Source organism: Kitasatospora sp. SC0581, from assembly GCF_048159585.1.
Classification (GTDB): Bacteria; Actinomycetota; Actinomycetes; order Streptomycetales; family Streptomycetaceae; genus Kitasatospora.
On sequence record NZ_JBLRWA010000004.1, the window covers coordinates 168,106 to 223,066 of the forward strand.

54 protein-coding genes (1 of these 54 cut by a window edge) are annotated in these 54,961 nt (G+C 74.1%); 25 read left to right on the forward strand and 29 right to left on the reverse strand.

The annotated features are described in order from the left end of the window. Window positions 1-346: the 5' end (the start) of an NAD-dependent epimerase/dehydratase family protein gene (locus ACLWS4_RS10005; RefSeq protein WP_049658039.1), read on the reverse strand. 599 nt of this gene lie to the left of the window's left edge; only the first 346 of its 945 coding nucleotides appear in the window; it begins with the start codon at window positions 344-346; its stop codon lies off the left edge, out of view. A 22-nt stretch (window positions 347-368) separates the two neighbouring features. After that, on the reverse strand, window positions 369-1,493 hold the full coding sequence (locus ACLWS4_RS10010) for a DegT/DnrJ/EryC1/StrS family aminotransferase (RefSeq protein WP_416873836.1): 1,125 nt from the start codon (window positions 1,491-1,493) through the stop codon (window positions 369-371). 380 nt (window positions 1,494-1,873) lie between these two features. Between ACLWS4_RS10010 and ACLWS4_RS10015 the strand changes: the two genes are divergently transcribed. The 3 genes from ACLWS4_RS10015 (at window position 1,874) to ACLWS4_RS10025 (ending at window position 6,414) form a co-directional block, all read left to right on the forward strand. Next, on the forward strand, window positions 1,874-4,075 hold the full coding sequence (locus ACLWS4_RS10015; RefSeq protein ID WP_416873837.1) for an MMPL family transporter: 2,202 nt from the start codon (window positions 1,874-1,876) through the stop codon (window positions 4,073-4,075). 285 nt (window positions 4,076-4,360) lie between these two features. Continuing rightward, on the forward strand, window positions 4,361-5,740 hold the full coding sequence (locus tag ACLWS4_RS10020) for a sensor histidine kinase (RefSeq protein WP_074004856.1): 1,380 nt from the start codon (window positions 4,361-4,363) through the stop codon (window positions 5,738-5,740). Then, entirely contained in the window at window positions 5,737-6,414 is a 678-nt protein-coding gene (locus tag ACLWS4_RS10025) for a response regulator transcription factor (protein ID WP_049651497.1), read from the forward strand. Before ACLWS4_RS10020 ends, ACLWS4_RS10025 begins: the two co-directional genes overlap by 4 nt. A 39-nt stretch (window positions 6,415-6,453) precedes the next feature. On the opposite strand, the gene ACLWS4_RS10030 is transcribed toward ACLWS4_RS10025, so the two are convergent. Continuing rightward, window positions 6,454-7,269, reverse strand: coding sequence for an SAM-dependent methyltransferase (locus ACLWS4_RS10030; RefSeq protein ID WP_416873962.1), 816 nt, complete (start codon window positions 7,267-7,269; stop codon window positions 6,454-6,456). A 254-nt stretch (window positions 7,270-7,523) separates the two neighbouring features. On the opposite strand from ACLWS4_RS10030, the gene ACLWS4_RS10035 reads away from it, so the two are divergent. The 6 genes from ACLWS4_RS10035 to ACLWS4_RS10060 all read left to right on the forward strand — a co-directional run bounded on the left by ACLWS4_RS10035 (window position 7,524) and on the right by ACLWS4_RS10060 (window position 13,105). Next, complete coding sequence (locus tag ACLWS4_RS10035; RefSeq protein ID WP_049651501.1) at window positions 7,524-7,871, forward strand: PRC-barrel domain-containing protein; 348 nt, start codon at window positions 7,524-7,526, stop codon at window positions 7,869-7,871. A gap of 106 nt (window positions 7,872-7,977) precedes the next feature. Next, window positions 7,978-8,244, forward strand: coding sequence for a metal-sensitive transcriptional regulator (locus ACLWS4_RS10040; RefSeq protein WP_049651499.1), 267 nt, complete (start codon window positions 7,978-7,980; stop codon window positions 8,242-8,244). Window positions 8,245-8,607: 363 nt separating this feature from the next. Further along, entirely contained in the window at window positions 8,608-10,044 is a 1,437-nt protein-coding gene (locus ACLWS4_RS10045; RefSeq protein WP_416873838.1) for an endonuclease/exonuclease/phosphatase family protein, read from the forward strand. A gap of 44 nt (window positions 10,045-10,088) precedes the next feature. After that, a complete protein-coding gene (locus ACLWS4_RS10050) occupies window positions 10,089-12,092 on the forward strand; it encodes a phosphocholine-specific phospholipase C (protein ID WP_416873839.1) in 2,004 nt (667 codons plus the stop codon). An 85-nt stretch (window positions 12,093-12,177) separates the two neighbouring features. Next, the gene (locus ACLWS4_RS10055) at window positions 12,178-12,651 is read left to right on the forward strand and encodes a VOC family protein (RefSeq protein ID WP_380737195.1); all 474 of its coding nucleotides are present in this window, start codon (window positions 12,178-12,180) and stop codon (window positions 12,649-12,651) included. A gap of 4 nt (window positions 12,652-12,655) precedes the next feature. After that, complete coding sequence (locus tag ACLWS4_RS10060; RefSeq protein ID WP_049651504.1) at window positions 12,656-13,105, forward strand: SRPBCC domain-containing protein; 450 nt, start codon at window positions 12,656-12,658, stop codon at window positions 13,103-13,105. A gap of 37 nt (window positions 13,106-13,142) precedes the next feature. Here ACLWS4_RS10060 and ACLWS4_RS10065 read toward each other — a convergent pair whose 3' ends face one another. After that, window positions 13,143-14,396 carry an FUSC family protein gene (locus tag ACLWS4_RS10065; RefSeq protein ID WP_074004852.1) on the reverse strand — a complete coding sequence of 418 codons (1,254 nt, stop codon included), beginning with the start codon at window positions 14,394-14,396 and terminating at the stop codon, window positions 13,143-13,145. Between the two features lie 131 nt (window positions 14,397-14,527). Further along, window positions 14,528-15,262, reverse strand: a complete 735-nt coding sequence (locus ACLWS4_RS10070) for a polyprenol monophosphomannose synthase (protein WP_074004851.1) — start codon at window positions 15,260-15,262, stop codon at window positions 14,528-14,530. A gap of 158 nt (window positions 15,263-15,420) precedes the next feature. Between ACLWS4_RS10070 and ACLWS4_RS10075 the strand changes: the two genes are divergently transcribed. Beyond that, window positions 15,421-16,257 carry a hypothetical protein gene (locus tag ACLWS4_RS10075; protein WP_416873840.1) on the forward strand — a complete coding sequence of 279 codons (837 nt, stop codon included), beginning with the start codon at window positions 15,421-15,423 and terminating at the stop codon, window positions 16,255-16,257. A gap of 10 nt (window positions 16,258-16,267) precedes the next feature. Here the strand turns inward: ACLWS4_RS10075 and ACLWS4_RS10080 are convergent, their stop codons facing one another. Then, on the reverse strand, window positions 16,268-17,863 hold the full coding sequence (locus ACLWS4_RS10080) for a N,N-dimethylformamidase beta subunit family domain-containing protein (protein ID WP_416873841.1): 1,596 nt from the start codon (window positions 17,861-17,863) through the stop codon (window positions 16,268-16,270). Window positions 17,864-18,269: 406 nt separating this feature from the next. On the opposite strand from ACLWS4_RS10080, the gene ACLWS4_RS10085 reads away from it, so the two are divergent. Beyond that, window positions 18,270-20,171, forward strand: coding sequence for an amino acid transporter (locus tag ACLWS4_RS10085; RefSeq protein WP_416873842.1), 1,902 nt, complete (start codon window positions 18,270-18,272; stop codon window positions 20,169-20,171). A 64-nt stretch (window positions 20,172-20,235) separates the two neighbouring features. Here the strand turns inward: ACLWS4_RS10085 and ACLWS4_RS10090 are convergent, their stop codons facing one another. Further along, the gene (locus ACLWS4_RS10090; protein WP_049651509.1) at window positions 20,236-20,505 is read right to left on the reverse strand and encodes a GlsB/YeaQ/YmgE family stress response membrane protein; all 270 of its coding nucleotides are present in this window, start codon (window positions 20,503-20,505) and stop codon (window positions 20,236-20,238) included. Between the two features lie 271 nt (window positions 20,506-20,776). Between ACLWS4_RS10090 and ACLWS4_RS10095 the strand changes: the two genes are divergently transcribed. Next, entirely contained in the window at window positions 20,777-21,142 is a 366-nt protein-coding gene (locus tag ACLWS4_RS10095; RefSeq protein ID WP_049651510.1) for a hypothetical protein, read from the forward strand. Window positions 21,143-21,202: 60 nt separating this feature from the next. Here ACLWS4_RS10095 and ACLWS4_RS10100 read toward each other — a convergent pair whose 3' ends face one another. Both ACLWS4_RS10100 and ACLWS4_RS10105 read right to left on the reverse strand, forming a co-directional pair. Continuing rightward, window positions 21,203-22,003, reverse strand: coding sequence for a HEAT repeat domain-containing protein (locus ACLWS4_RS10100; RefSeq protein ID WP_416873843.1), 801 nt, complete (start codon window positions 22,001-22,003; stop codon window positions 21,203-21,205). 95 nt (window positions 22,004-22,098) lie between these two features. Next, complete coding sequence (locus ACLWS4_RS10105; protein ID WP_416873844.1) at window positions 22,099-22,809, reverse strand: TetR/AcrR family transcriptional regulator; 711 nt, start codon at window positions 22,807-22,809, stop codon at window positions 22,099-22,101. A 141-nt stretch (window positions 22,810-22,950) separates the two neighbouring features. Between ACLWS4_RS10105 and ACLWS4_RS10110 the strand changes: the two genes are divergently transcribed. Next, complete coding sequence (locus ACLWS4_RS10110) at window positions 22,951-24,150, forward strand: FAD-dependent monooxygenase (protein ID WP_416873845.1); 1,200 nt, start codon at window positions 22,951-22,953, stop codon at window positions 24,148-24,150. Window positions 24,151-24,190: 40 nt separating this feature from the next. Here the strand turns inward: ACLWS4_RS10110 and ACLWS4_RS10115 are convergent, their stop codons facing one another. Next, the gene (locus ACLWS4_RS10115) at window positions 24,191-26,194 is read right to left on the reverse strand and encodes a hypothetical protein (RefSeq protein WP_416873846.1); all 2,004 of its coding nucleotides are present in this window, start codon (window positions 26,192-26,194) and stop codon (window positions 24,191-24,193) included. 532 nt (window positions 26,195-26,726) lie between these two features. Between ACLWS4_RS10115 and ACLWS4_RS10120 the strand changes: the two genes are divergently transcribed. The 3 genes from ACLWS4_RS10120 (at window position 26,727) to ACLWS4_RS10130 (ending at window position 29,232) form a co-directional block, all read left to right on the forward strand. Continuing rightward, complete coding sequence (locus ACLWS4_RS10120) at window positions 26,727-27,536, forward strand: substrate-binding domain-containing protein (RefSeq protein ID WP_416873963.1); 810 nt, start codon at window positions 26,727-26,729, stop codon at window positions 27,534-27,536. Window positions 27,537-27,791: 255 nt separating this feature from the next. Beyond that, a complete protein-coding gene (locus ACLWS4_RS10125; protein WP_241853098.1) occupies window positions 27,792-28,418 on the forward strand; it encodes a CBS domain-containing protein in 627 nt (208 codons plus the stop codon). A 163-nt stretch (window positions 28,419-28,581) separates the two neighbouring features. Next, window positions 28,582-29,232 carry a beta-glucanase gene (locus tag ACLWS4_RS10130; RefSeq protein WP_074004845.1) on the forward strand — a complete coding sequence of 217 codons (651 nt, stop codon included), beginning with the start codon at window positions 28,582-28,584 and terminating at the stop codon, window positions 29,230-29,232. Window positions 29,233-29,271: 39 nt separating this feature from the next. Here ACLWS4_RS10130 and ACLWS4_RS10135 read toward each other — a convergent pair whose 3' ends face one another. Continuing rightward, on the reverse strand, window positions 29,272-29,811 hold the full coding sequence (locus tag ACLWS4_RS10135; protein ID WP_416873847.1) for a hypothetical protein: 540 nt from the start codon (window positions 29,809-29,811) through the stop codon (window positions 29,272-29,274). A gap of 152 nt (window positions 29,812-29,963) precedes the next feature. Here ACLWS4_RS10135 and ACLWS4_RS10140 point away from each other — a divergent pair, with 152 nt between their 5' ends. Further along, window positions 29,964-30,326: an SHOCT domain-containing protein gene (locus tag ACLWS4_RS10140; RefSeq protein WP_416873848.1), complete on the forward strand. Its 363-nt coding sequence runs from the start codon at window positions 29,964-29,966 to the stop codon at window positions 30,324-30,326. A gap of 120 nt (window positions 30,327-30,446) precedes the next feature. Here ACLWS4_RS10140 and ACLWS4_RS10145 read toward each other — a convergent pair whose 3' ends face one another. After that, entirely contained in the window at window positions 30,447-30,857 is a 411-nt protein-coding gene (locus tag ACLWS4_RS10145) for an organic hydroperoxide resistance protein (RefSeq protein WP_049658109.1), read from the reverse strand. Window positions 30,858-31,131: 274 nt separating this feature from the next. Between ACLWS4_RS10145 and ACLWS4_RS10150 the strand changes: the two genes are divergently transcribed. From ACLWS4_RS10150 to ACLWS4_RS10160, 3 genes are all read left to right on the forward strand, one after another. After that, window positions 31,132-31,605: a MarR family winged helix-turn-helix transcriptional regulator gene (locus ACLWS4_RS10150; RefSeq protein WP_416873849.1), complete on the forward strand. Its 474-nt coding sequence runs from the start codon at window positions 31,132-31,134 to the stop codon at window positions 31,603-31,605. 325 nt (window positions 31,606-31,930) lie between these two features. After that, window positions 31,931-32,503, forward strand: coding sequence for an RNA polymerase sigma factor (locus ACLWS4_RS10155; RefSeq protein ID WP_049658113.1), 573 nt, complete (start codon window positions 31,931-31,933; stop codon window positions 32,501-32,503). After that, on the forward strand, window positions 32,500-33,339 hold the full coding sequence (locus tag ACLWS4_RS10160) for a hypothetical protein (protein WP_416873850.1): 840 nt from the start codon (window positions 32,500-32,502) through the stop codon (window positions 33,337-33,339). The genes ACLWS4_RS10155 and ACLWS4_RS10160 overlap by 4 nt, the downstream gene beginning before the upstream one ends. 71 nt (window positions 33,340-33,410) lie before the next feature. On the opposite strand, the gene ACLWS4_RS10165 is transcribed toward ACLWS4_RS10160, so the two are convergent. The 3 genes from ACLWS4_RS10165 to ACLWS4_RS10175 form a co-directional block, all read right to left on the reverse strand. Then, window positions 33,411-34,079, reverse strand: a complete 669-nt coding sequence (locus ACLWS4_RS10165) for a GAP family protein (protein WP_416873851.1) — start codon at window positions 34,077-34,079, stop codon at window positions 33,411-33,413. A gap of 227 nt (window positions 34,080-34,306) precedes the next feature. Further along, the gene (gene argG / locus ACLWS4_RS10170) at window positions 34,307-35,719 is read right to left on the reverse strand and encodes an argininosuccinate synthase (protein ID WP_375873803.1); all 1,413 of its coding nucleotides are present in this window, start codon (window positions 35,717-35,719) and stop codon (window positions 34,307-34,309) included. A gap of 212 nt (window positions 35,720-35,931) precedes the next feature. Continuing rightward, window positions 35,932-36,591: a rhomboid-like protein gene (locus tag ACLWS4_RS10175; protein ID WP_416873852.1), complete on the reverse strand. Its 660-nt coding sequence runs from the start codon at window positions 36,589-36,591 to the stop codon at window positions 35,932-35,934. Window positions 36,592-36,839: 248 nt separating this feature from the next. Here ACLWS4_RS10175 and ACLWS4_RS10180 point away from each other — a divergent pair, with 248 nt between their 5' ends. Then, window positions 36,840-37,586 carry a rhomboid-like protein gene (locus ACLWS4_RS10180; RefSeq protein WP_380781097.1) on the forward strand — a complete coding sequence of 249 codons (747 nt, stop codon included), beginning with the start codon at window positions 36,840-36,842 and terminating at the stop codon, window positions 37,584-37,586. A gap of 44 nt (window positions 37,587-37,630) precedes the next feature. Here the strand turns inward: ACLWS4_RS10180 and ACLWS4_RS10185 are convergent, their stop codons facing one another. From ACLWS4_RS10185 to ACLWS4_RS10225, 9 genes are all read right to left on the reverse strand, one after another. Then, a complete protein-coding gene (locus ACLWS4_RS10185) occupies window positions 37,631-38,518 on the reverse strand; it encodes a YhjD/YihY/BrkB family envelope integrity protein (RefSeq protein WP_079272594.1) in 888 nt (295 codons plus the stop codon). A gap of 273 nt (window positions 38,519-38,791) precedes the next feature. Then, entirely contained in the window at window positions 38,792-39,172 is a 381-nt protein-coding gene (locus tag ACLWS4_RS10190) for a VOC family protein (protein WP_049652838.1), read from the reverse strand. Window positions 39,173-39,273: 101 nt separating this feature from the next. After that, on the reverse strand, window positions 39,274-40,431 hold the full coding sequence (locus ACLWS4_RS10195; RefSeq protein WP_416873853.1) for a methyltransferase: 1,158 nt from the start codon (window positions 40,429-40,431) through the stop codon (window positions 39,274-39,276). A gap of 284 nt (window positions 40,432-40,715) precedes the next feature. Further along, complete coding sequence (locus ACLWS4_RS10200) at window positions 40,716-41,618, reverse strand: STM4011 family radical SAM protein (protein ID WP_416873854.1); 903 nt, start codon at window positions 41,616-41,618, stop codon at window positions 40,716-40,718. An 11-nt stretch (window positions 41,619-41,629) separates the two neighbouring features. After that, the gene (locus tag ACLWS4_RS10205) at window positions 41,630-42,964 is read right to left on the reverse strand and encodes an STM4012 family radical SAM protein (RefSeq protein WP_416873855.1); all 1,335 of its coding nucleotides are present in this window, start codon (window positions 42,962-42,964) and stop codon (window positions 41,630-41,632) included. Continuing rightward, window positions 42,961-43,803 carry an STM4013/SEN3800 family hydrolase gene (locus ACLWS4_RS10210; RefSeq protein WP_380737292.1) on the reverse strand — a complete coding sequence of 281 codons (843 nt, stop codon included), beginning with the start codon at window positions 43,801-43,803 and terminating at the stop codon, window positions 42,961-42,963. The genes ACLWS4_RS10205 and ACLWS4_RS10210 overlap by 4 nt, the downstream gene beginning before the upstream one ends. A gap of 29 nt (window positions 43,804-43,832) precedes the next feature. Then, on the reverse strand, window positions 43,833-44,957 hold the full coding sequence (locus tag ACLWS4_RS10215) for an STM4014 family protein (protein ID WP_416873856.1): 1,125 nt from the start codon (window positions 44,955-44,957) through the stop codon (window positions 43,833-43,835). A gap of 16 nt (window positions 44,958-44,973) precedes the next feature. After that, window positions 44,974-45,915 carry an STM4015 family protein gene (locus tag ACLWS4_RS10220; protein ID WP_049652830.1) on the reverse strand — a complete coding sequence of 314 codons (942 nt, stop codon included), beginning with the start codon at window positions 45,913-45,915 and terminating at the stop codon, window positions 44,974-44,976. A gap of 82 nt (window positions 45,916-45,997) precedes the next feature. After that, window positions 45,998-46,975 (reverse strand): STM4015 family protein, encoded by a 978-nt coding sequence (locus ACLWS4_RS10225; protein WP_388046565.1) that lies wholly within the window; start codon window positions 46,973-46,975, stop codon window positions 45,998-46,000. Window positions 46,976-47,176: 201 nt separating this feature from the next. Here ACLWS4_RS10225 and ACLWS4_RS10230 point away from each other — a divergent pair, with 201 nt between their 5' ends. The 4 genes from ACLWS4_RS10230 (at window position 47,177) to ACLWS4_RS10245 (ending at window position 50,877) form a co-directional block, all read left to right on the forward strand. Continuing rightward, entirely contained in the window at window positions 47,177-47,503 is a 327-nt protein-coding gene (locus tag ACLWS4_RS10230) for a hypothetical protein (RefSeq protein ID WP_049652826.1), read from the forward strand. A 128-nt stretch (window positions 47,504-47,631) separates the two neighbouring features. Then, window positions 47,632-48,750 carry a DUF6745 domain-containing protein gene (locus ACLWS4_RS10235; protein ID WP_416873857.1) on the forward strand — a complete coding sequence of 373 codons (1,119 nt, stop codon included), beginning with the start codon at window positions 47,632-47,634 and terminating at the stop codon, window positions 48,748-48,750. Between the two features lie 115 nt (window positions 48,751-48,865). Then, window positions 48,866-49,663 (forward strand): MerR family transcriptional regulator, encoded by a 798-nt coding sequence (locus tag ACLWS4_RS10240; protein ID WP_375873813.1) that lies wholly within the window; start codon window positions 48,866-48,868, stop codon window positions 49,661-49,663. Beyond that, window positions 49,660-50,877 carry a glycosyltransferase gene (locus tag ACLWS4_RS10245; protein WP_416873858.1) on the forward strand — a complete coding sequence of 406 codons (1,218 nt, stop codon included), beginning with the start codon at window positions 49,660-49,662 and terminating at the stop codon, window positions 50,875-50,877. Before ACLWS4_RS10240 ends, ACLWS4_RS10245 begins: the two co-directional genes overlap by 4 nt. Before the next feature lie 39 nt (window positions 50,878-50,916). Here the strand turns inward: ACLWS4_RS10245 and ACLWS4_RS10250 are convergent, their stop codons facing one another. The 5 genes from ACLWS4_RS10250 to ACLWS4_RS10270 form a co-directional block, all read right to left on the reverse strand. Then, complete coding sequence (locus tag ACLWS4_RS10250) at window positions 50,917-51,555, reverse strand: VC0807 family protein (protein ID WP_416873859.1); 639 nt, start codon at window positions 51,553-51,555, stop codon at window positions 50,917-50,919. Beyond that, window positions 51,552-52,214 (reverse strand): TetR/AcrR family transcriptional regulator, encoded by a 663-nt coding sequence (locus ACLWS4_RS10255; RefSeq protein WP_416873860.1) that lies wholly within the window; start codon window positions 52,212-52,214, stop codon window positions 51,552-51,554. Before ACLWS4_RS10255 ends, ACLWS4_RS10250 begins: the two co-directional genes overlap by 4 nt. A 9-nt stretch (window positions 52,215-52,223) precedes the next feature. Further along, window positions 52,224-53,066 carry a class I SAM-dependent methyltransferase gene (locus ACLWS4_RS10260; RefSeq protein WP_416873861.1) on the reverse strand — a complete coding sequence of 281 codons (843 nt, stop codon included), beginning with the start codon at window positions 53,064-53,066 and terminating at the stop codon, window positions 52,224-52,226. 607 nt (window positions 53,067-53,673) lie between these two features. Then, a complete protein-coding gene (locus ACLWS4_RS10265; protein WP_416873862.1) occupies window positions 53,674-54,342 on the reverse strand; it encodes a tetratricopeptide repeat protein in 669 nt (222 codons plus the stop codon). An 81-nt stretch (window positions 54,343-54,423) separates the two neighbouring features. After that, the gene (locus ACLWS4_RS10270; protein ID WP_074004827.1) at window positions 54,424-54,915 is read right to left on the reverse strand and encodes a GNAT family N-acetyltransferase; all 492 of its coding nucleotides are present in this window, start codon (window positions 54,913-54,915) and stop codon (window positions 54,424-54,426) included. Between the last annotated feature and the right edge of the window lie 46 nt (window positions 54,916-54,961).

Here is a 54,961-nt window from a genome sequence, read left to right on the forward strand (position 1 = left end):
CGTAGACCCAGACGGTGCTCGCCAGCACGGTCCGGCTCAGGCCGCTGCGCCGGGCGGCCTCCAGGACGGCCTCGGTGCCGTCGATGTTGGTCCGCACCGCGCGGACGGGGTCGGCGGAGACCTGCTCGACGTCGGCCATGGCGGCCAGGTGGTAGACCACCTCGCTGCCGGCCAGCGCCGCGGTGAGGGCCCCGAGGTCGAGGATGTCGAGCCGCGCGTGCTCGGCGTCCGGGTTGAGGTACTTGTCGGTGGTGTCCACCGCGAGGACGTCGTGGCCGGCCGCGATCAGGTGGTCCACGACGTGTGAACCGATGAACCCGCAGCCTCCGGTGACGGCTATCCGCACGATCCTGCTCCCTTCGCTCCGGCTACCCGGCCAGGCGCCGGTACACCGCGGAGACGGCGTCGACCACCTGCTCCGTCTCGTCCTCGGTCATGTCGGAGTGCACCGGCAGGCAGACCTGCCGGGCGCAGACGTCCTCGGCCACCGGCAGCGGCCCGCGCCGGTAGGGGGCGAGCACCGGCTGGAGGTGCAGCGGCAGGTCGTAGACCTCGCCGGACAGCCGCACCCCGTGCTCCTCGGCCACCGCCCGCTTGAACTCCGCGCGGTCCACCCCGGACGGCAGCAGCGCCAGGTACTTGTAGTAGTTGCCCCGGCAGCCGGGCGGTTCGAGCACCGGGTCGAGGCCGTCCAGCCCGGCCAGCGCCGCGTCGTAGCGGCGGGCGACGGCCCGGCGGGTCTCGATGAACTCCTTCAGCCGGCGCAGGTGCACCGAGCCGATCGCGGCGTGCGGCTCGCTCATCCGCCAGGAGTAGCCGAGCTTCACGTGGTGGTTGGTGGTGAAGGAGCCCTTGCCCTGGTCGCGGTAGATCCGGGCCTCGTCGCGCAGCTCCGGCGACTCGGTGAGGATCATCCCGCCCTCGCCGCTGGTGGTGACCTTGGTCGGGTAGAAGGAGAAGGCCCCGGCCAGGCCGAAGGTCCCGGCGGCGCGCCCGTCGAAGCTGCTGCCGTGGGCGTGCGCGGCGTCCTCGACCAGCGGGATACCGCGCCGGTCGCACAGCGCCCGCACCGCGGTGACCTGCGGGCCGACCAGCCCGCCGATGTGCACCAGGACGACGGCGGCGGTGTCCGGAGTGAGCGCCGCCTCCAGGGTCTCGGGGGAGAGCGCGAGGGTGGCCGGGTCGACGTCGGCGAAGACCGGACGCCCGCCCGCGTGCACCACCGCGCCGGCGGTCGCGTAGAAGGTGACGGCGGGGACGACCACGTCGCGGCCCCGGACGTCGATGCCGCGCAGGATCACCTCCAGCGCCGCCGTGCCGCTGCTCACCGCGACGGCGTGCGAGGCGCCGTGCTCGGTGGCGAAGGCCTGCTCGAAGCGCTCGGTCCACGGACCGAGGGTCAGCGCGCCGGTGGTGAGCATCTCGGTCACCGCTTCGGCGACGGCCGCACGGTCGCTCTCGTCGAACACGATGCGGGCGGCTGGAACGCCCATGGGGCACCTCCGGCGGCGGGCTGCGAAAGCAGCACCAATCGGGTCGGATCCTCCCGAACCGCACGTCAGCGGACGGGTCAGGCACATCACGCTACTTCGCCCACCGGCCCGCGGCCCGCCGCCGCGGACCGCACGGGTGACCGGATCTGCTTCCGCCGCAGGTCCAGGGGCTGCTTCCGGGGTAGGACGCGCGCTCCTCCGTACGGGGGAGGGCACTACTGCGTCCGCAGTACGCAAACGGCCTGCGCAGGGACGACGACGGAGTAGGGGTCGGCGATCAAGGATTGGTCATGCTGCGGCGGACCGCGTCCACCAGGACGTCCGGCCGGCCGCGGCACCTCCCGATCCCGAGAACCGCATCCGAAGGAGTCCGCTCTCCCGTGGCCACGTTCCTCTACCGTCTGGGCCGATGGACCTTCGTCCGGCGCCGGCTGGTGACCTTCCTCTGGGTCGCCGTGCTGGCGGCCGTCGGAGTCCTCGCGGCCAAGGCGCCCGCCGCACCCGACGACGGCTTCGCGATGCCCGGCACGGAGGCGCAGAAGGCCTTCGACCTGATGAACGAGCGCTTCCCCGGCGGCCACGCCGACGGGGCCTCGGCACGCCTGGTGTTCGTCGCCCCCTCCGGCCAGAAGATCACCGCCGCGCCGAACCAGCAGGCCGTCGAGCGCACGGTCGGCGAGCTCGCCGGCTCCGAGCAGGTCACCAGCGCGGTGGACCCGTTCAAGATGAAGGGCGCCGTCTCCGCGGACGGCACCACCGCCTACGCCACGGTGAGCTACTCCGCCAAGGCCGGCGAGGTCTCCAAGACCGCCACCGACACCCTCGAGCAGGCCGCCCAGCACGGGCGGGACGCCGGCCTCAAGGTCGAGATCGGCGGCACCGCGCTGATGGCCAAGCCCGACGCGGGCGGCAGCAGCGAGGCGATCGGCATGGCGCTGTCCGCCGTCGTCCTGGTGATCACCTTCGGCTCGCTGCTCGCGGCCGGCCTGCCGCTGCTCACCGCCGTCATTGGCGTCGGCCTCGGCATGGCGCTGATCACCGCGCTCGGCAGCACGCTCGGGCTCTCCACCACCACCGGCACGCTCGCGATGATGCTCGGCCTCGCGGTCGGCATCGACTACGCGGTGTTCATCGTCTCCCGCTACCGCGCCGAGCTCGCCGAGGGCCGGACGCCCCAGGAGGCGGCGGGCCGGGCGGTCGGCACGGCCGGGTCCGCGGTGGTCTTCGCGGGCCTCACCGTGGTGATCGCGCTCGCCGGCCTCTCCGTGGTCGGCATCCCGATCCTGGCCAAGATGGGCATGGCCGCCGCCGGGACGGTCGTCATAGCCGTGCTGGTCGCGCTCACCCTGGTGCCCGCGCTGCTCGGCTTCCTCGGCCGCAAGGTGCTGCCGCGCAAGGCCCGCAAGGCCCGCGGTGCGGCGGCCCCGGGCGCGAAGGAGAACGGCGGTGCCCGCTGGGCCCGCTTCATCCTGCGCCGCCCGCTCGCGGTGCTGCTCGGCGGCGTGATCGGCCTCGGGGTGCTCGCCGCCCCGGCGCTCGACCTGCGGCTCGGCCTGCCGGGGGACGAGTCCAAGCCCACCTCCACCACCCAGCGCCGCGCGTACGACCTGCTCTCCGAGGGCTTCGGCCCCGGCTTCAACGGCCCGCTGACGGTCATGGTGGACGCCAAGGGCGTCGCCGACCCGAAGGCCGCCGCCGACGAGGTCGCCAAGAAGGTCTCGGGCCTGCCCGGGGTCATCGCGGTGACGCCGCCGATGTTCAACCAGGCGGGCGACACGGCCCTGCTCAACGCCGTCCCGGCGACCGGCCCGAGCGAGGCCGAGACCAAGGACATCGTGCACGCCATCCGCCACGACGCGGCCGGCCTGAAGACGGCCACCGGGGCGACGGTCCTGGTCAGCGGCACCACGGCGATGAACATCGACGTGTCGCAGAAGATGTCCGACGCGCTGGTGCCCTACCTCGCCGTGGTCGTCGGCCTCGCCGTCATCCTGCTGATGATCGTCTTCCGCTCGCTCCTCGTCCCGCTGAAGGCGGCGCTCGGCTTCCTGCTGTCGGTGGTCGCCGCGCTCGGCGCCGTGGTCGCGGTCTTCCAGTGGGGCTGGCTGGCCAACCTGATCGGCGTGGAGCAGACCGGCCCGGTGATGAGCATGATGCCGATCTTCATGATCGGCGTGGTCTTCGGCCTCGCCATGGACTACGAGGTGTTCCTGGTCACCCGCATCCGCGAGGGCTTCGTCCACGGCGAGGAGCCCGGTGAGGCGGTCGTCACCGGATTCCGGCACAACGCCCGGGTGGTCACCGCCGCCGCGTTCATCATGATCGCCGTCTTCGCGGGCTTCATCGGGATGAGCGAGCCGATGATCAAGATGATGGGCCTGGGCCTCGCCGCGGCCGTCGCCTTCGACGCCTTCATCGTCCGGATGACCATCGTCCCGGCCGTCCTCGCCCTGCTCGGCCGCCGCGCCTGGTGGCTGCCGCGCTGGCTCGACCGCCTGATACCGGACGTGGACGTCGAGGGCAGCAAGCTCGTGACCGCCGCCCCGGAGCCGGCCCCGGCCCGGGAGTCCGTCACCGTCTAGGGCGCTGCCGCCCGGCCCGGCCCCGCCACCGCGCGGGCCCGGGCCGGGCACCGTCCCTCGGCCCGACCCCGCGCGGCCCGACCCCGTACGGCCCGACCCCCCTCGGACCGATCCCGTACGGCTCGGACAGCGGTTCGAACCCCAACCGTTACCGTTGCTGTCGGGGACCGCCGTACGTCCGGAGCCCCCGACCCCGCCCGCCGCTCCCACCGGGAGCGGCGCGGCACGAACTGGCGATGCCCGGGCGCGGGCGCGACCAGCGTCCCCCGACCGGAGAGCACGAGCATGAGCGACATCTGGCAGCGCCTACGCCGCGACCATCCCCGGTTGCTCGACGCGGCAGGCGGCGCGGGCGTGATCACGGTCACCGGCCTCGGTGCCACCATCGACCAGAACGGCGGCCACTTCACCCCGTTCGCCGCGCCCACCTTCGCCATCGCGCTGTTCTCCGCCGTCACCGTGCTCGCCCACCGCCGCCACCCGCGCGCGGTGGTCGCCGTCACGCTGCTCTGCACTATGGCGCTCGCCATGGTCAGCCCCCGGCTCACCCCGACCGTGGCCACGCCGCTGCTGCTCGCCCTCTACTTCCTCGCCATCCGCACCGACCGTGCCACCGCGCTGCGCGCCTCGGTCGTCACCGCCGTCCTGCTCACCGGGATCACCCTGCTGCTCGGCCCCGGCGGGCCGATCAGCGAACGGCTCGGCGTGCTCGCCTGGGCCCTGCTGCCCGGCGCCCTCGGCGACTCCATCCGCAACCGCCGCGCCCACCTCGCGGCCATCGAGGAGCGCGCCGAACGCGCCGAGCGCACCCGCGAGGAGGAGGCCCGTCGGCGGGTCGCCGACGAGCGGATCAGGATCGCCCGCGACCTCCACGACGTCGTCGCCCACCACATAGCCCTCGCCAACGCCCAGGCGGCCATCGCCGTCCACCTCATGGACAACCACCCCGTCCAGGCCCGGGAGGTGCTCAGCCACATCACCGACGCCACCGGCTCGGCCCTCCAGGAACTGCGCGCCACCGTCGGCCTGCTGCGCCGCGCCGAGGACCGCGCCCCGCTCGAACCCGCCCCCGGCCTCGACCGGCTGCCCGAACTGATCAACACCTTCGAGCGGGCCGGTCTGCCGATCCGGCTCTCCGTCGAGGGCGAGGCCCGCCCGCTGTCGCCCGGCGTGGACCTCACCGCCTTCCGGATCGTCCAGGAGTCGCTCACCAACGTGGCCAAGCACGCCCACGGCGCCGACGCCGAGATCACCCTCGCCTACAGCGGCAGCCGGGTCGCGGTCAGCGTCGCCAACGGCCGCCCGACCGCGACCGGCCGCCGCCGCGCGGTGCCGCTGCCCCAGCACCCGCCGAGCGAGGGCGGCTTCGGCCTGATCGGCATGCGCGAGCGGGCCGGGGCGGTGGGCGGCCGGCTCAGTGCCGACCGGCGGCCCGACGGGGGCTTCCTGGTCACCGCCGAACTGCCGCTGCGCACCGGCGCCCGCGACGACGGCCCCGAGTCCGTGGGCGCCCTCACCGCCGCCGACGTCGCCCGGGCCGCCAGGGCCGCGCGCGCCGCCCGCACCGATCGCCCGGCACCAGCCGATCGCCCGACACCAGCCGAAGGACAGGACGGCGCCGCCCGAGCGGACGGCGCGGTCCGAGAGGAGAGGGACCACGCATGACCATCCGGGTACTGCTCGCCGACGACCAGGCCCTGCTGCGCGGCGCCTTCCGGCTGCTGATCGACGCGGAGGAGGACATGGAGGTGGTCGGCGAGGCCGCCGACGGCCGGGAGGCCGTCGAACTCGCCCGGGCCACCAGGCCCGACGTCGTACTGATGGACATCCGGATGCCCGGCACCGACGGCCTCGGCGCCACCGCCGAGATCTGCGGTGACGAGGCGCTGTCCGGCACCCGGGTGCTCATCCTCACCACCTTCGAGATCGACGAGTACGTGGCCCAGGCGCTGCGCGCGGGCGCCGGCGGGTTCCTCGGCAAGGGCGCCGACCCGAAGGAGCTGCTCGCCGCCGTCCGCACCGTCGCGGCGGGCGAGGCACTGCTCTCGCCCGCCGCCACCCGGGCCGTGATCGACCAGTTCCTGGCCCAGCCCGAGCCGGCCTCCGCCGCTTCCACGAGCGAGCGGCTGTCCGTCCTCACCGCCCGCGAGCGCGAGGTGATGTCGATGGCCGCCACCGGCCTCACCAACGAGGAGATCGCCGAGCGGATGTTCGTCAGCCCCTTCACCGTCCGTACCCACGTCCACCGGGCGATGTCCAAGCTCGACGCCCGCGACCGCGCCCAGCTCGTGGCCATCGCCTACCAGACCGGCCTGGTCCCGCCCGGCCGCCCGAACTGAGGCCCGCCCGGCCGGCGGTGGCCGGTCCGGCCCCGGGGCTCAGGGCTTGCGGGCCACGGCGCCGTACATGCTGACGCGGTCGGCGCCGGGGGCGGGGGTGGTGTCGGGGCGCCAGAGGGGGACGGTGGTCACGCCGGGGTCGAGGAGGTCGAGGCCGTCGAAGAAGGCCCGGACCTCCTCGCGGGAGCGGCCGACGAGGGGTGCGGTGGCCTTGTCGTAGACACCGGTGACCCGGTCGCGGATCTCGGCCGGGATGAAGTCGGCGGTGCCGTGCGAGAGGACCAGGTGGCTGCCGGAGGGCAGGGCGTCCAGCAGGGCGGCGAGGGCCTGGTGGGGCTGGTCCTCGTCCCGCAGGAAGTGGAGGACGGCGGCGAGGACGAGTCCGACCGGGCGGGAGAAGTCGAGCAGGTCCGCCGCCCGGACGGCGTCCAGCAGCGCGGCGGGCTCGCGCAGGTCGGCCCGGATGACGGTGGTGTGGCCGGGGCCCGAGCCGGCCATCAGGGCGCGGGCGTGGCTGAGCACGATCGGGTCGTTGTCCACGTAGACGGTCCGCGCGCCCGGTCGGGCCGCCTGGGCGATCTCGTGGGTGTTGCCGGCCGTGGGGATGCCGGTGCCGATGTCGAGGAACTGGTCGATGCCGAGTTCGGCGACGCACCGCACCGCGCGGGTGAGGAAGCCGCGGTTGGCGCGGGCGGTGGAGCGGAACTCCGGGTTGGCGGCGAGCGCCTTCTCGGCGGCGGCGCGGTCGGAGGGGAAGTTGTCCTTCCCGCCGAGGTAGTAGTCGTACATCCGGGCCGGGTGCGGCACGTCGGGCCGCAGGTCGGCCGGGATCCCGGCCCCGCCGGACTCCCACATGTTCTCGTATCCCACGGTTGCCGTCTCCTCTGCCCCGGGCGCCACGGACGATCCACTCGCGGCCCTGTTGGCGGACAGCCTAAAGCCCAGGTCACGGCCCGGGTACCGGTTGGTCGGGTCACCCCCGTATGTCCCTTTTCGTCGGGCGGGGAGGGTTCCCGGGCTCGCCGCGCGCCCCTGCCGCTCCCGGCGGAGGATGGAGGTCCGGGCGGGGGAACAGCCGGGGACGGGAGGTCAGGCCCGTGGGCATCGCGATGGCGGACATCCGCGAGTGGCGCGGCCACGCCGTGGTCGACGAGAAGGGCCACCGCATCGGGTCGCTTGAGTCGGTCTACGTCGAGACGGCCAGCGACGAGCCGTTCTTCGGCACGGTCACGGTCGGTTTCGCCGGCCGGCGCCGCCTGGTCTTCGTCCCGCTGGACGGGGCGGTGGCCGGGCCGGACTACCTCCGGGTGGCCTACCCGCGCAACCAGGTCAAGCAGGCCCCGGCGATCGGCACCGACGACGTGCTGCCCGCCGAGGACGAGCCCGCCGTGTTCGCGCACTACGAGTTGCCGTACGCGACCGGCGCGGGCGGAGAGCGCCGCCTGGCCCGCCGCTGAGCCGAGCCGTACCCGGGGCTGCCGGGCACGGCTTTCGCCAGCCGGGAATGAATACCCCGCCGGGTACACTTGTCCATCGACAGTCGATGTGAAAGGCGGCCCCGACATGCAGGTGGACGAGGAGGCGGTCGGCGCGGTCCTGAACCGGCTGCGTCGCGCGCAGGGCCAGTTGGCCGGAGTGATCGCGATGATCGAGGCGGGCCGGGACTGCAAGGACGTGGTGACCCAGCTCGCCGCCGTCTCGCGCGCGCTCGACCGGGCGGGGTTCAAGATCGTCGCGAGCGGCATGCGCCAGTGCATGGCCGCCGCCGACCAGGACGCCGCGCCGATGAGCGAGGCCGAGCTGGAGAAGCTCTTCCTCGCCCTGGCCTGACCGGGCGGCACCCGGTTCGACAGTACGGTCCGACGAGGGCCGCGGCGGATCCTCCCGCCGCGGCCCTCGCGGCATGTCGGCGGAAACACCGGAGGAAGCATCCGCGAACCTGCCCGCCGAAGCACCCGCGACCACACCCGCGCCGCGGGCCGACGGCCCCGCCCAGCGAAGTTCCCGTACCGCCCGACGCTCCGTCATGCGTCGTTCACGCGCCGGTCGCCGGCCTTCGGGTGAATGAGGGCCGCCCGCAGTTGTACAGCCAACTGCGTGCGCTCCCCTCCTCCCAGCCTCCGTGACCAGCCGAACCCGGCCCCGGCGAACCGTCCCCCGGCGGTCCGGCCCCGGGCGGCGGACAGGACAACCGTGGCCGCAGGCAGCGCCCTGACGTTCAGTTCCTCCACCAACCCCACCGAAGGCGACCGGCTCACCTTCCACTGGAGCACCGACGCCCCCGACGCCAAGAACTGGGTCGGCATCTACGACGGCGACCGCCAGCCCGGCAACGGCGGCTCGCTGCTGTGGAAGTACACCGCTGGCACCTCGGGCGACGTCCAGCTCGACACCTCCGCGCTGACCGGCGGCCCGTACACCGCCTACCTGCTCGCCAAGGACGGCTACGGCATCCTGGCCCGCACCGGGCCGTTCACCTTCCACCCCAAGCCCGCCGTCGTCCGCCCGCACGCCGCCGTCGACGCGTTCACCGCCACGCCCGTCGCCCCGGGTGCCGCGGTGACGGTCCGGCTCGGCGGCCTCTGGTCCCGCCCGGCCGGCAACCCGGCCGGATCCGCCACCTACCGCAAGGTGAGCGGCCCGGCCTGGGCCGCGGTCGGCGCCGACGGCACGCTCACCGGCACCGCCCCCGCCACCCCCGGTCGGAACCCCGAGCCGGTGGTCGTCGGCGTCAAGGACAGCGCGGGTGCCACCGACACCGTCACCGTCCTCGTCCCGGTGGCGGACCCGGCCGCCCCGCCGCGCCTCAAGGCCGCCAGCTGGAACCTGCACGACGCGGGCTCGGCCCACACCGACGCACTGGAGAAGCAGCTGCGCGTGGTCCTCGCCCAGGGCCTGGACGTGCTCGCCCTCCAGGAGACCGCGGGCGAGCGGGCCAGGACCCTGGCCGACGCCCTCGGCTGGTACGCCTACCAGAGCCCGGGCAGCGTCGGCATCCTCAGCCGCCACCCGCTCGCCGACGTCACCCCGCCGACCGCCGAACTGCCCGCCGCCGCGGCCACCCTGCGGCTGCCCGGCGGCCGCACCGTCCGGTTCTGGGCCGCCCACCTGGACGAGGCGGGCTACGGCCCGTACGCCGTCCAGGACGGCCGGACCGCCGCCGAGGTGGAGGCCGCCGAGAACGGCTCGCTGCGGCTGAGGCAGGCCAAGGCGCTGGCCGCCGCGGTCCGCGCGGACATCGCCCGGCGCACCCCGGTGGTGCTGGCCGGTGCGCTCTCCTCGCCCTCGCACCGGGACTGGACGGCCGCCACCGCCGCCGCCCACCAGGGGGTCGGCGCGCTCGCCTGGCCGGTCACCGTGGCCCTCCAGGGCGCCGGACTGACCGACACCTTCCGCGAGGAGAACCGCGACCCGGTCAAGGCCCCCGGTGCGACCTGGTCGCCCACCCGCAAGCGGCGCGGCGACCGCCCCGAGCCGCAGGACCGCACCGACTACGTCCAGTACGCGGGCCCGCTGAAGCTGGTCGAGGCGCACACCCTTGCCGTCGGCTGGCCGCAGCCCGAGCCCGGCTCCGCCGCCAACGAGTGGCCCTCCGACACCGCCGCCGCGGTCGCCACCTTCCAGCTCTGAGCTCCCAGGCTCCCCGACTCCCAGCTCCGAGAGGCCAGTTCGTCATGCCCGAGCTCTCCCGCCGCACCTTCGTCGGCGCCACCGCGGCCGCCGGCGCCACCGCCCTGTCCGGCCTGACGGCCACCCAGGCCGCCGCCGCCCCGGCCCCCGCTCCCGCCGCCGGTGCCAAGCCCGGCACCCCGCTGACCGGCACCGTCAAGGACGTCAGGCACGTCGTCGTCCTGATGCAGGAGAACCGTTCCTTCGACCACTACTTCGGCACCCTGGCCGGCGTCCGCGGCTTCGGCGACAAGCAGGCGCTCCAGTTCCCGGACGGCACCGACGTCTTCCGCCAGCCCGACGGCCGGCGCAGCGACGGCGGCGTGATGCTGCCGTACCGGATGGACACCGCCAAGTACAACGCGCAGAACGCCGGCGGCCTGCCGCACGACTGGGCCACCGGCCACCAGGCCATCAACAACGGCGCGATGAACAAGTGGATCGCCGCCAAGGGCGAGCGCACCATGGGCTACTTCACCCGGGACGACATCCCCTACCAGTACGCCCTGGCCGACGCGTTCACCGTCTGCGACGCCTACTTCACCTCGCTGGCCGGCCCGACCGACCCCAACCGCCTCTACCTGTGGACCGGCACGTCCGGCCCCGGCCGCGACGGCACCACCGGCCCGTGGATCGACAACACCCCGGTCACCGACAACCCCGTCGCCGACTGGACCACCTACGCCGAACGCCTGGAGGCGGCCGGCGTCAGCTGGCGCGTCTACCACAACCCCAGCAAGGACGAGCGCACCGGCGACTACGACGACAACGCGCTCTCCTACTTCAAGCAGTTCCACAACTTCCCGCACGACGACCCGCGTTACGTCAACGCGATGACGAAGTTCGACCCCGCCGACTTCGACCGCCACTGCAAGGACGGCACCCTGCCGACCGTCTCCTGGCTGGTCGCGCCGTACCTGTTCTCCGAGCACCCGGAGGCCGGCCCGGCCTACGGCGCGCACTGGGTCGACCAGGCCCTGCGGTCGCTGACGTCCAACCCGGAGGTCTGGCGGCACACCGTCTTCCTGGTGATGTACGACGAGAACGACGGCTACTTCGACCACATGGTCCCGCCCACCCCGGAGCCCGGCACCCCCGAGGAGTTCACCCAGGGACGGGCGATCGGCCTCGGCAACCGGGTGCCGCTCTGGGTCGTGTCGCCCTGGTCGCGCGGCGGCTGGGTCAACTCCCAGGTCTTCGACCACACCTCGGTGCTGCGCTTCATGGAACTGGTCACCGGGGTGGCCGAGCCCAACATCTCGGCCTGGCGCCGGGCCGTCTGCGGCGACCTCACCAGCTGCTTCGACTTCGCCGCCCCCGAGCTCTCGATCCCGGTGCTGCCCGACACCAAGGCCCTGATGGCCAGGGCCGACGCGGGCACCAGGCTGCCCGGCGTCGCGCTGCCGGCGGTCGGCGCCCAGGCGATGCCCGTCCAGGAGCGCGGCGAGCGCCCGCACCGCCCGCTGCCGTACCAGCCGTGGGCGGACGTCGAGGTGGACCGGAAGACCGGCAAGGTCACCTGCACGATGAGCAACGACGGCTCGGTGGCCTTCCCGTACACCGTCTACCCGAACATCCTGCTCCCCTTCGCCGGCACCCCGTACACCGTCGCCCCCGGTGCCACCGCCCGGTACGTCTGGGACGCCGCCACCACCGACGGCCGCTACGACTTCACCGTGCACGGCCCGGACGGCTTCGTCCGGCGCTTCGCCGGCACCGTGGTCCGCGACGGGCAGGACGGCCAGAACGACATCGGCGTGCCGATCGTCACCGTCGACCTGCGCGGCAGCCGCAAGCTCACCCTTCAGCTGGTCAACGACGGGATGACCGACGTGGCCTTCACCGCCGCGCCCAACGACTTCGCGGGCACCGCGCAGACCGTCTGGGTCAAGCCCGGCAAGCAGGCCGACCTGGCCTGGCCGCTGGACGAGCAGGGCCGCTACGACGTCGTGGTGACCGCCCACACCGGTCAGCGCTTCGTCCGGCGCTACGCGGGCTGGGTGCACTGACCCGGCGACGGCCGGGGGCGCCGATCCGGTGACCCCCGGCCGTGGCTCGGCCGCCCCGACGGACCCCGCCGTTACCGTCGGGCGCATGCAGAAAATCACCACCTCCCTCTGGTTCGACGACCAGGCCGAAGAGGCCGCCGCCTTCTACACCACGCTGTTCCCGAACTCCCGGGTCCTCAGGACCACCCGCTACGGCGAGACCGGCCCCGGCCCGGCGGGCTCGGTGATGACCGTCGAGTTCGAGCTCGCCGGCCGCGCGTACGTCGGCCTCAACGGCGGCCCGGCGTTCCACTTCACCGAGGCGATCTCGCTCCAGGTGGCGTGCGACGACCAGCAGGAGGTCGACCGGCTCTGGGCGGAACTCACCGCCGACGGCGGCCAGCCCGGCCCGTGCGGCTGGCTCAAGGACCGCTACGGCCTCTCCTGGCAGATCACCCCCCGGGTGCTGCTCGACCTGGTCGCGGGCGAGGACCGGGCCACGGCGGACCGCGTCTTCGCGGCCATGCTGCGGATGCAGAAGATCGAGATCCAGCCGCTGCTCGACGCGGCGAAGGGGTGAGCCCGTGACCGCCTTCAGCCACCGCGGCATCACCTACCTGCGGGCCACCCCCGAGCGGGTCTGGCACGCGCTCACCAACGCCGACGAGTCCGGCCTCTACTGGGGCCACCGCAACGTCTCCACCTGGCTGCTCGGCGCGCCCTGGGAGCACCAGCGGACCGACGGCTCCGGGACCGCCGACGTCATCGGCACCGTCGAGGCGGTCGACCGCCCGCACCTGTTGGTCACCACCTGGGCCGGGCCGCAGGAGGGGCGCGCCGCCTTCCCCTCCCGGGTCACCTTCGAACTCCAGGGCTGGCACGACCTCACCCGGCTCACCGTCACCCACGTGGACCTCGCCGACGAGGCCGCCCGGGCGGACGCCGAACAGGGCTGGTCGGCGGTGCTCGCCAACCTCAAGACCTACCTGGAGACCGGCCACCCGCTGCCGCAGGAACCCTGGCTGATGCCCTGAGACCCCGGCGCCCGCCAAACCGCCGGGTGTTCCACCGCTACGCCGCCGGGCGGTCCGCCGCAGCGGACGTCCGGCCGCCGCGGGCCCGTTCGCCCCGCAGCAGGCGGCGCAGCCAGGCATAGCGGGAGAACCGCTCCCGGTTCGCCACCGAGGCCCGGTCCAGTTCCTCCATCAGCCGTCGGCCGCGGTGCTCCAGGTCCATCTCGTCCAGGATGCGGTCCACCTCGGCCAGTATCGAACCGTGCAGCTGCCAGGCCTCCGGGTGCTCCTGGACCTTGCGCAGCAGCACCTGGGCGACGTTCTCCCGGCAGGCCCAGGCCGCCGCCAGCTCGGCGGTCAGCCGCTCCTCCGCCTCCTCGGCGCTGCGGCTCACCTGGGTGGTCACCAGCACCGCGTAGCTCACCATCGCGCCGCCGACGTGCGCCAGCAGCTCCTCCAGCCCCGTCGCGACGTCCGGCGGGAAGAGCCGTTCGCCGGGCGCGCGCCGCTTGGCCAGGTCGGTCAGCGAACGGGCCAGCACCCGGATCACGACGACGCAGATCTCCAGGGTGTCCAGCCCGGTGCGCAGCACCAGCCGGGACAGCAGCCCCTCGCTGATCCGCGGGTTGAACCGCAGGCTGTCCTCGGCCTGGCGCAGCGCCGCGTCCACGTCGGCGATCGCCTGGTCCAGCCTGCGGGCCTCGTGCAGCCGCTCGGCGGCCCGGGCCACCGGGGTGGGGCGGCCCAGCTCCTCGGAGATGTCGAGCAGCAACTGGCGGGCCCGCCGGGCCAGGTCCTCGATCGACTCCCCGGCGGTGTCCACCCAGACCGGCGGCGCGAACACCAGGTTGAACAGCAGGCCGACGGCCGCGCCGATGAGGGTCTCCAGCACCCGGTCCCAGGCCTGCGAGGCCAGCTTGGTCACGCCCAGGATCAGCATCGCGCTGATCGCGACCTCCTGGACGAACTCCTCGACCCGGACGAACCGGCCGACGACCAGCGAGGCCAGGATGATCAGCCCGAGGCTCCACCAGGAGAGCCCGACCACCGCGCTGAACCCGATCGCGATCAGCACCCCGACCACCACCGAGTTGACCCGGCGGATGCTGGTCTTGAGCGTCGAGTAGACGGTGACCTGGACGACCAGCAGCGCGGTCAGCGGCGCCGTCAGCGGGGCGGGCTCGCTGCTCAGCCGCGTCGCCACCGCGAAGGCGATGGTGGCCGCGACGGTGGCCCGGACGCTCTGGACCACGAACGGTTCTCGGGCGCCGCGGCGGACCAGGTCCGTGAGTGTCTCCGGGAGAAGGGCCATGTCGCCCTTCTTTCCCCGCGGCGGCCGTTCACACCGCTCCGGCGGCGGTCCGGCACCCGTACGACCGCACTGGGCCGGCGTCCTGCCGTGCCCGGTCCCGTCCGGTTCCGCCCGGTCCCGTCGGTGCCCCGTCAGCCCTCGCGGTTGAAGCGCAGCTTCCAGGGCGCCAGCGCGGACTCGACCTGCACGCCCATGCTCATCTTCGAGGCGCCCTCGATCCGCTCTTCGAAGCGGATCGGCACCTCGCGGATCGTCATGCCCTGCTTGACGACGCGGTAGTTCATCTCGACCTGGAACGAGTAGCCGTTGCTCCGCACCGTCGGCAGGTCGATGGCGCGGAGGGTGTCCGCCCGCCAGGCCTTGAACCCGGCGGTGGCGTCCCTGACCCCGAGGCTGAGGATCGTGTTGACGTAGAAATTCGCCCAGGCCGAGAGCGCCTTGCGGTGCCAGGGCCACTCCTCGGCGGTGGAGCCGCCGGGGACGTAGCGGGAGCCCAGCACCACGGCGGTGTCGTCGCCGAGCAGCAGCTCGACCATCGCGGGTATCGCCGAGGCCGGGTGGGAGAGGTCGGCGTCCATCTGCACCACGACGTCGGCGCCCTCGTCCAGGGCCCTGGCCATGCCGGCCAGGTAGGCGCGGCCGAGGCCGTCCTTCTCGGTGCGGTGCAGCACGCCCACGGTGCCGCCGGAGTCCGCGGCGAGCTTGTCGGCGATCTCGCCGGTGCCGTCGGGGGAGTTGTCGTCGACCACCAGCAGGTGCAGGTCGGGCACCGGGAGCTCCGCGAGCAGGCCCGCGAGGACCGGGAGGTTCTCCCGCTCGTTGTACGTGGGGACGACCACAACGACCTTGGGGGAGGCCTCGACCATGTTCTGTTTCCCTCGTGCCTGCTCCGGATGAGACCGTGCGAGTGTATCGGGCGTTCCGACCGCCTCCTGCCCCGGCCGGAGGTCGGAAGCCCGTTCGATCACGATGCGGTACCGTGACGGGCCGCGAACGCCCGGAACAGTAGCCCCGGAGACCTCCCATGACGATCCGTCGCACCACTGTCCTGCCCACCACCGCCCTCGTCGTCGCGCTGGCCGCGCTCACCGGCTGCGGCTCCGACGGTGCCGCGCCGCCGCCCGCCGCCGGGACGTCCGCGGGCGGTGTGCCCGCCGGCGCCACCACCGGAGCACCACCGGAAGCCACCGGGGCACCGGCGGAGGCCACCGGCGCGCCCGCCGACCCGACCGGGGCCTTCGACCCCGCGGTCGCGGTCGCCCACCGCTCCCGGGAGTCGTACGCGGCGACCTCCGAGATGACCGTCGAGACGGGCGAGGGCGCCGAGAAGGACGTGCTCACCGTCACCGGCCGGGCGAACCACAACACCCCGGCCGAGGGATCCCGCCTGGAGACCAAGATGGTCCGCGGGTCCTCCGTCCTGGCCTGGGAGGAGAAGGTGGTCGTCGACCAGGCCGTCTACCGGCGGGACAAGGAGAACGGCGGGACCGGCTGGACGACGGACCAGAAGCCCCCGGCGAGCGCCGGGACCGGTGCGCAGGACACGGACGGCTACGCCAAGGTCCTGCTGGACGCCGGGCCCGCCGCCCGCAAGGGCATGGAGACCGAGGCGGGCGTGCCGGTGTTCCACCTGGCCGCCCGGCTCTCCCCGGCCGAGCTGCGCCGCGCGGACCCGACGTACGGGGACGGACGGCAGAACCAGGGCACGGACGCGGCCGACGTCCAGCTGTGGATCGACCGGCTCGGCCGGACGGTCCGGGTCGAACACTCGACGGTGGTGGTCGGCCGGCCGGTCGTGACGAGGGAACGCCTCTCGGACTTCGGCCCCGCGGAGACCTTCACCGCGCCGTCCGCGGGCTGAGCCGGGCCGGCTACGCCGTGCCGTAGACGGCGTCGAGGTTGTCCTGGGCCGGGCGGGTCCGGCCGGCCGGGCCGGCGGCGAAGGCGCGCAGGACGTTCTCGGTGACCTGGCGGACCAGGTCCCCGGCGTGCGAGTCGATGCCGTGGTCGGCCCGGCCGCCGCCGGGGCCGCGGGCCTCCAGCGCCTCGACCCAGCGCATCGTCCCGGTGGCGAACACCCCGGCCCCGCTCGGCACGGTGTAGTAGGCGGTGTCGGAGTGGGAGCGCCGGCCGTCGCACACCACGGGGGAGTGGGCGATCACCTCGATCGGGCGCGGGGTGGGGAAGCCGGTGTGCACCCGGTCGTACTCCACCCCGACCAGGTGCGGGAAGGAGGCCCCCGCCGCGACGCCCGTCCCCTCGTACGCCCAGTGCCCGGGCGAGGTGACCACGTACGGGGCGTCCACCGGGTAGCCGTCGTAGATGACGCCGAGCATCGAGCTCTCCGGGTCGGCGCCCGGGCCGGTCCGGAAGTCGGTGGTCGCCGGGGCGCCCGCCTGGTGGCCCGGGTCCTGCGCCCAGGCGTCCTTGTAGCAGACCACCGTGCGGTCCGGCCCGAGGTCGGACGGCTCGAACCGGATCCGGCGGTAGCAGCAGTTGGCGCCCAGGACCGCCAGGTTGGTCCCGGCGTCGCGGGCGGCGACCACGTTGGCCCGCTGCTCGGGCGACCAGTACTCGTCGTGGCCGAGCGACAGGACGGCGCTCGCCCCGGTCAGCAGGCCGGGTTCGCGGGCCACGTCGACGCCGGTGGTGTAGGCGAGCGGCAGGCCGAGCCGTTCGGCGAGGGCGACCAGCGGCGCCTCGTAGACCAGGAACAGTCCGGCGCCGTGGTCGTAGTCGTACGGCCGGTCGAAGACGACCTTCAGCGAGCGGGTGGCCAGGCCGCCGGTCGGGCCGTTGTAGAGGCTGTAGCCGCCCCACTCGTTGTAGGCCTGCCAGGTCGCCGGGGCGCTCATCACCACGGTCCGGCCCGCGGTGCTCGCCGAGCGGACGGTGAGCGGGACGTAGCGCCGCCCGGAGCCGTCCTCGGCGTCCAGGCGCAGCAGATAGGCGCCCTCGGGCCAGCCGGCGGTGTCCACCGTGAGGGTGCGCTGCCAGCCGGTCAGGACGGTGCGGGTCGCCGGGTCCACGTGCGGCGCGGCCTGCTTGCCGCCGGGGACGTGCTCGCGGCGCCAGACCAGCCGGGCGCGGGCGCCGTCGTACCAGCCCATCCGGTAGGCGGAGACGGTGAACGCGGTGGCGGGGGTGGAGACGTGCAGGCCGAAGGGTTCGCCTGGCAGGACGCTGACCCGGTCGGCGAAGCCCTCGATGGCGCCGTCCGGGCCGGGGTCGGTGATCTCCCAGTCGGCGTTGCCGGGGCGGGAGCGCTCGCTCGTCGGGCCGGTGTGGCCGTCGGCGGCCGGGCCGGCGGTGCCGGGTGGCGTGGACGCCGGGGCGGTCGGCGCGCCCGCCGCCCCGGCGGACGGGTGCGCGGCGGGGGCCGCATCCGGGCGACGGGGGCCGCAGGAAGTGACGGCGGCCGCCATCAGGCCCAGGCCCAGGATCCTCCGCCGACTCGGCTCCGCCACCGCTTCCTCCGTTTTTCCTGTCCCTGCCCGGTCCGTGGGCGCGCCGGCCCGGCCGGTGGCGCGCTGTGCGGCGCCGGCCCGGTGCGTCGGTGCGCGCGGACATCCTCGCGTGTTCCGCGAGGTCCGTGCAGCCTGGCACACCGGACCGGGCGCGGCCGCACCCGCGTCGGGACGGCCCGCCACCGGGGAGGGCCGTACGGGCGCACCCGGGCGTGTCGGCCCGCGCGGTTGACCGGCCCCGGCGGGCCGGTCCCCTAGCCTGACCAGGCCCGCCGTCCGGCGGCCACAGGGGGTCCGGAGCCGTACGAGGCCGGCCGAGTCGTGGACAGGGGTGCCCGTGGTGTCGTCGGGGTCGGCCGAAGCAGGGGCGGGGCCGGTCACCCGGCGCGGGCGGTTCCGGGAGTGGATGCTGGAAGGCCTGGCCGACCTGGCCAAACAGCACCCAGGCCCGCACGCCGAGGCGCCGCACGAGAAGGGCCAGCGCTGGTGGCGGGTCATGTGCCTGACCGGCCTGGACTACTTCTCCACGCTCGGCTACCAGCCCGGCATCGCCGCGCTCGCGGCCGGACTGGTCTCGCCGCTGGCGACCATCGTGCTGGTGGTCGTCACCCTGCTCGGCGCGCTGCCCGTCTACCGCAGGGTCGCCCAGGAGAGCCCGCACGGCCAGGGCTCGATCGCGATGCTGGAACGGCTGCTCTCCTTCTGGCAGGGCAAGCTCTTCGTGCTCACCCTGCTGGGCTTCGCGGCCACCGACTTCATGATCACCATCACCCTGTCCGCCGCCGACGCCAGCGCCCACCTGGTGGAGAACCCGCACCTGCACAGCGCCCTGACCGGCAAGCAGGTCATGCTGACCCTGATCATGATCGCGCTGCTCGGTGCCGTCTTCCTCAAGGGCTTCAGCGAGGCGATCGGCCTGGCGGTGGTGCTGGTCGCGGTGTACCTCTCGCTGAACGTCGTGGTGGTCGCCAACGGGCTGTGGCACGTGCTCAAGGCCCCGCACGTGTTCAGCGACTGGACGCACGCGCTGACCGTGGAGCACGGCAACGCGATCGCGATGATCGGCGTCGCGCTGATCGTCTTCCCGAAGCTGGCGCTCGGCCTGTCCGGCTTCGAGACCGGTGTCGCCGTGATGCCGCACATCGAGGGCGACCCGGACGACACCGAGGAGAAGCCCACCGGCCGGATCCGCGGCGCCCGCAAGCTGCTGACCACCGCCGCCGCGATCATGAGCGTGTTCCTGATCGCCACCAGCTTCATCACCACGCTGCTCATCCCGGCCGACCAGTTCAAGGCCGGCGGCCAGGCCAACGGGCGGGCGCTCGCCTACCTCGCCCACGAGTACCTGGGCAGCACCTTCGGCAGCGTCTACGACCTGTCCACGATCGCCATCCTCTGGTTCGCCGGGGCCTCCGCGATGGCCGGGCTGCTCAACCTGATGCCGCGCTACCTGCCCCGCTACGGCATGGCCCCGCACTGGGCCCGCGCGGTGCGGCCGACCGTCATCGTGCTCACCCTGATCGCCTTCCTGGTCACCTGGATCTTCGACGCCAACGTGGACGCCCAGGGTGGCGCCTACGCCACCGGCGTGCTGGTGCTGATCAGCTCCGCCGCCATCGCGGTGACCATCGCCGCCCACAAGGCCGGGCAGAGCCGTTGGCGCACCGGCTTCGCGGTGATCGCGGGGGTGTTCCTCTACACCACGGCGGTGAACATCGCCGAGCGGCCGGACGGGGTCAAGATCGGCGCCTGCTTCATCGCGGGCATCATGCTGCTCTCGTTCCTGTCCCGGCTCAAGCGGGCCTTCGAACTGCGCGTCACCGACGTGGTGCTGGACGACGTCGCGGACCGGTTCGTCCGGGACTACACCCACCGCCCGCTGCGGCTGATCGCCAACGAGCCGAACAGCCGGGACCTCGCCGAGTACCGCGACAAGATCCACCAGATCCGGCGGGACAACGACATCCCGGCCGAGGACGACCTGGTGTTCGTCGAGGTCACCGTGCTCGACCCGTCCGACTTCGAGGCCGTGCTGACGGTCCGCGGCGAGGTGCTGCACGACCGCTACCGGGTGCTGGCGCTGGAGAGCTCCAGCGTGCCCAACGCGCTGGCCGCGCTGCTGCTCGAGGTGCGCGACCTCACCGGGCAGCAGCCGCACATCTACTTCGAGTGGACCGAGGGCAACCCCTTCGCCCAGTTCCTGCGGTTCTTCCTGTTCGGACAGGGCGAGATCGCCCCCGTCACCCGCGAGGTGCTGCGCGAGGCCGAACCGGACCGGTCCCGCCGGCCGGCCGTCCACGTGGGCTGAGCGGGCGGCCCGGCCGACTGGTCGGCCGGCGGGTCGGCCGGTCCGGGTGCCGGGGGTCGGCCGGTCAGCGGTTCTGGTGGGACTTCGTCCACGCGGGCGCGACGAAGGCCACCAGGGCGACGGCGAAGGCCAGTTGCAGGATGTGCCGGATCCAGTCGATGCCCGAGGTGTGGCGGACGCCGATCCAGCCGGAGACGGCGTTGCCGAGCCAGGCCCCGGCCGCGCCGAGCAGCATGGTCAGCCACCAGGGGATCGACTGCGGTCCACGCAGGATCAGTTTGGCGAGCACGCCCAGCACGAAGCCGATGAGCAGAATCCACAGGAGCTGGAACATCGCAGTCCACCTTCCGGGCGCTCCCGGGGCCGACGGCCCGGTGCGCCGAATCGCCGATGACGCGGTTCGTCCCATGATCACCCGGATCCGGCGAACGGGCATGTCGACGGGAGAGTGCGCAGGTCAGCCGCGTGCCGGTGGAGCGCTCCCGGCGGGGAATGGGCGAGAACGCGCCGCAGGTCGGGCCGGAAAGTCGCTGTCCGTCATCGGCTCCGCACGGATAGGAATGGGCGGGACGCGGACGCGCCGCGTCACCGAGAGGAGCCGCCCCGTGATACGCCTTCGTTCCGCCGTCCTGACCCTGGGCTGTACCGCCGCCGCGCTGACCCTGACCATGGGGACGGCCCAGGCCGCGCCCGGTGACACCAGCACCAGCTGCTCCTCCTCGCTGACGCCGGGCGGCTTCGTGGACGTCCAGTGGTGGAACAGCGCGGGCTGCGGCTCCGGTTTCACCCCGAACACCAAGAAGATCATGCAGCTCACCGGCTACCCGGTCGGCACCGTGGTCAACGCCTGCGCCTCCACCTGGCCGCCGGCCGGCTGGACGATCGTCAGCACCTACTACGGCTCCGGCTGCAACTACTCGGCGGTGCCGAGCCTGGAGAAGAACTCCTGGCAGCTCAAGCGCGTCTCCTGACGGCGGCGCACCGGCCGGCGGAGTGCTGCTGCCCGTCCGGGGCGGGCCGCCGGCCGGGGCTCAGCTCTCCCTGACCGCCTCGACGGCCCCGCGGACCAGTGGGTCCGGATCGTCCGCCAGGCCGTCCAGCAGCTCGGCGACGCCCGGGGTCGACCAGCCGCCGACGGCCCAGACCAGGTCCGTCCGCACGCCCGGGTGCGGGTGGTCGGTCAGTCGGGCGAGCAGGTCCACCGGGCCGCGGCGGCGCAGCCCGAACCAGTGCAGGGCGGTGCGCAGTTCGTACGGGTCGCCGGGTTCGCCGGCCGCCGCGATCCGGGCCAGCAGCACCGGGACGGGCGGCGGCGGGCCGTCCAGCGGGTGCGGGTGGCGCTCGCGCAGCCGGCGGCTGCCGTACTCGCCGCGGATACGGCAGCCGAAACAGGTGCAGGGCCGGGTGCCGTGGGCGTCCGGGACGTAACGCCAGCCGGTGGCCTGCGGCACGGCGCGGACCCGGTGCACCTCGCGGGCGCCCACCGCGCGCGGCAGGAAGACCTCCCAGCCGCGCGGGTCGGGCAGGGCGCCGATCCGCCGGACCGCCTCGGCGGCCCGCACCGGCCGCTGGGCGTCCAGGGCGCGGTCGCGGTAGTGCCCGGTCAGGACCTCCTGCCCGTCGTCCAGTCGGAGGTGCACCGCGACCAGTGCGCCCTTGGGGCCGAACCGGGCCAACTCGCGCAGCCACTGGTGGGTCAGCGTGTACGAGGGCAGCACGGGGAAGCAGTACACCCCGCGTGCGCCGCCCTGGCCCCGGCTGTCGGCGCGGATCCCGGCGCGGCGGATCCGCGGCGCGTTCGCCGCGGCGGTCAGGTGCACGAACATCGCCATGGGGCGCGATCCTAGCGAGCGGCCGGGTGCGGGCCGAGCGGTTTTCCCGGGCCTCCGCTTCCTCGCCACCGGGCGATCCGGGGTGCTGCCGCGGGTCAGGCGCCGGTCGTGCGGCGGTCGATCAGGGCGGCCAGCCCGTCCAGGATGCGCTCCAGGCCGAACTCCAGCGCCTGGTCGCGGCCGTCGGGGTCGGCCATGGCGGCGGCGACCGCCGGGAAGCGGTCGGCGTTCTCCTGGACCACGGTGCCGAGGGCGGCGAGGAGTTCGGCCTCGGGGGTGTCGGCGGGGCCGGCGGCGCGGGACTGCGCGGCGATTCCGCGCACGTGCCCGGTGAGCAGGACGGCGGCGTCCATCCGTTCGGGGCCGGTCAGCCCGTGGCCGTCGAGCGCCGCCACCACCCGCTCCAGCCAGGCGAGTTCCCTCGGACCGAGCGCCCGCGCGCCGACGGTGGCGTCCAGCAGCCACGGGTGCCTGGCGAAGGACTCGGCCAAGTGGTGGGCCCAGGCGGTGAGTTGCTCCCGCCAGTCGGCGCCCTCCGGTGCGTCCGGGGGCGCGTCGACGGCCGACTCGACCATCAGGGCGACGAGTTCGGCCTTGCCGGGGACGTAGCGGTAGAGCGACATCTTGGTGAAGTCGAGCAGCCCGGCCACCTTCTGCATGGAGACCGCGCCGAGCCCCTCCGCGTCGGCGACCTCGACCCCGGCCGCGGCGATCCGCTCCAGGCTGAGGGCCGGCTTCGGCCCGCGGGTGGGTTTGGGGGCCGGGCCCCAGAGCAGCCGCACCGTGTCGTTCGCCGCCTCGGCCATCATTCGCTCCCGTTCTGGGGGTTCCGTTCGGGGCTTGCCACCTGGGGGGTTGCCCTTCCCGCTCAACTGTGTCTACCGTACACAGCAACAAACAGTGTCCGCCAGACACAGTTTCACAATCCTCGGACGGAGTGGATTCCCATGAGCACCAAGGTCCTGATCTCGGGCGCGAGCATCGCCGGCCCCGCGCTCGCCCACTGGCTGGGCCGGTACGGCTTCGAGGTGACCGTGGTCGAGCTGGCCCCCGCGCTGCGCGACGGCGGCCAGGACGTCGACTTCCGCGGCCGCACCCACCTGACCGTGCTGGAGCGGATGGGCGTCCTGGAGGAGCTGCGCACGCTCGGCACCGGCGGCAGTCCGATGACCTTCGTCGGCCCCGACGGGCGCCAACTGCTGCAACTGCCCGCCGAGTTCGCCGGCGGCGACCTGGAGGTCCCGCGCGGGGAGCTGGCCCAGCTGCTCCACCGGCACAGCAGCGCCCGCGCCGAGTACGTCTTCGGCGACTCGATCACGGCGCTGGAGGAGACCCCGGACGGGGTCCGGGTCGCCTTCCGGCACGGGGCGCCGCGCGAGTTCGACCTGGTGATCGGCGCCGACGGACTGCACTCCACCGTCCGCCGGCTCGCCTTCGGCCCCGAGCAGCGCTACGTCCGCCACCTCGGCTACTACGCGGCCACCTGGCAGCTGCCCAACGACCTCGGACTGCCCGTCGGCGGGGTCGGCCTCAACGTCCCCGGCCGGCTGATGTCCGTCGGCGCCGACCACCGCGACCCGAGCCGGGCCGGTGCGTTCTGCCTCTTCGCCTCGCCCGAACTGCGCTACGACCGCCACGACCCGGCGCGGCAGAAGGAACTGGTCCGGGCCGCCTTCGCGGGCCTCGGCTGGCGGGTGCCGCAGCTGCTGGAGAGCCTGGACGCCGCCCCCGAGCCGTACTTCGACTCGATCAGCCGCGCCGACGTGCCCGCCTGGTCGACCGGTCGGATCGCCCTGATCGGCGACGCCGCCTGCGGCGCGACCATCGGCGGCATGGGCACCGGGACGGCGGTGGTGGCCGCGTACGTCCTGGCCGGCGAGCTGGCCCGCGCCCGCGGCGACCACCGGGCCGCCTTCGCGCGGTACGAGCACCTCCTGCGCGGCTACGCGCAGGGCTGCCAGAAGGGCGGCGACCGCACCGGTCCGTTCCTCGCGCCGCGCACGGCCACCGGGCTGCGGTTCCGCAACGCGCTGCTCAACCGGCGCTGGGCGCTGGAGAAGATGCTGGAGCTGGGCAAGCAGGTCAGCAGCGTCGAACTGCCCGACTACGAGCGGGAGCTGTCCCATCGGCCGCGGGCCGCGGCCTGAACGGGAGCGCTCGGGGTGGAACAGAGACGGGGCGCGGGGCTCAGTGCGGTGGGTCGATCCGGGCGCCGTTGTCGAGCAGCGCCTCCACCTGGACGGCCGCGCGGGCGGGGCGTTCGACGGCCAGGGTGCGGTCCGGCGCGGGCCGGTCGGCGGACCAGCCCGAACCCTTGACGGTGAGCCGGGTGACCCGGCGGCTGCCCGCCGCGAGCACGAACTCCGTCCCGTGCGGGGAACGCCACCAGGTCCAGGCCACGGCGTCCCGCTCGAACCGGCCGCAGGCCCGGCCCGGTCCGCCGCCGGTGCGCTGCGCGCCGCGGGCGCCCGGCAGGACGACGGCGGTGGCCGCACTGCCCGCACCGTCCCAGCGGTCGGCGCGCAGGCAGACCCAGGAGGCCGAGCCCGCGTTCTGCGGCAGCGGTTGGACGGCGAAGGCCCAGAGGTTCAGCTGTTTGACGCCCGGTGTGCCGTCCGGAACGGCGCAGCCGGCCCGGGACCAGGCCAGCAGCGCGTCCTGGGCGGTCGCCTCGCGCGGCTCGCGGTCGGCCTGGGCGCGGTCGGCTTGCGTGCGGTCGGCCTGGGCTCGGTCGGGTGGTGAGCCGTCCGGCTGGGGGCGCTCCGGTGGCGGGGCGTAGGTGAGGTGTGCGGGGATCAGGCCGCCCAGGTCGGCCAGCAGGAAGGCGGACCTCTCGGCCTTCTCGGCGACCACCGGGGACGAGTGCAACTGGAGCAGGGTGGCGCCCTGGCAGTCGGCGGGCCCGCCGGCCGGGGCCGGGGAGGTGAGGCCGTCGGGGTGCTCCAACGGGTGGGCGGGGGTGTCGGGCCGGTCGATCCGGCGGGTCTCCGCGGAGTCCACCCAGGGCGCCAGCAGGTAGCGGACGGTGGCGCCCTGACGGCGCAGGACCACCGCGCCGGCCGTGGTCGGGTCCGCGTCGTCGGCCCGGGCGAGGTCCAGGTCTCCGCTGTCCCGACCGCCCTGACCGTTCTGGCTGTCGGTGTAGCGGGCGATCCGCTCGCCGTCGGAGAACACCACCACACCGGTGCCGTCCACCGTCCCGGCGAACAGCAGGTGCGGCGCGGGCGCGGCGGGCGGACCGGCGTCCGTACCCGGCTCGGCATGGGTCCGGCTGCCGGGCCGGGCCCAGGCGGCCAGGGCGCGGCCGAGCAGCGCGCCGTCCTCGCGCCGCTCGCCACGGGCGGGCCAGGCGGTGAAGTCGACCCGGCTGGTGTGCTGCCAGGCGTCGGGGGCGACCCGGACCAGGTGGGACGGGTCGGGGTCGGCGCCCGCGAGCGGCACCGTCGTCGGACGGCCGGGCGCCGCCGGGTGCGAACCGCCCAGCACGCCCGCGGTGGTGGTGAGGCCGAGCACGCCGACCGCGAGCGCGGCCGTCAGCGTACGGCGCCGGCGCAGCAGGTCGGTGGGCTGCACCCGGACGGCGCAGGGGTCGAAGGCGGGCGGCAGCGGATCCGGACCGGACGGCACCTGCCCGGCCACGGCCACCGCCACCGCCGGGTGCGCCACTCCGGCCTGCCGTAGCACCTCGGCGGCCCGCTCGATGCTCAGCCCCTCGACCGTCCGCAGGGCGAAGGCCGCCCTGGCCGGGGCGGAGAGCGCGGCGAGCGCGTGGTCGAGTTCCGCGTCCCCCTCGCCGCCGTGCGGGGTGAACAGCCGCAGGCCCCAGACCCGGGGCGTGAGGAGACGGGCGGCCGGGCGGGGCCGGAGCGCGGCGCGCAGCACCCGCAGGCGCAGCGCGGCGTAGGCCGGGTCGTCCGGGGCGTCCGTGCCTTCCGGAGCGTCGGAGGGCCCGGGCGCGGACGGTCGGACGGCGGTTCGGTCCGTGCGGGCCCAGCGGGTGGGCAGGGCGCGTTGGACGGCGCAGTGGGCGGCGAGCACCCGGGTGTGCCGGTCGCGGTCGGCCGGCAGCGCCAGGTAGGCGAGCCGGACCAGCCTTCGGTAGTGGCGCACCAGCGAGGCCTCCGCCAGGGCCACCGGGCGCGCCGCGACATCCCGGCGCAGCGCGGCCGTGCTCACCGTCCGTACTGCCAAGGGGCCCTCCCGGGAGCCGTACCGCTGTCGTGGTGGATGGTCCAACGAGTCGATCATGTGATGGTTGCGCCGTCCGGGGTGATCGGCGGGCATATGACGGACGTGCGGCGCGTCACCGCTGGAAGAACGTCCGGCGAGCGATGGCGGCCCGCCCGGTGCCGACCCGCCGACGCCCGCCCGCCGGGTTCGGCGGGGCTGTCGCGGCCGGTCCGGACCGCCGAGGATCCCGGTACCGCCCGCCGACCCCCGAAGGACACCGCATGCCTCGCCTCGTCACCCGGGCCGGCGCCGCCGCCGCACTGGCCGCCGCGCTCGCCCTTGCCACGGCCGCCCCCGCCCCCGCCGACCCGCCGACGCCGGCCGCCGCCGACCTGGTCGGCGTGGGCGCCCCGGCCGCCGACCGCTCTTCAACCAGCTCGCGGCGGACTACAACGCCTCGCTCGCGGCGGCCGGGGACACCACCTCGCCCCGGCTCTACAGCTGGGACGCCCGGGGATCCAGCAGGATCACGCCCAAGACCGGGGCCTCCGAGATCTTCCGGCCGACCAACACCCGGAGCGCCCTCAACGCCCTGGCGTTCAACACCAGCGGAACGGTCGACTTCGCCCGGCTGAGCAGGCCGCCGCAGCAGGGCGACCCGACCTGGATCGACTTCGTCCCGTTCGTGAAGGACGCGGTGACCTGGGCGGCCCCGGCGGGCGGCAACGCACCGAAGAACCTGACGAGCGCCGAGCTGCGGTGGATCTACTCCTGCGACATCACCAACTGGCGGGAGATCGACCCGAGTCTTCCGGACGCGACGATCAGGCCCGTGGTACCCGGTGTCCACGTCTCGGACCCCGCCACCCGTCGGTCGTCCTACCTCTCCGACGAGATGACCGCCTTCGCGGCCGCCGCTGTGAACGGCGATCCGGGCACCTTCTACGCGGGCCCGTGCGTGACCTCCGGCGTCGCCGAGGACCAGGGGGAGGACGCGGTCCTGCACGACCCGAACGCGATCGTCCCGTACTCGGTCGGCCGCTGGGTCGGACAGGTCACCGGCGGGCACCGGAAGCCGGGCGACGACCCGGGAGTGCTCGTGCCGCAGACCCTGGACGGACGGGCGCCCACGGTCGACGGCGCGATCAACCCGGCCTTCCTGGCGACCTGGTACGGCCGGGCCCTCTACCTCGGGGTGCGGGACGGCGACTGGACCGGTACCGACGCGCACGGGCGGGCGCTGCGGGCCGTGTTCGGCCGCAACGGCTGGTTCTGCACCTCCCCGGTGGCCGCGGCGGCCGTCCGGAGCCACGGGTTCCTGCGGGTGCCCGTCTTCGTCTGCGGGGCGACCACGCACGCCTGACGGCGTCGTTCCCACGGCTGCCCCGGTCGGGGCGTGGCGTCGGGCTGTGGTGCCGGTGTCCGGTCGGGGGCGTGGTGTCGGGGCCGTGTCAGCAGGTCGGGGCCCAAGGTCCCGCCCGTTCGGCCCCTTGGCCCCTGGCGGTCGCGGCCGTTACGGGCGATGCTGCCGGTACCGGCCGGGACGATCCGCGTCCGGTCGGACCAGCATCGTTGGACGAGGTGAACCGGCGTGCGGCATGCCACCGTCGAATCCGTGATGACCAGCCCCGTGGTCCTGGTCTCGCCCGAGACCGGATTCCGGGAGATCGTGACGCTGCTGAGCGAGTACGACATCACCGGCGTACCGGTGGTGGACCCGGAAGGGCGACCGCTCGGCGTGGTCTCGGAGGCCGACCTGCTGCGCACCCTGGCCGCGCAGGAGGACCCGGCCAGCCTGCTGCCCGCGCCCGAGTCGGCGCAGGCGGGCCCGGACGGCGAGGTGACCGCGGCCGACCTGATGACGGCGCAGCCGGTCTGCACCACGCCCGGCACCAGCGTGGTCGCGGCGGCCCGGCTGATGAGTCGGCACGGCCTGAAGCGGCTGCCGGTGCTGGACGAGGAGGGGCGGGTCGTCGGCATGGTCAGCCGCGGCGACCTGCTGCGGGTCTTCCTGCGCGAGGACATGGTGATCCGGCGGGAGATCGTCGAGGAGGTGCTCGGCCGGATCGACGGGGTCAGCCCGGCGGAGATCGGGGTGGAGGTCACCCAGGGGCGGGTGGTGCTCAGCGGCACCGTGCCCGAGCAGCACCTGGTGCCGATCGTGCTCAACCTGTGCCGCTCGGTGGACGGGGTGGTCTCGGTGACCGACCGGCTCGGGGCCGGAGGCGCGGCTCCGGTCGGCTGACCCTGCTCGGCGCCGACCCCTGACCGGCCGTACCGGTCCCGAATCGCACGTTCGTCCCGGACCCGAACGATCCACTTCGCATACTGCGGAGGGTATCGGGTAACTCACCCTGTGTGCCTGGCGGTGCGGACTGCCGGGACGCCAGCGCTCCGGGGAGGCGGCCGTGGCAGTCGTGTTCGACGCGGACTTCACTTCGACCAGGCAGTGGATCGCCGGGCGCAGCAGCGCCTATCCCCGGATGGGGCCGACCAACCGGAGCGACCACAAACTCGACTACCTCAGCCGCGACTACTGCCCCGACGGGCAGTTCACGGCGGTCAGGCGGCACAGTGGCGGGCTGTGGAGCTGCAGTCTGCTGACCACCGAGGGCAGTCCCGACGGCTTCCAGCTCCGCGCCGGGGACGTGCTGTCGGCGAGCGTGACACTGCCGGTCGAGCTGGGGGCCTGGCCGGCGATCTGGACCTGGCGGGACGGCGGCAACGAGGTGGACGTCTTCGAGTACCACCCCGACAACCCGGACCTGCTGGAGATCTCCAACCACGTCCGCGGCGGCTTCCGGTACTGGCACGGTGCGAGCGCCGGGATCGGGCCGGGGGCGACCTTCGGCCTGCGGGTGGTGCTCGGCGCGAACTCGGTGGACTGGTACGTGGAGGACGAGCTGGTCTACGCGGACCTGCACGGGGTCGGGGCCGCGTGGCACGCGTACCTGATCGTCAACATGTCGGTGGCGGACGGGACGTATCACGACCGGCCGCCGTACGGCGGGCCGGACCGGCTGAGCTGGGTGTGCCACAGCCTCCAGGTCGAGCGCTGAGGGGGCGGGGCGGGCGAGGGCGGGCAGGGGCGCCCGGGGCTACGGTTCGTGGGGCGCGAAGGAGGCGGTGATCGGGCCGCGGGGGGCGTACCCGCCGCGTGCGTCGACCGGGGTGAGCAGGCCGCGTGCGCCGTGCGAGCCGTACGGGTTGTGCGGGTCGTGTGGGGCGTGTGGGCCGTGCGGGTTGGAACGCTGGAACCAGATCGCCCGGCGGTACGGGCCGATGTGGGCCGGGTCGGCCACGTACAGGTCGTCGCGCGGGGCGCGCTCGTTGCCCGGGGCGAGCGCCGCGTCCACGGCGCGGTCGGCGATCGCGCGCAGCAGTGCGGTGGCGGTGGCCTCGGCGGCCGCCGGCGCGATGGCGAGGGCGGTGAGCTCGGCCCAGAGCGCGGTGGCGACGTAGCCGATCGGGGAGTGGCCGAGCGCCGGGTGGGGGCGCGGGTCCGGGTGGCGCCGCAGCACCCCGGCGGCGACGAGCTGCTCGGGGGAGCGGTCGTCCTCCGGCGGGTGGAAGGCCATGGGCGGCTGGTGAGCCGTGGGCCGCTGGAGGTGGAACGCGGGCGGCGGATGGTGGGTCACCAGTGGCACGCTACCCCGGTGGGGCCCGGGAACGGTTGCCGGAACGTTTTCTCAGCCCGCCCTCACACCGCTTTCACCACTGGCGGGAGCACGATGGTGGTAGGCGCTGCTCACCTCGGCGGGCCCCGACGGGGCCGGAGGAGGAGGTCCTGATGAGGTACTGGCACGGGCACGGCCACTACGTGGGTGGCTGGGGCATGGGGCTGATGGCGTTCGGGACGCTGATGTTCCTGGTGATCGTCGTCCTGCTCACCGTGGCCCTGTTCCGCTACGTAGCGCGCTCGCGGCAGCCGATCCCGCCCGGGCGGGCGGCACCCGGCGCCGGAGGAGCCGGGGTGGGCGGTCCGCACGGCTGGGGCCCGCTGGGGCAAGGGGGCCAAGGGGGTCAGGGAGGTCAGGGGGTGTCCCCGGAGCAGTTGCTCGCGGAGCGGTTCGCGCGGGGTGAGATCGACGCGGAGGAGTACCGGCACCGACTGGACACGCTGCGTTCGGCGAACGGGCCGGGAGGCGACTGAGCCCGAGGGTGACGGACCGGGACCGCCGCAGTTCGCGTGCGGCGGGCCCGGTCCGTCGGTGGGGCGGTCGGAGGGCGCTCGGGGTGCTCTTCCTCCCGGGGCGCTCCTTCTCGGGGGTGCTTACTCGACGACCAGCTCGACCGGGATGTTGCCCCGGGTGGCACGGGAGTACGGGCACACCTGGTGCGCCTGCTTGACCAGCAGCTCGCCGGTCTCGCCCGCGAGGGACTCGGGCAGCTCGACGCGCAGCACGACGGCGAGGGCGAAGCCGGCCTCGTCCTTGCCGATGGACACCTCGGCGGTCACCGAGACCTCGCTGGTGTCCACCCGGGCCTGGCGGCCGACCAGGCCGAGGGCGCTGGCGAAGCAGGCGGCGTAGCCGGCGGCGAAGAGCTGCTCCGGGTTGGTGCCCTGGCCGCTGCCACCGAGCGCGGGCGGCATGGCCAGCGCGAGGTCCAGCTGTCCGTCGGAGCTGACGGCGCGGCCCTCCCGGCCGTTGGCGGTGGCGGCTGCGGTGTAGAGCGCGTCCATGGTGGCTTCCCCTTCGGGTCCTGGGTGTTCCTGCGGTCGGTTGTCCGGTCGGTTGCCGGCCCGGTGTGCTGGGCAGCGGCCGCTCGGTCGTTGCTGCGGTGGTGCGGTGGTGCGGTGGTGCGGTGGTGCGGTGGTGCGGTGGTGCGGTGGTGCGGTGGTGCGGTGGTGCGTTGCTGCGTTGCTGCGTTGCTGCGTTGCTGCGTTGCGATAAGTAAAGCACGCAATTCAATTGCGCACAACTAAATGGCGCGGTGGTGATCGGTACCATGGGTTCATGACGACTCACCCCGGCATGGCGGACGAGGAGCTGCTCCGCCTCGACCAGCAGATCTGCTTCTCGCTCAACGCGGCCTCCCGCGCCTTCGGCGGCGTGTACCGGGTGCTGCTGCGGGACCTCGGGCTGACCTATCCGCAGTACCTGGTCATGCTGGTGCTGTGGGAGGAGGGCGAGCTGCCCGTCAAGCGGATCGGCGAGCGGCTGCGGCTGGACTCCGGGACGCTCTCCCCACTGCTCAAGCGCCTGGAGGCGGCCGGGCTGGTGCGCCGCGAGCGGAGCCCGGAGGACGAGCGGTCGGTCGCCGTCCGCCTGACCCCCGAGGGGTCGGCGCTGCGCGAGCGGGCCGGGCAGGTTCCGCGTCGGCTGCTCGCGGCGACCGGGCTGCCGGTCGAGGACCTGGTCGCACTGCGCGGGCTGCTGGAGCGGGTGACCGCCACGCTGGATGCGGCGGAGGTGGAGCCGGCGCCGTAGCGGGTTTGGCTCTTAAGGGGTGGGGGGCCGCTTTGCGGGGTGGGGTCCGCAGTGGTGCGGGGATGGTGCGGATGGTGCCGTGGGGCTTGTCAAGCGGCACCCTCGCGCACTGTGATCTGGGTCACGTTGCGAGTCTTCCGGCTGGGTGCGCACGGGCGAAGCGGCAGGTCAGCCGCACTGTTCAAAAGTGAACGGAAACGTTCGGCAATTGTCTGCCCGATCCGGTCAACATCCCGGACCTCCCGGACGGTTACACCACGAGCCCCAAGGGGCCGTCGGCGTGCCACCAGGCGGGCCGGCCAGCCGACCACGAAAGGGGGGTCGCGTGAGCACTCCCGGGCCGGGCGAGGAGCGGGGTCTGCGAGCCGACCCGCTCGGCGACCTGCCGAACGACTTCGAGGCCTTCTTCACCCGCGAGAACTCCGGCTACCTCCGCTACGCCCAGCAGCGCCTGCGGCACCGCGAGGACGCCCAGGACGCCGTCCAGAACGCGGGCACGACGCTCTACAAGAACTGGCGCCGGGCCCTGGCCAGCCCCGATCCGCAGGCCTTCGCCTTCAAGATCGTCAAGGACGCGGTGGTGGACGTCATGCGCGAGCGCCGTCGCACCGAACGCAAGCGGCTGCGGGTGATCGCCCAGCGCCGCCCCGACACCAGCCAGGACGAGCTGAACGAACTCGCCGAGCTGGACGCCCTGGACTGGGCGATGGAGGAACTCGCGCGGGCCGCACCCGTCCAGGCCGACGTGGTCCGGCTGCGCCAGGCGGGGCTGTCGTACCACGACATCGGACGGTCCCTCGGCATCGCGCACACCACCGCCCGCACCTACTACAGCCTCGGGCGGCGTCACCTGGAGTACCTCCTGGAGCACCAGGACGACGGCGGGGCGCAGACATGAGGGTCGTGGACCTGCTGCGCGCGCACGCCGTCGAGCTGGAGCGGGAGTTCGACGACCACGATCCGGTGGACTTCACCCGCCGACTGGCCGAGCGGCTCGCCGCCGCCCGGCGGACCGCCCCGGCGGTGCGCGAGCGCCCCGCCCGGCCGCCCGCCGGGGCCCGGCCACCGCACGCTCCGCTCTCGGGGCCGAGCCCGGGAGCGGCACCGGGGGCGGGTTCAGGGCTCGGCGCGGGAGCGGGGGCCGGAGCCGGTCCCGGCCTGCGGTCGGGCTCCGGTTCGGGGGCGGGATCCGGCCCAGGCTCGGGGTCCGGTCCGGGGTCGGCCCCGGGGCAGCCCCGGTGGGCCGGGGGACGGGCGGAGCTGCGGCGCGACCTGCGGCACCTGTGCGCGGGGGTGGCGGGCGCGGTCGAGCCGGGGGAGCTGGCCCTGGACCTCGAACTCGCCGAGAAGACCGCCTTCCGGACCCTCGGCTGCCTGCTGTACGGCATGGGACGTGCGGCGGACGGCGTCTTCTGGTGGCGGATAGCCGCCCAGTACGGGGACCAGCTGGCCGTGCACTGCCTGGCCGTGCACTACACCGCCGAGGGCGAACGGTGCGACGCGGCCCGCTGGGCCGCCCAGGCCCAGGACCTCAGCGCCCCAGGCCGGCTGCCGGAGCTGGCGCCCGACGTCCGGCCGGGCGGGGCGGCGGAGCTGGCGCGGGTGCTGGCGGAGCGCTATGACGGCGAGATCCTGCTGACGGTACGGGAGGCGGTGGCGGCGCGGCCGACGGCCGACCCCGGGCGGTTGGGGGTCCGGGCCGTGCGGGGGCGGGGGGTGGTGCGGATCCGGTGACGGGGACGGGGTGGGTAGGGATGCGGGCCGGCCCGAGGGGTGGGCCGGTCGGGGTCGGGTAGGCGGGGGGCTCACGTGAGCCCCGAGACGGCGTCGCCCAGGTACTCGGCGCCGAGCAGCAGCGGGACGGTGATCATGATCGCCGCGCTGTGCGTGGCCGTCCAGGCGCGCCACTCGCCGAGGGTGCGTCGTGCCTGGGCGCTTCCCCGGAGGTGCGCCGCGAGCGGCAGCAGGGTGCCCAGCGAACCGAGCAGCACCATCAGGGCGGTGGCCACCGCCTTCTCCCCGCCGCCGGTCGGCGCGGCGGCGATGGAGGCGGCGCCGCCGACGGCCGGGACCAGGGTCTTCGGGTGGGCGATGACCAGGACCACGGCGAGACCGGCGGACCGGGCGGCGGTCAACCGGTCGATCGAGAGCAGCCAGGCCGGTGGCGCGGTCACCCGGCCGGGTCGCGGTCGTTCGCGCCACTGCCGGGCGGCCAGCAGGACGAGTACGGTGCCGAGGGCGAGCTTCAGCCAGGACGACCAGGTCGGTGTGGTGCGGGCGGGGTTCAACGCGGTGCCCGCGGTTACGACGGCGGCCGATACCGCGGCGAGGCCGAGCAGCCAGCCGGCCGTGAAGGCGACCCCGTTGGCCCGGCCGCGCGGTGAGGCGAGGGCCAGCAGGACGGCGATCAGCGGCAGCGGGCTGAGCGCGACCGCCACTGCGGAGGCCAGCATCGGGCCGATCGCTTCACCCATCCCCGGACCTGCCTTCCCGTCGCCGGGCGCCGTCCGCCATTCAGCTCCCGACGGGCGGGTGGCGCACGGCCAGTGCCGCCGTTCGGGTGAGGGCGGGGCGGAGCGCGGACGGGGAGCGGTGGCGGGTGCCGGGGCCGGGAGGCGGGGGCGGAGCGGAGGCGCCGGGAGAGCGGCCGAGGGCCGCCGCACCGCTGGGGTGCGACGGCCCTCCGCGGGCGTGAGGTGCGTCAGTCGGTGCCGGACTCGAGCGCCGCGTGGTCGAGCGCGTTCGGGTCCTCCTCGTCACCGTTGCCGGCGGCGATGGGAGCCGCGCCGCCCGGGGCGAGCTCGCCGATCAGGCCGCTCCACGGTGCCAGCTGGCCGTGCACCGCGTACTGCTCCAGCTTGCTGCGCGAGTCGGCGATGTCGAGGTTGCGCATGGTCAGCTGGCCGATGCGGTCGTCGGGGACGAACGCGGCGTCGACGCTGCGCTCCATCGACAGCTTCTCGGGGTGGTAGCTGAAGTTGGGGCCCTGGGTGTCGATGACCGAGTAGTCCTGGCCGCGCCGCAGCCGCAGGGTGACGCTGCCGGTGACCGGGTGGCCGATCCACCGCTGGATGCTGTCCCGGAGCATCAGCGACTGCGGGTCGAACCAGCGGCCCTCGTACAGCAGCCGGCCGAGCCGCCGTCCCTGGGTGTGGTACGTGGCGATGGTGTCCTCGTTGTGGATGGCGTTGAGCAGCCGCTCGTAGGCGATGTGCAGCAGCGCCATGCCGGGGGCCTCGTAGATGCCGCGGCTCTTGGCCTCGATGATGCGGTTCTCGATCTGGTCCGACATGCCCAGACCGTGCCGGCCACCGATGGTGTTGGCCTCGTGGACCAGGTCGACGGCGCTGGCGAACTCCTGGCCGTTGATCCGGACCGGGCGGCCGAACTCGAACTCGATGGTGACGTCCTCGGTCTGGATCTCGACCGCCGGGTCCCAGAAGGCCACGCCCATGATCGGGCTGACGATCTCCAGGGAGGCGTCCAGGTACTCCAGCCGCTTGGCCTCGTGGGTGGCGCCCCAGATGTTGGCGTCGGTGGAGTAGGCCTTCTCGGCGGAGTCCCGGTACGGCAGGTCCCGCTCGGCGAGCCACTCGGACATCTCCTTGCGGCCGCCGAGCTGGTCGACGAACGCCTGGTCCAGCCACGGCTTGTAGATCCGCAGGTTGGGGTTGGCGAGCAGGCCGTAGCGGTAGAACCGCTCGATGTCGTTGCCCTTGTAGGTGGAGCCGTCGCCCCAGATGGAGACGCCGTCCTCCTGCATGGCGCGCACCAGCAGCGTGCCGGTCACGGCGCGGCCGAGCGGGGTGGTGTTGAAGTACGTCTGCCCGGCGGAGCGGATGTGGAAGGCACCGCAGGCGAGGGCGGCCAGGCCCTCCTCGACCAGCGCGGCCCGGCAGTCCACCAGCCGGGCCTGCTCGGCGCCGTACGCGCGGCCCCGGGCCGGGACGTCGGCGAGGTTCGGCTCGTCGTACTGGCCGATGTCGGCCGTGTAGGCGTAGGGGAAGGCACCGTGTTCGCGCATCCACGCTACGGCGACGGAGGTGTCCAACCCACCGGAGAATGCGATGCCGATCCGTTCACCGACCGGCAGCTTGCTCAAGACCTTCGACATGGATGCACCCTTGACCCGCGTGAGCGGGCCCCTGATCTAGCGATGTGTGACGGAATTCGGCGTAATCGATCCGATGCCCGAACTCTGGCATAGATTTGCAGAGTAATGCAAGAGCATACGGAGCCCCGGGTGGCGACGAAGGTTCTCCCGGCTGCTGCGAGTCGACCGGCCCGTTGGTCAACTTGCTTGACTGGACGGGTGGTTGGGGTGGATCAGGAGGCCGTGGCGGGCGCTCGGGTGCGCATCCAGACGGTGCGGGAGGCGAGGGCGCCCAGCCCGAGGGCGACGAGGTGGCCGGCGTCGGCCAGCTGCTGGTCCAGCGCCCAGGCGCCGGCGAGGGCCAGGGCGAGCGCCGGCAGGCCGTAACGGCGCAGCGGGCGCGGGCCGAGCGCGAGGAGGCAGGCGCCGGTGGCGACCAGGCCGTAGCTGATGCCCACGTCCCGGGCGCGGGAGAGTGCGCCCGGGATGCGGGCGGTCAGCATCACCCACATGGCGCCCTCGGTGAGCAGCGTGGCGCCCAGGTGCCCGAAGACGAAGACCGCACCGGCCCGGGCCGGACCCCAGCGCCACTCGGCCAGGCCCAGGACGGCGGCGACCGCCGCGATGCCCGCCCAGGCCGGAACCCCGTCGACCACCAGGCCGCTGGTGAAGAGGGTCCACCACTTGCCCACTTCCATGTGATGGACGTTGCTGCTGTTGTGCCGGACGAACCGGGCCCGCTCGGCATGGCCCTGGCTCGCCAACCAGGAGGCCGTCACCGTCAGCAGCAGGACGTACGCCGTGGTGAGGCGCAGGCGGACGGCGGCTCTCAGCGCCGGGTGCCGGGGAGCAGCGGTGCTGGTCGGTGTCCTCGTCGCGAGGCGATCGCTCATCGTGCCTGGTGCCCTTGCTCGGCGGTTCCCGGTACCGGCCCCGCCCGGTGCGTGGAGGGAAGGCCGCGACCGGGACGGTCCGAGCGCCAGCGTACGCGAGCGCCGTGGAGGCCGTCGGGGCCGGCGGCGGGGCGTGTGAGGTGGGCGGATTCCCGCGGGCTGCACAGGGACGGCGGGTGGCGGGTGGCGGGTGGCGGCCGGGTCTGGCGGGGGCGAGGGTAAGGGGGAGGAGTGTCGAGGAGGCGCCGATGGCCGGCAGCACAGCCAGGGGCGCCAAGGCGCACCGGCGGCCCTGGTGGGCGCGTGCCGTCCACGCGGTGTGGGCCTATGTCCGGCGCGCGCCGGGTACCTACACCTGGCTGGCGGTCCTGCTCGTCACCACGCAGGTGATCCGGCACGTCGATCCGGCGACCGCGGACCGCATCCTGGAGCGGCGTTCGACCAACCTCCACCACCTCCAGGTGTCGCCGGTGCGTGTCCTGGTCACCAGCGCCCTGTGGATCGCGGGCGGCGGCTGGCCGTTCTACTTCCTGCTGTACAACCTCTTCCATGTGCCCGCCGAACGATGGCTCGGCACGTTGCGCTGGATCTCGGTGGCGGCGCTCGCGCACGTCGGCGCCACCTATCTCAGCGAGGGCGTGCTCGGCTGGGCGATCCACCGGGGGCTGGCCTCGCCGAGGGCCCTCTACACCCTGGACTACGGCGTCAGTTACGCGCTGGCCGGCGTGGTCGCGGTCCTCACCTACCTGATCGTGCGTCCCTGGCGGTACCTGTACGCGGTGGGAGTGCTGGTGGTCTACGGACTGGGCGTGCAGCAGAGCCGGGACTACACGAGCATCGGCCACTTCAGCGCGGCGCTGATCGGGTTCGCCTGCTACCCGCTGACCCGGGACCGCCCGGGCTCCTTCGACCCGGTCGCCTCGGTCCGTGCGGTCTGTCGGCGGGTGCGCGGGCGGTCGGGTCGTCCGACGCCGCCGGCGCGTTCGTCGGTGTGACGGGTATGACGGGTATGGCGGGTGACCGGTGCCGGGGCGGCTGGTCAGGTTCCGCGCCGTTCGGGGCCGGTCGGCCCCAGGTAGGCGCTGAGCGGCCTCTCCTGGGCCAGCACCGCGCCAGCCGTGATGGCGAAGGTGACGGCGATGCAGAAGGCGATCAGCCAGGACAGCACCATCAGCACCAGGCCCAGCGAGCCGTACTGGGCCAGTGAGCGGTTCAGTGCGATCGGCATGTAGATCCGGGCGGTCAGCGACATCGCGGTGGACGCGATGGCGGTGAGCAGCGCTCCCGGCACCAGGGACAGCCAACGGATCCGTGCGCTCAACAGCAGGCGGGCAGTCCACCACCAGACCAGGAAGGAGGCCGTGAAGGTCAGTGGCAGGCCCAACCAGAGCCCGGCGCCGAAGCCGTTCCGCAGCACGCCCTGGAACAGCAGCACGACCACCCAGCAGGCGATCCACAGCAGCCACCGCCAGGCCGCGACCCGGGTGCCGGACTTCGGCAGCTGCCAGGCGTGTTCGCAGACCCGGGCGACCGCCCGACTGCAGCTCGTGCCGGACAGCAGTGCCATCAGTAGGCCGATGATCCCCGTGGTCTGCCGCAGGTCTCCGGGGCTGTACAGCGCCTGGCGCAGTTGCTCGGCGGAGGCGCCGGAGATGCCGAACAGCGAGCGCAGTGAGGAGTTCATCTGGTTCCGCACGCCCTCGGGGGCGAAGGCGGCCACGGCGAACAGGAGGGGGATGGAGGTCAGGAACAGCTGGGAGGCCATCCGGGTGGCGGAGTCCAGTAGGCCGGGGGAGAACAGGCGGGCGGTCAGCTCGGTGATCACCGGGAAGCGCCGCTCGGCCTCACTCCGTGCCCGCACGACCCGCATGCGGGCCAGGAGCAGCTGTTCCTTCCGGCGGCCGCGGGTGCCCCTCGGCAATCTCATCCCTCGGTCCTCCCGCATCCGGGCGGCGGTCCGCACCAGTCAAGGCGAGGCGGTGGCGGGTCGCCACCGGAGCGAGCCGTCCGGAGCGGCCGCGACCCGGGGCGGCCGCTCCATCGGCGTGGCCGTTCTTCGTGTTCGGGCGGGTCCAGCCTGGGATGGCCATCCGACACCTGCCGCTGCTGCCCGGCCTGTTCCGTACGAGCGGGCCGGGCAGCAGCGCCGTGTCCGACGGGTGCGGTGCAGCGCTTGACGGGTGGGCCGGGTGCGGAACGGCTACTGGCCGACCCGCTGGGACACGCAGACGATGTTGCCTTCGCTGTCCTTGAACCAGGCCGCGCGCATGCCCTCGCCCTCGGCGACCCCGTTGACGGTCTGCAGACCGGGGAAGTCGTACTCCTCGAAGGTGATGCCGCGGTCGCGGAGGCCGGCCATCTCGCCGTCGAGGTCGGCGACCTTGAAACTGGCGAGGGTGTGGGCGGCCTGTCCGCCGCTGGGAGTGCGGTAGACGGTGAACTGGGTGCCGCCACAGTCGCAGACGAACTCCTCCTCACCTTCCTCGGCGAGCTTGAGGCCGAGGGTGTCGGTGTAGAAGGCCTTGGCGCGGGCGAGATCGGTGGCGGGGATGACTGCTTGCAGCGGAGCGTCTCCAAGCATGGTGTTTCGCCTCCTCTCTGTCACCAGGCTAGGGACGTGCGGGCCGGGTCGCCCGGTGGGCGCAGGGCTGCTTCGGGCTGTGTGCGGCAGGTCGCCGGGAGTCATGCGGGGGCCAGCCTCCAGAGCGAGGTGACCTCCGCGGCGCGGGCGGTGTGGAGGAGGGGGTCGGCCCGGTCGGGGGTGGTGGCCCTCGGGTGGCGGGGGACGGTGTCGAGGCGCCCGGTGACGCGCAGCCCGGCTCCGGAGACGGCACCGAGCAGATCGGCGCGGGAGCGCAGGCCGAGGTGCTCGGCGAGATCGGAGAGGACGAGCCAGCCCTCGCCGCCGGTCAGCAGACGGTCGGCCAGGCCGTCGAGGAAGCCGCGGAGCATGCGGCTGCCCGGGTCGTAGAGGCCCTCGTCGAGCGCGGAGCTCGGCCGGCCGGGCAGCCACGGGGGATTGCACACGACCAGGGCGGCCCGGCCGCGGCCGGGAGGGTAGAGGCCGGTGCCGGCGGTCTCGACGCGGTCGGCGAGACCGAGCCGGTGGGCGTTGTCGCGGGCGCAGGCGAGGGCGCGCGGATTGGCGTCGGTGACCAGGACCTCGTGCAGGCCGCGCCGGGCGAGGAGCACGGCGAGCACACCCGTGCCGGTGCCGAGGTCGTAGGCGGTGGGGTGGTCATGGGCGGCCGGCGGCAGCGGCGCCCGGGCGACGAGGTCGACGTACTCGCCGCGGACGGGTGAGAAGACCCCGTAGTGCGGGTGGATGCGGGCGCCGAGGGCCGGGACCTCGACGCCCCTGGCGCGCCACTGGTGGGCGCCGATCACACCCAGGAGCTCGCGCAGGGACACGATTCTGTTGTCAAGGAGCGGTCCGTAGGCCGCCCGGCAGGCCTCGCGGACGTCGGGCGCCCGGTGGAGCCGGACGCGGTGATCCGCGCCGAGCGGTACCAGCAGCATGCCCAGGACGCGCGCGAGGCGGGCGCGCTCCCGGCGGTGCTGCCGGAAGGCCTCGGCCGGGGAGCCGGGGGCGGATCGGGGCCGGCGCCGCTCGGCGCGGCGGCGCATGGCGTGCAGGAGGCGGAGCGCGCCGGGGTAGTCGCCCTGCCAGAGCAGGGCGGTGCCCTCGCAGGCCGACCGGTAGGCGGCCTCGGCGCGCAGGGTGTCGTCGGCGGCGATCAGGCGGCGCGGCGGGGGCGTGCCGTTCTCGCTGTGCCAGGGTGCGGGCAGGGCGGAGGTGGTGGGCAGGGTGACGATGCTTGGCCGGTGGGTGTCGGACACTAGGGGTTCCTCGTGGTCGAACGTGCAAGGGGACACGAAGAGCACTTCGACGAGGAGGCGAGCAGCAGGCGCGTCGGGCCGTGGCGCCGCCGGGAGGGCGGGCGCGGGCGTCAGGCCGGGTGCGGCTCGCGCGTCGAAGCGCGAGCCGGGGTGTCACCGAGCACGAGGCCCGGCACGACGGCGAGCCGTATGCCACTGATCATCTGCGGGCCTCCCTTCCGAACCAGCTGGTCCTGCGCGGTTGTTCGTACGCTTTCACACAGAGTGGCCGACTGGCAACCGATTTATGACCGGCCCCCGGACCAGCCGTGCGGCACGCGCTCCAGCACACCCGCGCCGAACAGCTCGTACAGCGGCAGCGTCTCCAGGTGGACGTAGCCGATGTGGCAGTCGCAGACCGGCAACGGGCAGGCTCGCGGCAGCAGTTGCGCGCGGTAGCTGCCGTCGTAGAGGTTGCCGAGGACGTCCCGGACGAAGTGGCAGCGGCACACGGTGCCGTCGCCGTCCACCGACAGCACGGACTCCCCGGTGCGGCACGGCAGCCCGGCGCTGGGGTGGGCGTGCCGGCTGTAGCCGAAGTGCGGGTCGACGGCGGCCCATTGGGCGGCCTCGGCGTCGGTGTAGCCGAGGCCCTCGGCGGCGTTGACCCACAGGTAGACGCCTTCGGGGAGCTCGGCGCGCAGCCGGCGGGCCTCGGCGAGGTGTTCGGGTTGGCCGACGACGCCGACGCTGTAGCGCACGCCGAGTGCGTCCAACTCCTGGCACTTGGCGAGGAAGCGCTCGCGGGTGACCTGGCCGGGATGGAAGGTGACCCAGAGGGCGAGGGTGTCGAGGTCCGCCTCGGCGAGCCAGTCCGTGCGGCAGCTGAGGTTGGTCTGGATCGCGACCCGGCGGACGTGCGGCAGGCGGCTCAGCTCGACCAGCGCGCGGCGGTACCAGGACCGGACCAGCCCCTCGCCCCAGGGGGTGAACAGCAGCGACAGGGTGTCGCCGGTGCCCGCGCGCCCGGCGGCCCAGCCGGTGAAGCGCTCCAACGCGGCCCGGTCGGACCGCAGTTGCTCCGGGCTGTCGCGCCGCTTGGCGAACGGGCAGTACGGGCAGTCGTAGTCGCAGGAGGCGAGCGGGCCGCGGTAGAGCAGGGTGAGGCTCCGCGCCCCATCCTCCGGCAGCGGTGAGGCGGAGGGCATGCCGAGGAAGGTCATTTCGCCTCGTACGCCGCCATCAGGGCCCGGACCTCGGGCGAGAACAGCATCGGCCCGGCGGCGTCCGAGTGCGCCAGCCCCTCCGGGCTGAGCCGCAGGAACTCCGCGTCGCCGTCGTCGAGCCATCCGCGCTCCGTAAACTCGGCCAGCTCCGCCGGGAAGTCCTCGGCCGGTGAACCGCCGAACCGGGCGCGGTAGTCCGCCAAGGGCAGGCCCTCGGCCTGGAGCAGCGACTGCACCAGGTGCCGCCGGCGCGGCTCCGCGCCGCCCATCCGGTGGCCCACCTCGGCACGGTGGAAGTCCTCGGTGGCGACGTAGTCGTCGATGATGCCGCGCACCTCGGTGGCGTTCACCGCGTAGTCGAAGGAGTAGTGCAGCTGGGAGGTGTAGGAGCGGGCGCCGCAGCCCAGGCCGACCATGCCGTCGGTCTGGCAGGCGTACTCGCCCGCGCCGGCCTGCGGGGAGGCGGCGCGGCGGAACATCCGCATCGACACCTGCTGGTAGCCGTGGGCGAGCAGGTGGTCGCGGCCGGCCCGGTAGAGCGCGAGCCGGCGCGCGTCCCAGGCGGCCCGGCTCTCCTGCTCGCCGCGCCGGGCCAGGCCGGTCAGCGGGCGGACGTACAGCGGGTAGAGGTACAGCTCCTCGGGCTGCCAGGCGAGTGCGGTGTCCAACGAGCGGAGCCAGCTCGCCTCGGTCTGGCCGTCGATGCCGTAGATGAGGTCGATGTTGAGCACCGGGAACCCGGCCGCGCGGATCCGGCCGAGGGCGGCCTCCACCTCGGCCCGCTTCTGCGGGCGGACGGCGGAGCGCGCCTCGGCGTCGTCGAAGGACTGCACGCCCAGGCTCAGCCGGGTGGTGCCCCGGGCGGCCAGCACCTCCAGCCGGTCGGCGGTCGCGGTGGCGGGCGAGGCCTCCACCGAGAGGGGTATCGCCCGCAGGTCGGCGCCCATCCGCCGCTCGGCGATGTCGCACAGCCGCTCCAGCTCACCGGCCGTCAGATAGGTGGGCGTGCCGCCGCCGAACGCGGCCAGCGCGAACCGGGCGCCCTCGTCCAGCGCCGCGCGCACCGCCGTGGCCTGGCGTTCCAGGGCGTCCAGGTAGGCCGTGGTCAGGCCCTCGGGGCTGCCGATCCGGGTGAACAGGTTGCAGAAGCCGCAGCGGACCTCGCAGAACGGGATGTGGAGGTAGAGCGAGAGCGCGTGCTGCGCCTCGCCGGCCCACAGCTCGCGCAGCGGCGGGCGCTCGGGCAGCGGGCGGTAGGCCGTCTTGTGCGGGTACGCGTAGACGTACGACTGGTACGGCGAGTCCGGGCGCGGGGGTGCGGTGGTCATGCGCGCTCCTCGGAGGTCGTGGCGGTGCCCGCCGCTCGGGCGGGGAGGGTGAAGTGCGCGTACGGGACCGACCAGACCACCTCGTGGCCGATCCGGTGGCCGGTGTAGCCGTCCTCGCCGTAGGCGGTGCCGTGGTCGGAGCAGACGATCGCGAAGCAGGGGCGGCGGGCACTCATCGCGGCGAACAGCCGGCCGATGTGCGCGTCCACGTACTCCAGGGCCGCGGCGTGGGTGGCCCGGGAGTCCCCGTGCTCGCGGGTGGCTCCGGGCAGGTGGAACCAGTTCGGCTGGTGCAGCGCCGAGACGTTCAGGAAGAGGAACAGCGGCTGGTCGGCGGACTGTTCGGCGGCGACCCGCTCGGCCCGGGCGACCTGCTCCTCGAAGGACGTCGGCGAGGCCACGCCCAACTCGGGCGCCCAGTGGCTCTCCTGGAAGAGGCCCGGCAGCACCGAGCCCAGCGGGCCCTGCTTGTTGAAGAACCCGACACCGCCGATGCACACCGTGCGGTACCCGGCCGCGGCCAGGGCCGTCGGCAGGTCGGGGGCGTCGAAGACCCAGGTGCGCGGGGCGGTGCTCTCGGAACCGGCGAAGCGGGCCGCGAACAGGCGCGGGTGCGGGCCGTCCGGGGAGGCGGGCGTCGGCAGGAAGCCGGCCAGGATCGCTTGGTGGGAGGCGTAGGTGAAGCTGCCGGGCGCGTGCCGGTGCTCCCAGCGGCCGCCGGGGAGGACGGCGGCGAGGTTCGGGATGCGGCCGGCGGCGGCCAGCTCCTCGGCGACGTCGAGGCGGAGCGTGTCGAGGGTGACGAGCAGCAGGTCGTGGCTGCCCACGACGGCGTTCATGTCGGGGGACGGGAGGGTGGTCGGGTGGTTCATCGAGCGGGTTCCGTGATCTGGTGGTCCGTCGCCGCGGGCGACGACGGGGAGGGGGCGGTCAGCGCGGCCAGTTGGGCGCCGTAGGTGTCGAGGCCCTCGGCGGGGCCGCCGGGCAGGCCGGTGAGGTTGGGGAGCAGGTCGCCGAAGGCGTTCACCTCGCCGACCAGGGCGCGCCGCCAGCCGGTCGTGGGCAGCACGTCGACGCCGACCATCGGTGATCCGGGGAAGCAGGCCGCCGCGCGCTCGGCCGTCTCCAGCAGGGCCGGCCAGGCAGGCCCGGCGGCCTCCCGGGCCTGGTCGAGGCTGCCGCGGGCGCCGCCGAGGTGCAGGTTGGTCATCGGCTGGCCGCTGGTGCGCACCACGGCGTGGGTGGCGCGGCCGGAGACCACCACGACCCGCAGGTCCGCCGCGCGCCCGGACTGCGAGGCCTTCGGGATCCACTGCTCGACGTGCAGCCCGTCCGGTGCCAGGGCGTCGACGATCGCGGCGACCTCCCGCTCGCCGCGGTAGCGGCGCACCCGCAGCGAGTTGTGGAGCCGGCCGTCGGCCAGCTCCACCGAGGTGGTGGCCTGCAGCTGCCCGCGCGGTCCGAACTCCAGGGCCATCACCCCGGAGGCGGAGGAGCCGTGCGCCGGCTTGACGAAGACCCGGTGCAGGCCGGCCTCGGCGAGGCGCCCGCGAAGGTGCTCCCAGCCGGTGACCTCGCCGCCGAGTGCCCTGGGCACCGGCACCCCGGCCCCGGCGAGCAGCGCGTGGGTACGGCGCTTGTCGAACATCACGGCGATCTCCTCCGGATCGCCGAGCAGCCGTACGCCGGGCCGGGCGGCCAGCCCGCGCAGCGCGGCCATGACCCCCGCGTACCAGACGGCCGTGCCCTCGACCCTGGTCGGGGCGTAGCCGGAGCCGAGTGCCGGGCCGCGCAGCAGCCGGTCGACCTCCGGCTCCTCGCCGGGCGACTCGATGCGCAGCAGACCGCCCTCGGGCAGCCGGTACCGGCCGCGCAGCACGTCCAGCCAGGGCAGGACGGCGGGCTCGGGCAGCCCGGCGGCCCGGGCGGCGGCCGCGAACAGCGTCACCCGCCGGTGCCCCGGGTTGCCCAGGACGGTCAGTCGCACGGTCATCGCCTCCGCCGCCCGCCTACTCGGAGACCGAGACGTAGCGGTCGTCCTCGTCGTCCGGGTCGTCACCCTCGGCCTCGTCGAGGTCGAGCCCGACCCCGGGCAGGGCCTCGGACAGACGCTCCTGCATCGCGTCGCTCAGGTAGTGGTGGTGCAGGTCGAGGGAGTTCAGGTGGGTGAGGGGCTGGCCCTCCAGCAAGGCGGTGGCGCCCTCGTCCGTCAGCACGCCCATGGAGAGGTCGAGGGACTCCAACCGGGCCACTATCGGGGCGTGGGCGAGGGCGGCGGCGATCTCGTCCTGGAACTCGCTGTTGGACAGCCCGAGGTGGCGCAGCTCCGGCAGCCGGGAGCCGTCCAGGAACGGCGCCAGGTCGTCCATCGTGGCGTCACCGCCGTACTCGTCCACGCCGAGCCAGAGGTCCAGACGCTCCAGTGCGGGCAGCTCGGAGGCGGCCACCGCGCGCACCACGGTGGCCGGCAGTCCGCCGGACTCGAAGCGCAGGCTGGTCAGGGCGTCGTGACGGACCGGATCCAGGCCGAGGTCCGTACCGCCGCGCACGGCCAGCGACTTCAGCGCGGGGAAGGCGGCCAGCAGCGGGGTGACGTCGTCCATCACCAGCCAGGAGACCTCGCACTCGTCGTAGGTCACCTCGGCGAGGAACAGCGCCTCCAGGGCGGGCAGGCGCCCGGCCTCGGCCGTGAGGGCCTCGATCACCGGGCCGACGGAGCCGTAGCCCTCGGCCCCGTTCCACCAGGGACCGATCACCAGGGCACGGACGCTCGCCGGATCGACGTCCTGGAGGAAGGACTGCCAGAGCTGGGCGAAGTCCTGCTCGGAGCGGTACGCGAGGGCGAGCCGCCAGGCGACGCTGTCGGCGGCGGGCCGCGGCCGGGTGTCGTCGGGGGCGAACTCGTGGATCGGCAGCTCGTGGAAGCGTTCGATGTGGCGGGAGATGGACATGTCGGATCCTGGTCGGTCGGGGTGGACGAGTACGCGGGCGGTCGGGCTGTCGGGCGATCAGGCGGGCGCGGGGCGTTGACGACTACTCGGCCACGGCCACGTAGCGCCACTGGTCGTCGGGCTTGCCGGGCTCGGAGAGGTCGACCTCGACACCGGCCAGGGCCTGACGCAGGCGCTGCTGCATCTCCTCGGTGAGGTAGTGGTGGTGCAGGTCGAGGGAGCGCAGGTGGGTGAGGGGCTGGCCCTCCAGCAGTGCGGTGGCGCCCTGGTCGGTCAGCACACCCATGGAGAGCCTGAGCGACTCCAGCCGGGCGACCACGGGCGCGTGTGCCACGGCGGCCGCGATGTCGTCCTGGAACTCGCTGTTCTGGAGGCCGAGGTGGCGCAGCTTGGGGAAGCGGGTGCCGTCCAGGAACAGCGCGACGTCGGCCATCGTCGCGTCGCCGCCGTAGTTGTCCACGCCCAGCCAGAGCTCCAGCCGCTCCAGGGCGGGGAAGTCACAGCCGGCCACCGAGCGCACGACCGAGCCCGGCAGGCCGCCGGCCTCGAAGCGCAGCGCCTCGAGCGCCTCGTGCCGCAGCGGCTTCAGGGCCAGACCGCCCTTGCCGTCCCAGTCCTGCGAGGCCCCGCGGACCACCAGCTCGGCCAGCCGCGGGAAGGCCGTCAGCAGCGGCGTGATGTCGCACTGCTGGATCCAGGAGATCTCGCACTCCTCGAAGGTGATGTCGCCGACGAACAGGGCGCGCAGGGCGGGCAGCCGGCCGGCGGCGGCGACGATCGCCTCCATCGGCTCCTGGAAGCCCTCCGGCTCCTCCGGGGACCACTGGCCGATCACCAGGGCGGTGACCCGCTCGGTGTCGACGGCACCGAGGAACTGCTCCCAGCGTTCGGCGAACGTCGCCTCGGACTCGTAGTCGAGCTTGACCCGCCAGGCGGCCGAGGCCGCGTCAGGCAGTTCGAGGGCGCCCGATCCGCCCTTCTCCTCGGCCTCCTCCAAGGCCTCGACGAAGTCGAAGACGGGAAGGCCGTGGAACCGCTCGATGTGGTCGTTGACAGTCATGCGCTGCTCCTCTGGGGTCGGGGCCGAACAACTGTCTACCAGCCGGGACTGACAATCCGGCGGCCGGGTCGCCGCCCGGGCGCGTTGTCAGACCCTTGCTCTATGTTCGGGTCCTGGCTCCGGAGAGTGACCGCGGCGGACGCGGCGGAGCCATGGGTTCCGGCGTCCGCCGGAGCCCCTCCGTACGGCGAGGGAGGACTGATGTACCGCCAGGGCGATGTGCTGATTGTGCCGGTAGAGGAGGGCGCGGTGCCGCCGAGGGTGGTGGAGCTGGCCGTGCAGCCCCGGGACGCGCGGGGCCGGATGGTGCTCGCGCTCGGCGAGGTCACCGGGCACGCGCACGCCGTGGTCGGCCCCGGCGAGCTGCGCCGGGAGACCGGGCCGTTCGGCGCGGGCTGGCTGCACCTGCCCGAGGGCGGCCGGGTGGTGCACGAGGAGCACGCGGCGATACCGCTGCCCAAGGGCTGGTACCGGGTGGTCCGCCAGCGAGAGTACGTGCCGGGTGCGGTGCGGATGGTCGCGGACTGACGACCGCTCCGCCCGCCGTACGGGGGTCGGCGGGCGGGTGCGGACACGAGGGCGGAGCGCGGCCGTGACCGCGGCACGGAACGGGAACGGACGGCCGGGCGGGGAGCCCGGCCGGGAACGGAGCAGGGATGGAGACGGTGATCCACGACGAGGTCCACGGCGACCGGGCGCAGGCGCGGGAGCTGCCCGGGCCGGTCGAGGTGACGGCCCGCTGGCGGGCGGCCGCGGCGGCCACCGGAGCGGGCGACCGGGCGGCGGCCGAGCGCGCCGTCCGGGCCGCCTACCGGGCGGCCGGGCTGCCCGAGCCCACGGCGATCCGGTGGTTCGGCTCGCCGCTCGCCGCGACCGGGGCGGCGCTGGAGCTGCGGGCCGCCGGGGCGGAGAGCGTGCGCGAGGCCGTGCGCACCAAGCCCTGGGAGGAGGCCAGGCGGCGGGCCGTCGAGCAGGTCGGCGCCGCCGGGTGGGCGGGCCACTGGGCGCTCACCGGGGGCGAGCTCGGCCCGGTCACCACCCCGCTCGCCGACCGGCTGCGCAACGCGGTGCTCGACCGGCTCGCCCCCGAGGCCGACCGGGAGGCCGACGCCGCGGTGGCCGAGGAGGCCCGGGCCCGTCGCACCACCGTCCGGCTCGCGCTGCTGGACGCCGTGCGCGGCCAGCACGACGCGCCGTGGTTCGCCGCCTTCGAGGCCGCCGGGGCGAGCGCCGACGCCGTCGCACCACTGGCCGAGCTGGCCCGGGAGGTCGGCTGGTGGTGGCCGTACCGGGACGTGGCCCTGCTCAGCGAACGGCCGGCCGGCCTGCACCGCGACGAGGCCGGGCGGCTCGACCGGGCGGACGGGCCCGCCCTGGAGTACGCCGACGGCTTCGCCCTGCACGCCTGGCGCGGCATGCCCGTCCCGCCGGAGTTCCTGGCCGGCCTGGCCGAGGTGACGGCCGAGCGGATCCGCACCGAGGAGAACGCCGAGCTGCGCCGCGTCCTGCTGGAGCACTACGGCTACGAGCGCTACCTGGCCGACTCCGGCGCCGAGCCCGTCCACCGGGACGAGACCGGCGTGCTCTGGCGGATCGTCCTGCCCGAGGACGAGCCGGTGGTGATGGTCGAGGTGGTCAACTCCACGCCCGAGCCGGACGGCACCCACCGCACCTACTGGCTGCGCGTCCCCCCGAGCACCCGCACCGCGCGAGCCGGGGTCGCCTGGACCTTCGGCATACCCGAGACCGCCTACCACCCGCAGCGCGAGACCTGACCGAGGACGCCGCCCGGCATCCGGAGCAGGCCCCTGAGCTGCGCGTGTTGACCCTTACCCCACGTCAGGCCGCACGGTGGGGGCGCAGCGAACGCACGGATGATCGGAGGGACGCATGAGCTGGTCGGTGGGCCAGGTCTCCGGCTTCGCCGGGGTCACGATCCGGACCCTGCACTACTACGACCGGTCCGGGCTGCTCACGCCCAGTGAGCGAAGCCCGGCCGGCTACCGGCTCTACAACGGCGCGGACCTCGCCAGGCTCCAGCAGATCCTGTTCTACCGGGAACTCGGCTTCCCGCTCGACGAGATCGCCGACATCCTGGCGGACCCGCAGGCCAACGCCCTCGACCACCTGCTGGCGAGACGACACGCCCTCACCGAGCAGATCGCCCGGCTGCAGAAGCTGGTCGACGTCGCCGAGCGGGCCATCGAGGTCCAGCGCACCGGGGTCGAGCTGAGTCCGGAGGAGCGCTTCGAGGTCTTCGGGGACGTCGTCTTCGACCTCAGCTACGCGGCCGACGCCCACCTCAAGTGGGGCGAGCGGGACAGCCACCAGGAGGCCCTGGCCCGCGCCGCCACCCACTCCAAGGAGGACTGGCGGCAGCTGATGGCGGAGGCCGCGGAGTGGCGCGGCCGACTGCTGGAGGCCTTCGACCGGGCACTGCCGGTCGACCACCGGACGGTGCTGGACCTCGCCGAGCAGCACCGGCAGCACATCACCCGGTGGTTCACGCCCTGCCCACCGGAGATGCACTGCCGGATCGCCGACGACTACGAGGCGGACGCCCGCGCCTTCGCCCTCGTCGTCCCGCCGGCCGAGCAGCGCCCGGGGTTGGCCGGCTACCTCCGTGCGGCGATCGGCGCCAACGCCGAGCGGCGCAGCGGGAGCGACCCCGAGGAGGCGGCCCGATGAGAATCCTCGTCACGGCCGCCGGATCGCACGGCGACGTCGCCCCCTACACCGGTCTCGGGGCGTACCTGCGCGGTGCGGGGCACGAGGTCGCGCTCGCGGCGCCCGAGACCTTCCGCGAGCTGGTGGCCGGCAGCGGCCTCGACTTCCGCCCGCTCCCGGTCGATCCGCGCGGGGCGGGCACCGGTCCGACGGGCGGGCGCTCCGAACTGCTCGCGCGGGCCGCGGCGTTCATCGGGAAGCTGGGTGACGGGCTCGCGGACGCCGCCGCACCCGGAGCCGATCTACTCCTGCTGAGCACCACCACCGCGCCGCTGGGTTGGCACCTCGCGGAGGCGATGGGCGTCCCCAGCATCGGGGTCTACCTGCAACCCACGCTGCCGACGCGGGAGTTCCCGCCGGTCGTCGGGGGCGGCCGCTCGCTGGGGAGCTGGGGCAACCGGGCGGCGGGAGCGCTCGGCCAACGGGTCGTCGACCGCCTGCACACCGGGGCCGCACACCGGCTGCGGTCGCGGCTGGGCCTCCCGGCGCTCTCCCAGACCGCGCGCCGGCGGGCCGTGGAGCGGGCGTACTGGCCGGTGCTGCACGGCTTCAGCCCGACCCTCGTTCCGCGCCCGGCCGACTGGCGGCAGGGGCTGCGGGTGGTCGGCAACTGGTGGCCGTACGTGGCGGAGGACTACGGCCTCCCGGCCGAGGTCGAGGACTTCCTGCGGGCAGGGCCGCCGCCGGTGTTCATCGGCTTCGGCAGCATGGCGGCGGGGCAGGGCGAGCGGCTGAGCGCCCTGGCGGTGGAGGCCCTGCGGCGGGCGGGAGCCCGGGGCGTGGTGCAGGCCGGCTGGGCCGGGATCGCCGGGGAGGGCGACGACGTGCTGACGGTCGGCGAACTGCCGCACTCCCGGCTCTTCCCGCGCATGGCGGCGGTCGTGCACCACGCGGGTGCGGGCACGGCGGCTGCGACGCTGCGCGCGGGCGTGCCGAGCATCCCGGTCCCGGTGACGGCGGACCAGCCGTTCTGGGCCGACCGGCTCCGCCGGCTCGGTGCCGCCACCGCTCCCGTCCGGTTCACGGACCTGACCGCCGACCGGCTGGCGCAGGCCATCCGTCAGGCCGTCGAGGAGCGGCGACTGCGGGAACGGGCGCAGGAGGCGGCCCGCGCCCTGGCGAAGGAGGACGGCGCGGGCCGGGTCGCGGAGGCGGTGGTGGCGTTGGGCGGGTAGCGGAGGAAGCGCGGACGGCCCGGCCCGGCCCCGTTCCGGTCAGGCCCGCAGGCCGTGGCGCCTGGTGTACCGGAGGTGGAAGACGAGCAGCGGCGCGGCGATCACCGGCCAGCACAGGTTCATGGCCGCCGGGGCGGTGTCGATGGGAAGGAGGTACGCGAAGGCCAGTTGGGCAAGGGCGTTGAGCAGGCTGGCCGCGCCCCAGACCGCGGTGAGCACCCGGACGCCGTGACGGAACGCGGAGTCCTGCTCCCAGCGTGCCTCCCAGGCACGCAGCCCGTCCTCGCCCGCCTTGGCCTGCACGAAGGAGCGGAAGACCACCATCAGAGCCGGACGCCCGTAGCCGACGGAGGCCAGCAGCCAGATCCCGAGGAGCCCGCCGAGCATGCCCGTCCAGGCCTCGCGGATCAGCAGGGTGCGGGCGTCCCCGGTGAGAATCGAGAGCACCAGACCGAGGGCGATCATGCTGAGGATCAGCAGGGCCAGGAAGTCGACGTGGCGGGTTCGGACCAGCCGTACCACCACGGTGACCGCAGGTACGGCGGCGGACCACAGCAGGGCCCACCACTGGTCCGCGCCTGCCGAGCGCAGCCCGTAGTAGACGGCGAGAGGAAGGACGAGATCGATCAGCAGGGGTAAGAGGAGGGCGGTTCGGCGCGGGGCGGCGTGGAGGGTCACTTCGTCTCCTCGGTCCCGGTCCCGGCCTCGGTCCCCGTCGCGAGGGCGAAGAGGGTGACCAGCTCGCGCCCGTAGGCGCGGACGTCGAAGTCGTCCCCGGCGGACAGCCGGTTGGCGGCCGCATCGATCGAGGCGCGGATCGCCAGGGCCATCGCCTCGGGGTCGAACGGCCGGAAGTCACCGCTGAGCTGTCCGTCCCGCAGGTGTCGGACCAGCAGCGAGACGGGGGTGTCGAAGCCGGCGGAGCTGACCAGCGGGCTGCCGTCCTCCCGGCGGGCGTTGGCGAGGACGTCCACCAGCGCCCGTACCTCGACCGGGTGTTCCGCCAGGAACTCCAGGTTCGCCTCGATGTAGGCGGCCAGCTGCGCGGCGGGCGCGGGCCGGGCATGGATGCGCGGCTGCATGAAGGCCTGCGCCGACTCCTGGACGGAGTCGACGAGGGCCTGGAAGAGGTCCTCCTTGTCCTGGAAGTGGTACGAGATCAGCCGCACGCTGGAGAGCTTCGCCCGCTTGGCGATCTGCGCGAACGAGGCTCGGGCGTAGCCGAGTTCGGCGACGGTCCCGATCGCGGCGGTGACGATCTGGGCGCGTCGGGCATCAGTGGTGACGCTCCGGCCTGAGGCGGGAGCGGCAGGAGAGGAGTCAGGAATTACTCGCATGAGTAAAAATTAACATGGATCGGCAAAAGTGGAGGCGCAAAAGGGCCCTGCCACGGCAGGCCGCCGCGTCCGCGCAGGTCGGGGCGTCCGGGCGATCAGGACGGGCTGGAAGAAGCCGGTGTCGGCGGGCTGCTCCCAGCGGATGCCGGCCAGGCCGGCCTCGGCGGCGAGGGTGCTCAGCTCGTCCTGGGTGAGCGCCCAGTACGTGGAGCGGCGGACCGCGACCCGCCACTCGTCGGCCTCGTCCGGCAGCAGCCGGAAGAGCTCCAGGTCGTACCGCTCGCCGTCCTCGTGCCACTGCCAGAGCTGGAAGACGACCGACCGCCGGCCGCTGTGCTCGGCGGTCTGCGGCGGAGTGGAGGCGGGCCGGGTGCGGCGCAGTTCGTCGTACGGGCGGGTGGTGACCAGGAGCAGTCCGCCCGGGCGCAGGACCCGTCGCATCTCACCGAGCGCGGCGCGGACGTCCTCGGCCGTGAGCAGGTGGGGCAGCGCGTTGTCGGCGCAGACGACGACGTCGAACCGGCCATCTGGGAAGGGGAGTTCCCGCATGTCGGCGGCGGCGGTGGGCAGCCGGAGTCCGCGCTCGGCGGCCTCGGCGGTGGCGCGGGCGGCGGCGACCGGGCTGAGGTCGGTGCCGGTGACGCGGTGGCCGAGGGCGGCCAGACCGATCGCCTGGGTGCCGATGCCGCAGGCGCAGTCCAGCACCTCGGCGGGGCCGTCGCCGAGAGCCGCGCGGACCACGGTGTCCAGCGCGGAGCCCTGACGGGCGAGCGAGGCGTTCCAGTCGGCGTAGAGGAGGTGGTAGTCGTCGGCGAAATCGTCGTAGAAGCGGCCGAGGGCGGACTGGCTCATGGTGTCAGGACCTCCAGGGGGGCGTCGGCGGGAGCGGCAACGGTCCGCCGTGGCGCCATCATGGCGCGGCCGTACCCGCGGCGAGTACCCGTTTTTCGGGGCCGTCACGGAACCGCCGAGAGGTGGGGGCGGGGAACGGTGGCCGCTGGACGGCCGGCCGATCCACCGGCAGGACGGTGCCTACGCCGCCGTGATGCGGACCGATGCGGACGAGTGCGCCTTCGACCAGCTGGTCGTCGACGCCCAGATCGAGGCCGTGTCCGTGGACGGTTGGGACTTCTCCTGGCTGGGGGCCCGGGCGGGCTACCGGTGGTGCCAGTCGGGCGGCTGGGCACGGCGGCAGGGACCCTGGACGTCCAGACCGGTGACGGTGAGGTGCCTGCGGGCACCGGGCGGCTGGACGGGCGCCCGTCCGTGCTCGTCGCCACCGAGCCCTGGTCGCCGAACCCGGACCGCGCCACGTGGTTGCTGAACCCGCTGGGCGCGGGGGCTGCCGAGCATGCGTAGCGGCCGCAGCGGGGCTCGGACCGGGCTCGACGTCGTGGTTCCTGCCCGACCCCGGGCGGTCAGGGGTGGGGTTCCGGGTGGCTCGCCCGGTGGCAGGCTGTCAGGAGGTGACGGCGCCCGGGCGGTTCAGGTCGGCCCGAGTCCTCAGGAACCCGAGGTACTTGGGGTCGTCCTCCTCGAAGATCTCGGGCCCGCCTCCCATGAAGGCCCTGATCAGCTCGTCCGCGGCGCGGTCGTGGTCGCCCAGTTCGAAGGCGGTCTGGCCCAACCGTAGGTGGACGTACGGATTGCCGAGTCCGTCGGGGCACTGGACCGCGTTGTGGAAGCACTTGTAGGCCCTGTCGTGGACGCCCAGTCGGAAGTGCACGTCTCCGATCGCGACGTAGATCCAGGTCGCGGCCGCCCATGCGCGGTGGTCGCCCGGCAACAGCCGAAGGGCTTCGAGGTAGCGCTGCTTGGCCTCGGCGAACTCTCCCAGTCCGACCAGCGCATCACCCTCCTGGCACAGGGCCCTGATCTCCGTACGAATCCCGTCGGGCAACTCCATGGCCGTCCCCCCGTCCTGAGGTGCTTCGCGCGCACCGGGCGCGTCACGTTCCTCGATGCGCCCGAACCCCGGGCCGTGATCGTACCGGTGGGCTGCCGGGCCGCTGCCACGGCCGCCGTCGCTACCGAAGGGCCCGTCGCTGCCGAAGGGCCCGTCGCCGCCGACGACGGCACCGCTGGGCCACGAGTCACCGCCGTCACGACCGTGGTGACCACCGTCCATGCCGACCTCCTCCGTTCACGCGTCCGTCCGCACCGCGGGCGCGGGCACAGGCGCGGGCGGTACGGACGGGCGGCACGGGCCTCAGCCCAGTTCCATCAGTATGTCGGCGCGGGCGTAGTAGTCGGCCACCGGGAGCCGGTCGCGGGTGATCCTGACGAACCCGGCGTCCTCGTAGAGGTGGACGGCGGGGGCCAGCCTGCTGTTGGTGCCGAGGAACAGCCTGGTCCCGCCGAGTTCGCGGGCCCGGTCGATCGCGGCGGCCACGAGCAGGCGGCCGATGCCACGCCCCTGCGCGTCGGGGTCCACGGCCATCTTCGCCAGTTCGAACACGGCGTCGGGGTGGGCCAGGAGCGCCACGCAGCCCACGACGGTTCCGCTGTCCGGCTCGCGGGCCAGGAGCACGTCGCCGCCCGGGTCGACGATGCGGCCGAACGGATCCCCGAGCACGGCTCGGTCCGCCTCCTCCAGGGTGAACAGTCGCGCGATCCACTCCTCGTTCAGCGTGCGGAACGCCTCGGCGTCGCTCGGCGAGGCGATCGAGGAGACCACGGGCGGGGTTGAGGCGTACGGCACGGGGCGGGTTCCTTCCCTGGACGGCACCACGTCAGCCTGCGGCCGC

Coding starts and splice junctions, on each gene's coding strand:
- ACLWS4_RS10200 (WP_416873854.1), bottom strand. CDS start 41,618: ATGCCCTCCGCCTCACCGCTGCCGGAGGATGGGGCGCGGAGCCTCACC.
- ACLWS4_RS10110 (WP_416873845.1), top strand. CDS start 22,951: ATGAGCACCAAGGTCCTGATCTCGGGCGCGAGCATCGCCGGCCCCGCG.
- ACLWS4_RS10210 (WP_380737292.1), bottom strand. CDS start 43,803: ATGAACGCCGTCGTGGGCAGCCACGACCTGCTGCTCGTCACCCTCGAC.
- ACLWS4_RS10105 (WP_416873844.1), bottom strand. CDS start 22,809: ATGGCCGAGGCGGCGAACGACACGGTGCGGCTGCTCTGGGGCCCGGCC.
- ACLWS4_RS10035 (WP_049651501.1), top strand. CDS start 7,524: ATGGCGGACATCCGCGAGTGGCGCGGCCACGCCGTGGTCGACGAGAAG.
- ACLWS4_RS10150 (WP_416873849.1), top strand. CDS start 31,132: ATGACGACTCACCCCGGCATGGCGGACGAGGAGCTGCTCCGCCTCGAC.
- ACLWS4_RS10205 (WP_416873855.1), bottom strand. CDS start 42,964: ATGACCACCGCACCCCCGCGCCCGGACTCGCCGTACCAGTCGTACGTC.
- ACLWS4_RS10160 (WP_416873850.1), top strand. CDS start 32,500: ATGAGGGTCGTGGACCTGCTGCGCGCGCACGCCGTCGAGCTGGAGCGG.
- ACLWS4_RS10055 (WP_380737195.1), top strand. CDS start 12,178: ATGCAGAAAATCACCACCTCCCTCTGGTTCGACGACCAGGCCGAAGAG.
- ACLWS4_RS10085 (WP_416873842.1), top strand. CDS start 18,270: ATGCTGGAAGGCCTGGCCGACCTGGCCAAACAGCACCCAGGCCCGCAC.
- ACLWS4_RS10140 (WP_416873848.1), top strand. CDS start 29,964: ATGAGGTACTGGCACGGGCACGGCCACTACGTGGGTGGCTGGGGCATG.
- ACLWS4_RS10235 (WP_416873857.1), top strand. CDS start 47,632: ATGGAGACGGTGATCCACGACGAGGTCCACGGCGACCGGGCGCAGGCG.
- ACLWS4_RS10230 (WP_049652826.1), top strand. CDS start 47,177: ATGTACCGCCAGGGCGATGTGCTGATTGTGCCGGTAGAGGAGGGCGCG.
- ACLWS4_RS10220 (WP_049652830.1), bottom strand. CDS start 45,915: ATGTCCATCTCCCGCCACATCGAACGCTTCCACGAGCTGCCGATCCAC.
- ACLWS4_RS10050 (WP_416873839.1), top strand. CDS start 10,089: ATGCCCGAGCTCTCCCGCCGCACCTTCGTCGGCGCCACCGCGGCCGCC.
- ACLWS4_RS10100 (WP_416873843.1), bottom strand. CDS start 22,003: ATGGCGATGTTCGTGCACCTGACCGCCGCGGCGAACGCGCCGCGGATC.
- ACLWS4_RS10190 (WP_049652838.1), bottom strand. CDS start 39,172: ATGCTTGGAGACGCTCCGCTGCAAGCAGTCATCCCCGCCACCGATCTC.
- ACLWS4_RS10145 (WP_049658109.1), bottom strand. CDS start 30,857: ATGGACGCGCTCTACACCGCAGCCGCCACCGCCAACGGCCGGGAGGGC.
- ACLWS4_RS10265 (WP_416873862.1), bottom strand. CDS start 54,342: ATGGACGGTGGTCACCACGGTCGTGACGGCGGTGACTCGTGGCCCAGC.
- ACLWS4_RS10020 (WP_074004856.1), top strand. CDS start 4,361: ATGAGCGACATCTGGCAGCGCCTACGCCGCGACCATCCCCGGTTGCTC.
- ACLWS4_RS10245 (WP_416873858.1), top strand. CDS start 49,660: ATGAGAATCCTCGTCACGGCCGCCGGATCGCACGGCGACGTCGCCCCC.
- ACLWS4_RS10070 (WP_074004851.1), bottom strand. CDS start 15,262: ATGGTCGAGGCCTCCCCCAAGGTCGTTGTGGTCGTCCCCACGTACAAC.
- ACLWS4_RS10125 (WP_241853098.1), top strand. CDS start 27,792: ATGACCAGCCCCGTGGTCCTGGTCTCGCCCGAGACCGGATTCCGGGAG.
- ACLWS4_RS10025 (WP_049651497.1), top strand. CDS start 5,737: ATGACCATCCGGGTACTGCTCGCCGACGACCAGGCCCTGCTGCGCGGC.
- ACLWS4_RS10040 (WP_049651499.1), top strand. CDS start 7,978: ATGCAGGTGGACGAGGAGGCGGTCGGCGCGGTCCTGAACCGGCTGCGT.
- ACLWS4_RS10075 (WP_416873840.1), top strand. CDS start 15,421: ATGACGATCCGTCGCACCACTGTCCTGCCCACCACCGCCCTCGTCGTC.
- ACLWS4_RS10030 (WP_416873962.1), bottom strand. CDS start 7,269: ATGTGGGAGTCCGGCGGGGCCGGGATCCCGGCCGACCTGCGGCCCGAC.
- ACLWS4_RS10240 (WP_375873813.1), top strand. CDS start 48,866: ATGAGCTGGTCGGTGGGCCAGGTCTCCGGCTTCGCCGGGGTCACGATC.
- ACLWS4_RS10260 (WP_416873861.1), bottom strand. CDS start 53,066: ATGAGCCAGTCCGCCCTCGGCCGCTTCTACGACGATTTCGCCGACGAC.
- ACLWS4_RS10180 (WP_380781097.1), top strand. CDS start 36,840: ATGGCCGGCAGCACAGCCAGGGGCGCCAAGGCGCACCGGCGGCCCTGG.
- ACLWS4_RS10255 (WP_416873860.1), bottom strand. CDS start 52,214: ATGCGAGTAATTCCTGACTCCTCTCCTGCCGCTCCCGCCTCAGGCCGG.
- ACLWS4_RS10065 (WP_074004852.1), bottom strand. CDS start 14,396: ATGGCCCTTCTCCCGGAGACACTCACGGACCTGGTCCGCCGCGGCGCC.
- ACLWS4_RS10165 (WP_416873851.1), bottom strand. CDS start 34,079: ATGGGTGAAGCGATCGGCCCGATGCTGGCCTCCGCAGTGGCGGTCGCG.
- ACLWS4_RS10185 (WP_079272594.1), bottom strand. CDS start 38,518: ATGAGATTGCCGAGGGGCACCCGCGGCCGCCGGAAGGAACAGCTGCTC.
- argG (WP_375873803.1), bottom strand. CDS start 35,719: ATGTCGAAGGTCTTGAGCAAGCTGCCGGTCGGTGAACGGATCGGCATC.
- ACLWS4_RS10225 (WP_388046565.1), bottom strand. CDS start 46,975: ATGACTGTCAACGACCACATCGAGCGGTTCCACGGCCTTCCCGTCTTC.
- ACLWS4_RS10215 (WP_416873856.1), bottom strand. CDS start 44,957: ATGACCGTGCGACTGACCGTCCTGGGCAACCCGGGGCACCGGCGGGTG.
- ACLWS4_RS10090 (WP_049651509.1), bottom strand. CDS start 20,505: ATGTTCCAGCTCCTGTGGATTCTGCTCATCGGCTTCGTGCTGGGCGTG.
- ACLWS4_RS10010 (WP_416873836.1), bottom strand. CDS start 1,493: ATGGGCGTTCCAGCCGCCCGCATCGTGTTCGACGAGAGCGACCGTGCG.
- ACLWS4_RS10175 (WP_416873852.1), bottom strand. CDS start 36,591: ATGAGCGATCGCCTCGCGACGAGGACACCGACCAGCACCGCTGCTCCC.